Annotated in this window: 55 protein-coding genes and 4 tRNA genes (1 of these 59 cut by a window edge); 25 read left to right on the plus strand and 34 right to left on the minus strand. The window is 37.9% G+C overall.

Annotated features, from left to right (window positions below):
* The 9 genes from purB to AC2117_RS05180 all read right to left on the minus strand — a co-directional run.
* Positions 1-1,151, minus strand: the 5' portion of a protein-coding gene (gene purB / locus AC2117_RS05140) for an adenylosuccinate lyase (RefSeq protein WP_042898047.1). 238 nt of this gene lie to the left of the window's left edge; only the first 1,151 of its 1,389 coding nucleotides appear in the window; the start codon lies at positions 1,149-1,151; its stop codon lies beyond the left edge, outside the window.
* Between the two features lie 55 nt (positions 1,152-1,206).
* Complete coding sequence (gene hflD, locus AC2117_RS05145) at positions 1,207-1,938, minus strand: high frequency lysogenization protein HflD (RefSeq protein WP_004643577.1); 732 nt, start codon at positions 1,936-1,938, stop codon at positions 1,207-1,209.
* Between the two features lie 13 nt (positions 1,939-1,951).
* Positions 1,952-3,085 carry a tRNA 2-thiouridine(34) synthase MnmA gene (mnmA, locus tag AC2117_RS05150; protein WP_042898046.1) on the minus strand — a complete coding sequence of 378 codons (1,134 nt, stop codon included), beginning with the start codon at positions 3,083-3,085 and terminating at the stop codon, positions 1,952-1,954.
* Positions 3,086-3,089: 4 nt separating this feature from the next.
* The gene (locus AC2117_RS05155; protein WP_133972368.1) at positions 3,090-3,578 is read right to left on the minus strand and encodes an NUDIX hydrolase; all 489 of its coding nucleotides are present in this window, start codon (positions 3,576-3,578) and stop codon (positions 3,090-3,092) included.
* Positions 3,579-3,657: 79 nt separating this feature from the next.
* Positions 3,658-4,416, minus strand: a complete 759-nt coding sequence (locus tag AC2117_RS05160) for a DUF4262 domain-containing protein (protein ID WP_133972370.1) — start codon at positions 4,414-4,416, stop codon at positions 3,658-3,660.
* A gap of 71 nt (positions 4,417-4,487) precedes the next feature.
* Positions 4,488-5,030, minus strand: coding sequence for a gamma carbonic anhydrase family protein (locus AC2117_RS05165; protein ID WP_133972372.1), 543 nt, complete (start codon positions 5,028-5,030; stop codon positions 4,488-4,490).
* A gap of 90 nt (positions 5,031-5,120) precedes the next feature.
* Positions 5,121-6,269: a D-alanyl-D-alanine carboxypeptidase PBP5/6 gene (gene dacC, locus AC2117_RS05170; protein ID WP_042898045.1), complete on the minus strand. Its 1,149-nt coding sequence runs from the start codon at positions 6,267-6,269 to the stop codon at positions 5,121-5,123.
* Between the two features lie 126 nt (positions 6,270-6,395).
* Positions 6,396-6,818, minus strand: a complete 423-nt coding sequence (locus tag AC2117_RS05175) for an MCR_0457 family protein (RefSeq protein WP_133972374.1) — start codon at positions 6,816-6,818, stop codon at positions 6,396-6,398.
* 153 nt (positions 6,819-6,971) lie between these two features.
* A complete protein-coding gene (locus AC2117_RS05180; protein WP_133972376.1) occupies positions 6,972-7,343 on the minus strand; it encodes an MCR_0457 family protein in 372 nt (123 codons plus the stop codon).
* A gap of 101 nt (positions 7,344-7,444) precedes the next feature.
* Between AC2117_RS05180 and surE the strand changes: the two genes are divergently transcribed.
* The 3 genes from surE to AC2117_RS05195 all read left to right on the plus strand — a co-directional run bounded on the left by surE (position 7,445) and on the right by AC2117_RS05195 (position 10,185).
* On the plus strand, positions 7,445-8,215 hold the full coding sequence (surE, locus tag AC2117_RS05185) for a 5'/3'-nucleotidase SurE (protein ID WP_133972378.1): 771 nt from the start codon (positions 7,445-7,447) through the stop codon (positions 8,213-8,215).
* A 111-nt stretch (positions 8,216-8,326) separates the two neighbouring features.
* Positions 8,327-9,154, plus strand: a complete 828-nt coding sequence (locus tag AC2117_RS05190) for a peptidoglycan DD-metalloendopeptidase family protein (protein ID WP_133972380.1) — start codon at positions 8,327-8,329, stop codon at positions 9,152-9,154.
* A gap of 101 nt (positions 9,155-9,255) precedes the next feature.
* Positions 9,256-10,185 carry a LysR family transcriptional regulator gene (locus AC2117_RS05195; RefSeq protein ID WP_133972382.1) on the plus strand — a complete coding sequence of 310 codons (930 nt, stop codon included), beginning with the start codon at positions 9,256-9,258 and terminating at the stop codon, positions 10,183-10,185.
* Between the two features lie 51 nt (positions 10,186-10,236).
* Here AC2117_RS05195 and AC2117_RS05200 read toward each other — a convergent pair whose 3' ends face one another.
* Positions 10,237-12,855, minus strand: coding sequence for a Lon protease family protein (locus tag AC2117_RS05200; RefSeq protein WP_133972384.1), 2,619 nt, complete (start codon positions 12,853-12,855; stop codon positions 10,237-10,239).
* 165 nt (positions 12,856-13,020) lie between these two features.
* Between AC2117_RS05200 and AC2117_RS05205 the strand changes: the two genes are divergently transcribed.
* The 4 genes from AC2117_RS05205 (at position 13,021) to rpmE (ending at position 17,135) form a co-directional block, all read left to right on the plus strand.
* Positions 13,021-15,207, plus strand: coding sequence for an AmpG family muropeptide MFS transporter (locus tag AC2117_RS05205; protein WP_133972386.1), 2,187 nt, complete (start codon positions 13,021-13,023; stop codon positions 15,205-15,207).
* A gap of 2 nt (positions 15,208-15,209) precedes the next feature.
* Positions 15,210-15,611 (plus strand): lactoylglutathione lyase, encoded by a 402-nt coding sequence (gene gloA / locus AC2117_RS05210; protein WP_003650472.1) that lies wholly within the window; start codon positions 15,210-15,212, stop codon positions 15,609-15,611.
* Between the two features lie 134 nt (positions 15,612-15,745).
* A complete protein-coding gene (locus AC2117_RS05215; RefSeq protein ID WP_171459054.1) occupies positions 15,746-16,717 on the plus strand; it encodes a bile acid:sodium symporter family protein in 972 nt (323 codons plus the stop codon).
* Positions 16,718-16,910: 193 nt separating this feature from the next.
* Complete coding sequence (rpmE, locus tag AC2117_RS05220; protein ID WP_003650476.1) at positions 16,911-17,135, plus strand: 50S ribosomal protein L31; 225 nt, start codon at positions 16,911-16,913, stop codon at positions 17,133-17,135.
* Between the two features lie 63 nt (positions 17,136-17,198).
* Here the strand turns inward: rpmE and AC2117_RS05225 are convergent, their stop codons facing one another.
* The 3 genes from AC2117_RS05225 to epmB are packed head-to-tail and all read right to left on the minus strand — an operon-like array spanning position 17,199 to position 22,084.
* A complete protein-coding gene (locus AC2117_RS05225; RefSeq protein WP_133972390.1) occupies positions 17,199-19,310 on the minus strand; it encodes an EAL domain-containing protein in 2,112 nt (703 codons plus the stop codon).
* Positions 19,307-21,052, minus strand: a complete 1,746-nt coding sequence (locus AC2117_RS05230) for a GTPase (protein WP_133972392.1) — start codon at positions 21,050-21,052, stop codon at positions 19,307-19,309. The genes AC2117_RS05225 and AC2117_RS05230 overlap by 4 nt, the downstream gene beginning before the upstream one ends.
* A 15-nt stretch (positions 21,053-21,067) precedes the next feature.
* Entirely contained in the window at positions 21,068-22,084 is a 1,017-nt protein-coding gene (gene epmB, locus AC2117_RS05235; protein ID WP_133972394.1) for an EF-P beta-lysylation protein EpmB, read from the minus strand.
* A gap of 73 nt (positions 22,085-22,157) precedes the next feature.
* Here epmB and efp point away from each other — a divergent pair, with 73 nt between their 5' ends.
* From efp to AC2117_RS05270, 7 genes are all read left to right on the plus strand, one after another.
* On the plus strand, positions 22,158-22,727 hold the full coding sequence (gene efp / locus AC2117_RS05240; RefSeq protein ID WP_004643557.1) for an elongation factor P: 570 nt from the start codon (positions 22,158-22,160) through the stop codon (positions 22,725-22,727).
* Between the two features lie 166 nt (positions 22,728-22,893).
* Positions 22,894-24,990, plus strand: a complete 2,097-nt coding sequence (locus AC2117_RS05245; protein ID WP_197730992.1) for a carbon starvation CstA family protein — start codon at positions 22,894-22,896, stop codon at positions 24,988-24,990.
* Positions 24,990-25,295: a YbdD/YjiX family protein gene (locus tag AC2117_RS05250; protein ID WP_004643555.1), complete on the plus strand. Its 306-nt coding sequence runs from the start codon at positions 24,990-24,992 to the stop codon at positions 25,293-25,295. The genes AC2117_RS05245 and AC2117_RS05250 overlap by 1 nt, the downstream gene beginning before the upstream one ends.
* 168 nt (positions 25,296-25,463) lie before the next feature.
* Positions 25,464-25,540: transfer RNA gene (locus tag AC2117_RS05255), tRNA-Val, on the plus strand.
* Positions 25,541-26,120: 580 nt separating this feature from the next.
* Positions 26,121-26,336, plus strand: a complete 216-nt coding sequence (locus AC2117_RS05260) for a cold-shock protein (RefSeq protein WP_003650532.1) — start codon at positions 26,121-26,123, stop codon at positions 26,334-26,336.
* A 111-nt stretch (positions 26,337-26,447) separates the two neighbouring features.
* Positions 26,448-26,675, plus strand: a complete 228-nt coding sequence (locus AC2117_RS05265; protein ID WP_042898020.1) for a hypothetical protein — start codon at positions 26,448-26,450, stop codon at positions 26,673-26,675.
* Positions 26,676-26,747: 72 nt separating this feature from the next.
* Positions 26,748-26,954, plus strand: a complete 207-nt coding sequence (locus tag AC2117_RS05270; RefSeq protein WP_133972396.1) for a hypothetical protein — start codon at positions 26,748-26,750, stop codon at positions 26,952-26,954.
* A gap of 449 nt (positions 26,955-27,403) precedes the next feature.
* On the opposite strand, the gene AC2117_RS05280 is transcribed toward AC2117_RS05270, so the two are convergent.
* Both AC2117_RS05280 and AC2117_RS05285 read right to left on the minus strand, forming a co-directional pair.
* Positions 27,404-28,273: an IS3 family transposase gene (locus AC2117_RS05280; protein ID WP_227549250.1), complete on the minus strand. Its 870-nt coding sequence runs from the start codon at positions 28,271-28,273 to the stop codon at positions 27,404-27,406.
* A 5-nt stretch (positions 28,274-28,278) separates the two neighbouring features.
* Complete coding sequence (locus AC2117_RS05285; RefSeq protein ID WP_133972402.1) at positions 28,279-28,788, minus strand: helix-turn-helix domain-containing protein; 510 nt, start codon at positions 28,786-28,788, stop codon at positions 28,279-28,281.
* A 428-nt stretch (positions 28,789-29,216) separates the two neighbouring features.
* On the opposite strand from AC2117_RS05285, the gene AC2117_RS05290 reads away from it, so the two are divergent.
* Positions 29,217-29,771: a TetR/AcrR family transcriptional regulator gene (locus AC2117_RS05290; RefSeq protein ID WP_133972404.1), complete on the plus strand. Its 555-nt coding sequence runs from the start codon at positions 29,217-29,219 to the stop codon at positions 29,769-29,771.
* A 68-nt stretch (positions 29,772-29,839) separates the two neighbouring features.
* Here AC2117_RS05290 and AC2117_RS05295 read toward each other — a convergent pair whose 3' ends face one another.
* A complete protein-coding gene (locus AC2117_RS05295) occupies positions 29,840-30,751 on the minus strand; it encodes an ornithine cyclodeaminase family protein (RefSeq protein ID WP_133972406.1) in 912 nt (303 codons plus the stop codon).
* A gap of 116 nt (positions 30,752-30,867) precedes the next feature.
* Complete coding sequence (locus AC2117_RS05300) at positions 30,868-31,836, minus strand: threo-3-hydroxy-L-aspartate ammonia-lyase (RefSeq protein WP_133972408.1); 969 nt, start codon at positions 31,834-31,836, stop codon at positions 30,868-30,870.
* Positions 31,837-32,091: 255 nt separating this feature from the next.
* Here AC2117_RS05300 and AC2117_RS05305 point away from each other — a divergent pair, with 255 nt between their 5' ends.
* A complete protein-coding gene (locus AC2117_RS05305) occupies positions 32,092-32,715 on the plus strand; it encodes a transcriptional regulator (protein WP_092706340.1) in 624 nt (207 codons plus the stop codon).
* Positions 32,716-33,050: 335 nt separating this feature from the next.
* On the opposite strand, the gene AC2117_RS05315 is transcribed toward AC2117_RS05305, so the two are convergent.
* Both AC2117_RS05315 and AC2117_RS05320 read right to left on the minus strand, forming a co-directional pair.
* Positions 33,051-33,737, minus strand: coding sequence for a pirin family protein (locus AC2117_RS05315; RefSeq protein WP_133972410.1), 687 nt, complete (start codon positions 33,735-33,737; stop codon positions 33,051-33,053).
* Positions 33,738-33,928: 191 nt separating this feature from the next.
* On the minus strand, positions 33,929-35,167 hold the full coding sequence (locus AC2117_RS05320) for a L,D-transpeptidase family protein (RefSeq protein ID WP_133972412.1): 1,239 nt from the start codon (positions 35,165-35,167) through the stop codon (positions 33,929-33,931).
* A gap of 301 nt (positions 35,168-35,468) precedes the next feature.
* Between AC2117_RS05320 and hemE the strand changes: the two genes are divergently transcribed.
* The 4 genes from hemE (at position 35,469) to AC2117_RS05345 (ending at position 39,917) form a co-directional block, all read left to right on the plus strand.
* Entirely contained in the window at positions 35,469-36,542 is a 1,074-nt protein-coding gene (gene hemE, locus AC2117_RS05330) for a uroporphyrinogen decarboxylase (protein ID WP_133972416.1), read from the plus strand.
* 5 nt (positions 36,543-36,547) lie between these two features.
* Entirely contained in the window at positions 36,548-37,342 is a 795-nt protein-coding gene (locus AC2117_RS05335) for a DUF817 family protein (RefSeq protein WP_133972418.1), read from the plus strand.
* 150 nt (positions 37,343-37,492) lie between these two features.
* The gene (locus AC2117_RS05340; protein WP_133972420.1) at positions 37,493-37,963 is read left to right on the plus strand and encodes a DUF3015 family protein; all 471 of its coding nucleotides are present in this window, start codon (positions 37,493-37,495) and stop codon (positions 37,961-37,963) included.
* 61 nt (positions 37,964-38,024) lie between these two features.
* On the plus strand, positions 38,025-39,917 hold the full coding sequence (locus AC2117_RS05345; protein ID WP_133972422.1) for a DUF4105 domain-containing protein: 1,893 nt from the start codon (positions 38,025-38,027) through the stop codon (positions 39,915-39,917).
* A 71-nt stretch (positions 39,918-39,988) separates the two neighbouring features.
* Here AC2117_RS05345 and AC2117_RS05350 read toward each other — a convergent pair whose 3' ends face one another.
* The 9 genes from AC2117_RS05350 to AC2117_RS05390 all read right to left on the minus strand — a co-directional run bounded on the left by AC2117_RS05350 (position 39,989) and on the right by AC2117_RS05390 (position 49,524).
* Entirely contained in the window at positions 39,989-41,140 is a 1,152-nt protein-coding gene (locus AC2117_RS05350) for an extended-spectrum class C beta-lactamase ADC-194 (protein WP_133972424.1), read from the minus strand.
* 151 nt (positions 41,141-41,291) lie between these two features.
* Positions 41,292-41,840, minus strand: coding sequence for a GTP cyclohydrolase I FolE (gene folE / locus AC2117_RS05355; RefSeq protein WP_171253694.1), 549 nt, complete (start codon positions 41,838-41,840; stop codon positions 41,292-41,294).
* A gap of 90 nt (positions 41,841-41,930) precedes the next feature.
* On the minus strand, positions 41,931-42,620 hold the full coding sequence (locus tag AC2117_RS05360; RefSeq protein ID WP_133972426.1) for a Smr/MutS family protein: 690 nt from the start codon (positions 42,618-42,620) through the stop codon (positions 41,931-41,933).
* A gap of 9 nt (positions 42,621-42,629) precedes the next feature.
* Complete coding sequence (trpC, locus tag AC2117_RS05365; protein ID WP_133972428.1) at positions 42,630-43,436, minus strand: indole-3-glycerol phosphate synthase TrpC; 807 nt, start codon at positions 43,434-43,436, stop codon at positions 42,630-42,632.
* A gap of 9 nt (positions 43,437-43,445) precedes the next feature.
* Positions 43,446-44,495 carry an anthranilate phosphoribosyltransferase gene (trpD, locus tag AC2117_RS05370; protein ID WP_133972430.1) on the minus strand — a complete coding sequence of 350 codons (1,050 nt, stop codon included), beginning with the start codon at positions 44,493-44,495 and terminating at the stop codon, positions 43,446-43,448.
* A 9-nt stretch (positions 44,496-44,504) separates the two neighbouring features.
* Complete coding sequence (locus AC2117_RS05375; RefSeq protein WP_133972432.1) at positions 44,505-45,089, minus strand: anthranilate synthase component II; 585 nt, start codon at positions 45,087-45,089, stop codon at positions 44,505-44,507.
* A 244-nt stretch (positions 45,090-45,333) separates the two neighbouring features.
* Complete coding sequence (locus AC2117_RS05380; protein WP_133972434.1) at positions 45,334-45,795, minus strand: GNAT family N-acetyltransferase; 462 nt, start codon at positions 45,793-45,795, stop codon at positions 45,334-45,336.
* Between the two features lie 370 nt (positions 45,796-46,165).
* Positions 46,166-47,968, minus strand: a complete 1,803-nt coding sequence (locus AC2117_RS05385; RefSeq protein WP_133972436.1) for an aminopeptidase P family protein — start codon at positions 47,966-47,968, stop codon at positions 46,166-46,168.
* The gene (locus tag AC2117_RS05390; RefSeq protein ID WP_133972438.1) at positions 47,965-49,524 is read right to left on the minus strand and encodes a peptide MFS transporter; all 1,560 of its coding nucleotides are present in this window, start codon (positions 49,522-49,524) and stop codon (positions 47,965-47,967) included. Before AC2117_RS05390 ends, AC2117_RS05385 begins: the two co-directional genes overlap by 4 nt.
* Positions 49,525-50,253: 729 nt before the next feature.
* Between AC2117_RS05390 and glnA the strand changes: the two genes are divergently transcribed.
* From glnA to AC2117_RS05415, 5 genes are all read left to right on the plus strand, one after another.
* On the plus strand, positions 50,254-51,669 hold the full coding sequence (gene glnA / locus AC2117_RS05395) for a type I glutamate--ammonia ligase (RefSeq protein ID WP_003650573.1): 1,416 nt from the start codon (positions 50,254-50,256) through the stop codon (positions 51,667-51,669).
* A gap of 125 nt (positions 51,670-51,794) precedes the next feature.
* On the plus strand, positions 51,795-52,304 hold the full coding sequence (locus tag AC2117_RS05400) for a chorismate--pyruvate lyase family protein (RefSeq protein ID WP_133972440.1): 510 nt from the start codon (positions 51,795-51,797) through the stop codon (positions 52,302-52,304).
* A complete protein-coding gene (gene ubiA, locus AC2117_RS05405; RefSeq protein WP_133972442.1) occupies positions 52,301-53,179 on the plus strand; it encodes a 4-hydroxybenzoate octaprenyltransferase in 879 nt (292 codons plus the stop codon). The genes AC2117_RS05400 and ubiA overlap by 4 nt, the downstream gene beginning before the upstream one ends.
* 114 nt (positions 53,180-53,293) lie before the next feature.
* Entirely contained in the window at positions 53,294-54,601 is a 1,308-nt protein-coding gene (locus tag AC2117_RS05410) for an alpha/beta hydrolase family protein (RefSeq protein WP_133972444.1), read from the plus strand.
* Between the two features lie 106 nt (positions 54,602-54,707).
* Positions 54,708-54,908 carry a hypothetical protein gene (locus AC2117_RS05415; RefSeq protein ID WP_133972446.1) on the plus strand — a complete coding sequence of 67 codons (201 nt, stop codon included), beginning with the start codon at positions 54,708-54,710 and terminating at the stop codon, positions 54,906-54,908.
* 10 nt (positions 54,909-54,918) lie between these two features.
* On the opposite strand, the gene AC2117_RS05420 is transcribed toward AC2117_RS05415, so the two are convergent.
* The 6 genes from AC2117_RS05420 to AC2117_RS05445 all read right to left on the minus strand — a co-directional run bounded on the left by AC2117_RS05420 (position 54,919) and on the right by AC2117_RS05445 (position 57,512).
* Complete coding sequence (locus tag AC2117_RS05420; protein ID WP_042898000.1) at positions 54,919-55,362, minus strand: DUF2726 domain-containing protein; 444 nt, start codon at positions 55,360-55,362, stop codon at positions 54,919-54,921.
* A gap of 56 nt (positions 55,363-55,418) precedes the next feature.
* Positions 55,419-55,494, minus strand: a tRNA-Asn gene (locus AC2117_RS05425).
* Positions 55,495-55,675: 181 nt separating this feature from the next.
* Positions 55,676-55,751, minus strand: a tRNA-Asn gene (locus AC2117_RS05430).
* 8 nt (positions 55,752-55,759) lie between these two features.
* Positions 55,760-55,835, minus strand: a tRNA-Asn gene (locus tag AC2117_RS05435).
* A gap of 146 nt (positions 55,836-55,981) precedes the next feature.
* Positions 55,982-56,608, minus strand: coding sequence for a superoxide dismutase (locus AC2117_RS05440; RefSeq protein ID WP_133972448.1), 627 nt, complete (start codon positions 56,606-56,608; stop codon positions 55,982-55,984).
* A 145-nt stretch (positions 56,609-56,753) separates the two neighbouring features.
* The gene (locus AC2117_RS05445; protein WP_133972450.1) at positions 56,754-57,512 is read right to left on the minus strand and encodes a Nif3-like dinuclear metal center hexameric protein; all 759 of its coding nucleotides are present in this window, start codon (positions 57,510-57,512) and stop codon (positions 56,754-56,756) included.
* Positions 57,513-57,671: the final 159 nt, after the last annotated feature.

Below are 57,671 nucleotides of genomic sequence, written 5' to 3' on the forward strand. Positions count from 1 at the left end.
TCTGCTAACACTTCTTGAGCTTGGTCAAGATCTTCAAGTAAACGGTTTGCATTGAGCTCAAGTTTACCAACACCTTTTAGACAAGCATCAAAAGCAATTAAACTTTGTGCAAAACCAACACCCATATTACGAAGTACAGTCGAGTCAGTTAAGTCACGCTGCCAGCGAGAAATTGGTAATTTTTCGCCTAAGTGTGCTAATACGGCATTTGCAATACCTAAGTTACCTTCAGAGTTTTCAAAGTCAATTGGGTTAACTTTGTGTGGCATAGTTGAAGAACCAACTTCACCATCTTTTAATCTTTGTTTGAAGTAACCTAAAGAAATGTAACCCCATACGTCACGGTTAAAGTCGATTAAAATCGTATTGAAGCGGCGTAGGGCATCAAACAACTCTGCCATGTAGTCATGTGGCTCGATTTGTGTCGTGTACGGGTTGAATGCTAAACCTAAAGATTCAACAAAAGCTTGAGCATGTGCAGCCCAGTCAACATCTGGGTAAGCAGAAAGGTGAGCATTGTAGTTACCTACAGCGCCGTTGATTTTGCCTAATAGTTCAACATTTTCAAATTGTTTGATTTGGCGAGCTAAACGGTATGCAACGTTCGCCATTTCTTTACCCAAAGTTGTTGGGCTAGCCGTTTGACCGTGCGTACGTGACAACATTGGTTGTTCAGCATGAGTCGTTGCTAAAGCAGAGATCGCATTTAAAATTTGCTTCATGCTTGATACTAAAACCTCACGGCCGTTTTTAAGCATCAATGCATGAGACAAGTTGTTGATGTCTTCTGATGTACATGCAAAGTGAATAAATTCACCCGCGTTTTGTAATTCAGTAATACCTGCAATTTTCTCTTTTAAGAAATATTCAACAGCTTTTACATCATGGTTCGTTGTACGTTCAATTTCTTTAATACGGTTTGCATCTTCTTCAGAAAAATTGCTAACAATGGCATCTAAAGCTGCATTTGTTTCATTTGAAAAAGGAGCAACTTCAACAATTTCTGGACGGTTAGAAAGCGCTTGTAACCAACGCACTTCTACAGTGACACGAGCATGGATTAAACCAAACTCAGAAAGAAAAGGGCGTAGCGCATCACATTTGCTGGCATAACGTCCATCTAATGGTGATAGTGCGGTTAAAGCGTTCATAACGATTCCTTAATGTTGGAATAAACATAAAACCAAAAATAATCTCTTTACAGTCTTAGATGACTTGGTACTGTAAACGAGCAAGTGCTTGAATATCCTGTAGCAATTTACGCTTGCTAAAAATCATGTTCCACGAACTACCACCGAGTTGTCGCCATAAATGGGCCATCTGCAAGCCAGTAAACAGACAAGCACGGATGCGGTTAGTATGGTTGGTATCTTTAAATGCTTCTGCATTACCACGAACGAGAATGCGGGGGTTAATCTGCCCAGCAGTATCAACATAAGTTTGAGCCAAATTGGCTAAAATGCTTGGATGTAAATAGTTATTATCAAAAAAAGAAAGCTGTTTTAAAATCTTTTGCTGAGCTTTTTCAATGATTGCGACATATTCTGGGTTGCTATAGACCTTCTTTTCTAATTGTAAAAGTGACATCGCGTATGACATTGGAAGCTTAGCTGTGCCCATTTTGGGAAGGCGAGATTTAGGCATATTTGTAAAAGGTTGAGTAATACAATTTTCGAGTGTTTTAAGCCCTAAAGAAATATCTGCCAACTGATTAAAAAAATCTAATGTTTGAACACCATTGTTGACTGTAGGGCGAATATTTAAACTCGCTTTGATTAACAGCTCAAAATAGAAGTTACCACTTTCACCAATACTCTGCTGACCCGTTAGGGCTGTCATATGCGTGAGCTGGGTAGCCTGAAATACCCCAGCCAAGGCAAGGGCACGGTTTTGGCGAACATTCAAGGCTTGTGATTGTTGAAATGGTAACTCCACCATGCCATTCATTCCCTTAAATAAAATTTGGTGTAGGGGCATTTGTATGGTGAATGACACCCCCGCCTAAGCAAACTTCATCTGAATAAAATACAACGCTTTGACCCGGCGTAACAGCGCGCTGAGGTTCATCAAACTCAACTCGTACACCGTGTTCACTATTTTCATCATTAAAAACTGTACATGCCTGATCAGGTTGGCGATAGCGTGTTTTAGCTGTACAGCGTAAACCTTCAGCTGGAATATTCTGTTCACCAGCTACCCAGTCAATTGACTCACTCCAAAGCTGTGTACTTTGCATGAGTGGGTGTTCATGTCCCTGACCAATAACGAGGCGGTTATTGGCAATATCTTTATGTAGTACGAACCATGCACCTTCCGCTGCACCTTTCAAACCACCTAGACCAATTCCGCCACGTTGACCGAGCGTATAGTACATCAGACCGTGATGTTCACCAACTTCTTTACCTGTATCAAGTACAATTTTTCCAGGTTGAGCGGGTAAATATTGTTTAAGGAAGTCATTAAATCGACGTTCGCCAATAAAACAGATCCCTGTAGAGTCTTTTTTCTTGGCTGTAGCAAGATCCAGTTCTTCAGCAATTCTGCGGACTTCTGGCTTTTCGATCTCACCTACAGGGAATAAGGTTTTGTTAATTTCTTTACCATGAACAGCATGCAAGAAATAGGTTTGGTCTTTATTACTATCTAAACCACGTAATAACGGTGCGTATGCTTCGCCTTTTGAGTTATATGCAGTTTCGCCTCGACGTGCATAATGACCAGTCGCGATAAAGTCTGCACCTAAAGTTATGGCATGATCTAAAAATGCACGGAACTTAATTTCTTTATTACATAAAATATCTGGGTTTGGCGTGCGTCCAGCTGCATATTCAGCTAAGAAAAGTTCAAATACGCGATCCCAATATTCCATAGCAAAATTTGCTGTGTGGAGCTTAATGCCTATTTTATCAGCTACTGCTTGAGCATCGGCTAAATCTTCCATTGCCGTACAGTATTCCGTGCCGTCGTCTTCCTCCCAGTTCTTCATGAAAAGACCTTCAACTTGATAACCCTGTTGAAGTAAAAGTGCTGCAGAAACAGAAGAGTCTACACCACCAGACATACCGACGATGACACGTTGTTGCATAGGACTAGGCATCCAAATGAGAAGTTAATGAGGTAGAGAAAGGGTGCTCATAAATAAGCGATAGAGGATAATGGTGGCCTTTCATGGCATCTTCAACTGCTTTTAGCACGAGCGGACTGCGGGCACGAGCAGATTCTTTGAGCTCATCTGGTGTCATCCACACAGCAGCTACAATATCTGTATCGAGTTGAGGATTACTTTCAACCTGAGTCACATGCGCTAGAAAACAGAAGCGATAATATGTACGGTCCGGAAACATGGGCGGGGTATAAGTATAAATACCGAGCAAGGCATCAATTTCAACATGATGACCGGTTTCTTCAAGTGTTTCACGAATGGCTGCTTCTGTTAATGATTCACCACATTCCACATGACCGGCAGGTTGGTTAAATACGGTGTGTACAAAACCTTCGCTATGTTCTTCTACAAAAAGATAGCGTCCGTCTTTTTCGACGACTGTAGCAACGGTGACATGAGGAGTCCATGCGGCCATAAAAAAGCACCATGATTTAAAAGACGTATAATACGAAATTTAGGGGTTTTTGGCTACGATAAGATTTTTATAAATCTTTTTACTCATCAAGATTTGTTCTTTTCCATAAATTATTAATACAATCTCTTTCAGCAGTTTGGCCGTAATCAAGATCAAAAACTTCATTTAAGCTCGAATCTCTTAATATCATTTGTTCTAAGGTAACGAGACGAATATCCTCCGGTTCCTGATTACCGGTTAGAAATTGCCAATCCCCATCATTATCATGAATAACTCTTAAAATAGGTTGATTTAAATCTAGCCATTGTCGAGTGGTGAAAATACCTAAATTTCTGGCCTCTCTAAATTTAAAATCAGCATTTCGATCTAGTAAGGGTTGATCATAAATCAACTCTTCCGCATATCCCTCTTCCCAAGGAAATTTGTCATTGCGATCAGTCCAGACTAATTGTAAAGCTAAGAAATTATTGTGTTGGTAATAATTCAGTGCTCCACCAAAATAATCCTCAATATTCCTGAAATCTACAGGTAAAAATTGGGCACGACTCTCTTTAAAAATTTTGTCATCATAATCTTGATAGGAGGTAATTTTTTCTCCATTTCTAATTAGATTTGCTACATCATTAATAATGAGATGAGCTAGATCCGTAGGTAATCCAAAACAAATAATTTCAGGATGCTGATAACTCTCATATAAACCCACACTGTAACTAAAAGAAGGTAAATAGTTCGTTGCACTAATTCCCATAACTTGTAATCCATATTCTTCAATATTGATTTTGATTTGATTTATTAGCTCATGTTCAGTAGGGCAATTATGGGTGTTATCTAAGCTCATTATTTATTTCTCAAAGATTTCTTATTCTTGTAAGTGCAATATGCATGTCCATTAAACTAAAAATAGCAAAGTTAGACTTCACTATTTTTATGATTATTTTGTACTTTTACATAATGTCTTGCCGAATAAGGAAGAAACGCTAATTCTTTTTCGGTCAGTGGTCGCACTTGCTGTACAGGGCTTCCTACATACAGATAACCACTTTTTAAGACTTTACGCGGTGGAACCAAGCTTCCCGCGCCAATCATTACATCATCTTCAATAATCACGTCATCTAGAACAACGGTATTGATTCCGATTAAAACACGGTTGCCGATGGTGCAGCCATGCAAAGTCACATGGTGGCCAACCGTTACGTCTTCACCAATAATGAGAGGCGAACCGTTTGGTTTGGCATCATTTTTATGACTAACATGCAACATACAATGGTCTTGAACATTACTGTTTTTACCAATTTGAATGCTATTTACGTCACCGCGAATGACTGCAAAAGGCCAGACAGAAACATTTTCGGCTAAGCTGACTTCACCGACTACAACAGCCATGTCGTCGATATAACATGTTGTATCAACTTGAGGGCGGTGTTCAAGATAAGGACGTATGTTCTTTGCCATGAGAGGGATCAACATAAAATTTAGATGAATTATAAAATAAAAAAGCACTCAGACTAAATAGCATGAGTGCTTAATTCAACTATTCAAAAATTAGAATAAGTTGCTGAAGAATTGTTTAACATGGTCGATTAAGCGTGCAAAGAAACCTGCTTCTTCAACTGGCTTTAATGCAACTAATGGCTTTTCAGCAATGACTTTGCCGTCTAGGCTAGCAACAAGTTTGCCCACGACTTGGCCCTTTTGAAGTGGCGCATTTAAGTTCGGTTGAACCACTAACTGAGTTTTAATACCGTCAGCTTTACCCTTAGGCATAGTCACACTGAAGTTTTCAGCTAAACCCACTTGAACTTCATCTTCTTTACCAAACCAGACTTTCGCTTTTGCAAGAACCTGATTTGCTGGTTGAACATTTGCAGTTTCAAAGTTTGCAAAGCCCCAAGCCAATAAAGTACGTGTTTGATCTGCACGTTCAGCCATGCTTGGAGTACCAAAAATCACTGAAACTAAACGCATTGGACCGCGTTTACTTGAAGTCGTTAAGCAGTAACCAGCTTCATCTGTATGGCCTGTTTTTAAACCATCTACACTTGGGTCTGTGTAAAGCAAGGCATTACGGTTACCTTGTTTAATACCATTAAAGGTAAATTCTTTTTCAGAGTAGATTGGGTAATATTTTGAGCTGTCTTTAATAATATGTTGTGCTAAAACTGCCATATCTTTTGCAGTTGAATAGTGGCCTTCAGCTGGCATACCAGTCGAGTTAACAAACTGAGTATTTACCATGCCGATACGTTTTGCTTCCTGATTCATCATGTGAGCAAAAGTGCCTTCATTTCCGGCAATATGTTCAGCCATTGCTTTTGATGCATCATTACCTGACTGGATAATAATACCACGGAGCATTTCTAGAACAGTCGCTGTACCATTTAAAGGGACATACATACATGATTCAGAGCTGCTTCCTTTACACCATGCAGATTCGTTCATACGAACCTGCTCATTTTCAGTCAGATCACCTTTTAATAATTTTTGTTCAATGATGTAACTGGTCATCATTTTAGTCATCGAAGCAGGTGCAAGCTTTTCGTTTTCATTTTTAGAAGCAAGAATTTGTCCTGTCTCGTAATCCATTAATACATAAGACTTATTATTTAATTCTGGCGGAGCTGATAAGACAGTTGCTGCATAAGAAAAGCTTGGCAAGAGGAGTAGTGCAGCAATAGCGCTTTTTCGAGTCATTCTATGTAATTCCAATATCTTGTATGAAGCAGAAGAGCCTAGCATTTTAGGATAAAGCAAAGCCGACTTCTATGGGGGAAGTCGGCTTTTTCAAACAGTATTGTAACTCAAGAGTTTTTTACTAATTTAGTTTTGCGATTGATATGCTTTCACGTCTTGGCAGACTAAAGTGTTTTGCTCATCACCCGCTGCTTTAGCATCTTTACGTGCTTCTTTTAAGTATTTTTTGAAGCCTTTGTCTTTGCTGCGTTTTTCTAATGCAGAGACAGCGTCAGTTTCATTAGGTAGATAGTCTTTAACTAAACGTTCGTAACCTTGCGCAAAATCAGCATCTTTTTTGCCAATAAGACCTGGGCAAATTTCAGAGAGTACTTGAATTGCAGCTAATTCTTCAGGAGTTATGCTTTGTTGTGGAGTTACTTCAACAACATTTTCATTTTCGGTTTTATTTTCAGCCGTTTTTTTCTTGTCAGCAGCATAACCCACTGTTGCCATGCTCATAAGTAAAACCAAAGAGAGCGATTGAACTAAGCTTTTCTTCATAAACATCGATAACCCGAAATAAAAAATTTAAATATGTCGATAGCTTAACCAATTTGTAGGTTAAGAAAATGGAAAAAATGTATTGTTATGTTGGTTTTCTGCTTAATACTAAGCAGAAAACCTCAATAAATAAACCTCTACTCTAAAAGAGCAAAAGATCTATTCTTTATAATTGACGATCTCCTCACAAAGCTCATGTTGCTCATGATGGTCCATTTGTTTTGAAGCTTGACGTGCTTCATTTAACAAGGTTTTAAACTCTGCATCATGTTGTAGGGTAGTGAGAGTAATTGATTTATTTGAATAACCGTTTAGATACATCGCAATAATTTTTTGAGTATTTGACTCAAGTTTTTTATTTGTTCCCACGAAAGCTGGGCAGATTTCCTGCAAAACTTGCGTTGCGGCAATGTCATCTTTAATTAAGCTATCAGCCTCTTGTGTTGAGATATTCTCATCCGCAAAAACAGCTTGCGTACACAATGTGATACTGATCCCCAATACCTGAAAAAAAGGAGCGAAAGTTTTCATTTTTTCACAATTTTATAATGCTATGGAGGCATAAATATATATAATTCAACGAATAATTCAATTGTGAAAACCTTTAGGTTTATTTGTAGAGAAAGATTTTAGTGAATATTTTAATTGCGAATGATGACGGTATCTTTGCACCCGGTATACAAGCTTTAGCTGAAGCATTAAAACCACTTGGCCGTGTGGTTGTGGTTGCACCAGAAAGTGAAAGAAGCGGTTTTTCAAGTGCGTTAACATTAGATCGACCATTGCGCCCAATTCAAATTGCCGAAGATGTATGGGCAGTGAATGGTACACCAGCAGATTGTGTTTATTTATCCATGAATGGTTTGTTTGATTTCGAATTTGATTTGGTGGTAAGTGGGATCAATAGTGGCGCAAACTTAGGTGATGATGTTTTATATTCGGGAACAGTAGGTGCCGCATTTGAAGGGCGTTTAATGAAGCAACCAGCCATTGCTGTCTCTTTAGCTGGCCCAGATGTGCGCGCTTATAACAATAAAGAAGATTATGCTCAGGCTGCTCAGTGGGTTCATGATTTTATTGCAAGCGGACTGCCAGCTCTGCCTCCAAGACATATCTTTAATATTAATATTCCTGATGTGCCACAGTTAAAAGGGGCACAAATTACCTATCAGGGACGCCGTGCTCAATCTAAACCTATTACCAGTCATGTCGACCCACGAGGGCGTCAAGTTTACTGGATTGGGTTAGCGGGCGAGGCAGTTACAGATCCGCAGCCTGACTTAAGCCAGATTCAGTCTGACTTTTTTGCAGTGGCCAATGGATATGTAAGTGTTACCCCAATTCAGATGGACGCAACAAATTATGCTGTTTTAGAAGACCTACAGCTAAGTTTGAGTCAATAATTTGCCTCGAATGTTATAACTTTGTGAATAAAGAAAAAGAGGAACGTGTTTCCTCTTACTTTTTTGTTACTCTTAGCCGAAATGATTTGTAGCATTTAGTGAGGGAGATCAATGCATTTAATTGGGCAACAAAGCAGAGTGAATATCCAAAAAGACAAAATAATGAAAATTATGCTGTTGTCTGTAGCTGTAGGTTTTACTGTGGCTATGGCTGGATGTGCTTCTAAACCGCAAATTAATAATAGTTCTCGCTATGCAATGGCTCCTAACTATTACACGGTTCGTTCAGGTGATACTTTAAGTGGTATTGCAATGCGTTATGGTCTGGACTATATCAGTATTGCCGAAATGAATGATATTCCTGCGCCATATCGTATTTATGTCAATCAATCTTTACGTTTGAAGAAAGGTTCTTCACCAAGAACGGTATCTACGCAAGTCATGGCGCAACCTGAGCAAATTAAGCGTCAAACCATTGCTTTACCAACAACACAGCCTGTTACTCCAGTAACTCAGCCTTCAACTACCGTACCATCAACGAATACTACCGTAACTTCGGTTGCACCAAATTCGAGCTTACGTTGGATAAAACCGACTAATGGGCCAGTAATTCAAGGGTTTAATTTGGCAAATAATGTCAAGGGAATCCGTTATGGTGGAAATCAAGGTGACCCTATTTATGCCGCAGCCGATGGACAAGTTGTCTATGCAGCTGATGGCTTAAAAGAATACGGAAATCTGGTTTTAATTAAGCATATTGATGGTTATATCAGTGCGTATGCTCACAATAGCAAGATGTTGGTGAAAAGTGGTGATAATATAACTGCTGGACAAAAAATTGCCGAAATGGGGTCTACTGGAGCATCTCAGGTCATGCTTGAGTTCCAGATTCGTTTGGATGGAAAACCGATTAATCCTATAAATCTTTTACCAAAATAGCTAATGCAAAAAAACTAGGTTTCCTCGTATAATGTAATTGGTTGCTTTCATTACAACAATAAGCATTTTTTATAAATTTAAAATTAGATTTGAGGAAACCTATGTTAGATCAGCTTCGTGCGATGGGTGTTTTTGCTTGTGTGGTTGAAAAAAGTTCATTTAGTGGTGCGGCACGTGAATTAGGAATTACAACAAGTGCGGTGAGCCAGCAAATTCGCTCCCTTGAGCATGAAATGGATGTAACTCTATTACATCGCTCCACTCGTAAACTTAGTTTAACAGAAGCCGGACAGGCTTTTTTTTCAAGCTGTCAAGAAATGTTGGCGGCTGCTGAAAGGGGAAAAATCAGAATTAATGAATTGAGGGATGACTTAATCGGGGATTTGCGTATTGCAACAACTCCTGATTTAGCAGTTCAACACCTCATTCCTGCATTATCTCACTGGATGTCAGCTCATCGCGGTTTATCTGTGCATTTCGAGGTTGGGCATCGCTATATTGATTTAATTGAAGAGCGAATTGATATTGCAGTACGAATGAGTTCTACTCAGGTAGAAGAGAGTAGCTCTGTCATTCCGATGGCTTTTGTCGATCAGATTATGGTGGCCTCTCCCAGCTATCTCAATCAATCAAGCCCGATTTTGCATCCAAATGATTTAAACAATCATGAGTTGCTTTCTATCAATGCAATGAGCGAATCACGTAGTTTTAATTTTCAACATGCCAAAACTGGTGAAAAATTAAATATTGAAATGATAAGTCGTTTGCAAAGTAATCATTTGCAAGTTGCGAAAGCGTTATGTCAGCAAGGACATGGTATTGCCCGAATTTTATATTTAGATGCTCAAAAAGAGCTTAAGGCTGGTACTTTAATTGAGATTCTTCCTGATTGGAAACTTCCCGCTTTTACTTTATATGCAGAGACCGCAAAGCACGATCAACAACCGATGAAAATTCAACGTTGTGTTGAGGCACTTAAACAATATTTTAGCCAGTTGGCTGGCGGACGAGCGATGCAGATCGTTCGTTAATTTTGCAAGTCTACAAGTAAAAAGGGCCTGCATTTTACAGGCCCTTTTTTATTACTTCTGTTTTAATGTGGCAACTTCTTCTGCATTTTCTTGTGGCAGATCGTCAGCAGTAAGTTCTTCATGCTTCTTAATTTTTTTCTTATTTTTCTTTTTCTTTTTTGGCTCTTCTTCAATTTCAGCACCATCTTCAATGGCTTGCCAATATTCAAGTTGTTCCATCACTGCTGCATAAATTGAATGTTTGCTGTATTTACCCTTTTTATCGAGTGCACCAACTGGACGAGCCATTAAAATTTCAAGTGCCTGATCAATCGTATCAATCGCATGAATATGGAATTGACCGCTGCGAACAGCATCAATAACATCCTGACGTATCATTAAATGCTGCATGTTTTGACGAGGAATAATGACACCTTGCTTACCGGTGAAACCTTGTAATTTACATGCATCATAAAAGCCTTCAATTTTTGCATTTACGCCGCCAATTGGCTGAACCTGTCCTAATTGGTTCATAGAGCCGGTAATCGCCCATGATTGATCAATTGGTATCTGGCTAATCGCAGAAATCAACGCTGAAAGTTCAGCAACAGTGGCACTGTCACCATCGACTTGACCATAGCTCTGTTCAAATGCCAGCGCAGCGGAGAAATGTAAAATCTGTTCACGGCCAAAGTGAGCTTTCAAGAAGCTAGACATGAGCAACACGCCTTTAGCATGAAGTGAACCACCAAGTTCTACACTACGTTCAATATCAAGAATATCACCGCCACCTTGATAAACAGATGCTGTTAAACGTGAAGGCAAACCAAACTCAACATCTGCATAATGAATAACAGAGAGGGCATTGATCTGACCTAAACGGTATCCTGACGTTTCGATTAATTGTGTACCACGTGAAAGATCTTGCCAGTAAAGCTCTCTTAAATAGCCTAAGCGATATTGTCGATGTTGTAGAGCTAGGTTGATATGCTGTTCAGTGACGATTTTATCCTCGGCTTTAAACGCATGGTGGTGCGCTTCCCGAATAAGGTCACCTAGAGTAGATGCATGTAATGATAATGAGCTTTGATCTTCTGCTTGGCGGCTAGAATCAGTGAGTAAAGCTGCTAAAGCGCTACGATCAAATGGTAATAATTTATCGGCTTGCACATAGTCAGCAATCAACTGCATATAAGCTTGTTCATTCGATTCATTACGTTGAAGAGTATCGGTAAAATCTGCACGAATTTTAAAGACACTACCAAGTTCCGGTTCAACCTCTAAAATTTCATAATAAATTTCAGGCTCAGCCATTAAGATCACTTTAATGTCGAGCGGAATTGCAGCAGGTTCAATCGAAATGCTACCGGTTAAAGTCAGCATATGTTCGAGTGATGATAATCTAAGCTGCCCAGATTTAAGAGCGCGTTTTAAACCTTGCCAAGCATATGGTTGTTCTAGTAGCTGCTCAGCTTCAAGCATTAAATAGCCACCATTGGCTTGATGCAATGAACCAGGACGAATCAAGGTGAAATCTGTGATAATTGTGCCGTTATGGGTGAGCTGTTCAACGTGACCAAGTAAATTATAGTGTGTTGGAAAGTCTTCAAAAATAACAGGAGCGCCACTATTTGGTTTATTTGCAACAATCACATTGGCTTGATAACGTGCAGGAACACGATTGAACATAGATGGAGTAAAATCATCTTCCTCTTGTTCTAAAATCAGTTCAACATTATCAATAATATCTTGAGCATATTGTTTTAAGTAATCTTCGAGTCCTTTAACCTGACCATATTTATTTAAAATAAGATCCATTCTTGGTATAACGACTTGCGTTGCAATATCCCGATTTAACACAGACACTTTGTCACGTGCATCATCTTCTAAATCACCCAAATGTAGACCAAGGCGATCCAGCTTTTTATCCATATAACGGATATTGGCAGCAATTTCAGCGCGTTGTTTACTATTTAACGCATCAATATCTGTTTGGGTAAGTTCTTGAACTTGATCATCTTTAATTTGTACGGGTACAAAACCGTGTTTCTCATTACGAGAAATAAGTTTTAAATCGAGTTCTTCACCTTCTTTAGTCAGTTCAACAAGTGCTTCCTGTTGTACATCACCTGTTTCCTGACGGATGCGCTCAATACGGTTATGATAAGTCTCTGCACTAAAACGGCGTTCAAGTTGTTTTAAAATAATTTGCCAAGTTTGATCATGTGCCTGTTGAAACTTAGTTCCTTGACCTGCTGGAAAACGTAGGGCAATAGGTTGACGTGCTTGTTTAAAATTATAGACATACACCCAGTCATCAGGTGTTGGCATTGTTTTAGCGTGCTGCTGTAACAAACGTTTGATCATGGTACGTTTGCCTAAACCAGCAGTTCCTACAGCAAAAATGTTATAGCCTGAGTAGGGCAAAGAAATCCCTGCCTCTACAGATGCTTTTGCACGATCTTGACCTAAAAAATTATTAAGAGGTTTGATGCGTTTTGTCGAAGCTGGGATTTTTTCAAAATCTGGGATATGTGTCAGTTGTTCAGGTTTTAAAACGGTCTTATCTAAGGTCATTTTTATATCAGGTTTCTCAAAAGCTGAAGGAAATGCATTTACGGTGACGTTTGTGGTGTTTGTTTTAGCGAGTGATAAAGTTGAAATAGTCACTTGATCAAGTTTTTGTGTCACTGTTGATATCCAGCAAAAGAAAACGAAGGTTGAGGCCTAAAGGTATACAGGTTTAGCATAAAATATCAAGCAAACTTGCGGTTTTTATCGCCAAACCCAAAATGTTTGCATAAAGAATCTTGAAAGCAATTGTAAGAAGGGTTTGAATAGGCACATTTATAATTTATGGAAAATAAAAAACGAATGACCACACAAGCTTCGGGTTGGGTCTCGGCTTTTAAAGCATTTTTAGATCGCCGTGCATTGATTATGCTGTTTCTTGGTTTTTCTGCCGGAATTCCAATTTTATTAATTTTCTCAAGTCTCTCTTTATGGCTCGGAGAGGCAGGTATTGATAAAAGTGCAGTCACTTTTTTTAGTTGGGCGGCTCTAGGTTACTCTTTTAAGTTTGTTTGGGCTCCTCTCATTGATGAGTTACCTGTACCTGTTTTAACTAAGATACTAGGCCGCAGACGTGCTTGGTTGTTAATTGCGCAATGTTTGATTGTCCTTGCTATTTGTATCATGGCTTTTTCTGATCCAGCTTTAGGTCAGAGCTATCTGGTGCAAATGGCAGTAGGTGCGGTATTGCTTGGTTTTTCAGCAGCAACACAAGATATCGTAATTGATGCCTACCGTATTGAATTAGCAGAAACAGAAATGCAAACAGTGTTGGCATCTACCTATAATGCTGGTTATCGAATCGGAATGATCGTGGCAGGAGCGGGGGCATTATTTCTAGCTGCGCATTTGGGGACTGCTAAAGGTAATTACATTTACGAAGCTTGGAAAATGACTTATTTAACCATGGCAGGGGTTATGTTAGTCGGTATTGTAACGACGTTACTCGTTCGTGAACCTCAGGTAAATCGTGTTTATAAAAACTATAAGAGTAGTGATTATTACCGCTTGGTGTTTGTATTTTTTGTTGCGGTTATTTCATTTGTAGTCACCTATATTTATTCTGGACAGATAACAGATGCAATCTCGCAAGCTGGAAGTATAAAAGACAACGCGGCATTATTTGGTTTAGAAGCTTTAAGATTTTTAACGGCTACAGCTTGTGCCATTTTTGTGGGCTATTTACTGGTTAAATTTGGTGTGGTTAACCAGCAAATGGCTAAAGAGACATGGATTGCACCAATTCTAGATTTCTTTAAACGTTATGGTGTCAAACTTGCATTAGTCTTATTACTCCTCATTGGTTTCTTCCGTATTTCAGACATTATTGCAGGTGTTATTTCCAATGTTTTTTATCAGGATCTTAACTTTAGCAAAGAACAAATTGCCGAAGCAGTCAAAATCTATGGAGTGATATTTAGTTTAATAGGCGGCTTTTTAGGTGGCCTTTTAGCACAGCGTATAAACATTATGAAGCTTATGTTTGTCGGTGCAGTTTTGGCAAGTTCTACCAATTTAATTTTTATTGGACTGGTAAAATCTGGACAGCCATTAGATGTAGTTGATGTAAAAGTTGGTGAGCAAAGCTATAAAGTTCAGCCCGATGAAGTAGGCTTGTGGAAGCTTGCAGTACCAAGTTCTAGCTTTAATGGGGTGAAGCAAATTGAGGTGAAAGCTGCTTATGCCACACAAAATGGTGTAGCACCTGTGACTCGTACTCAACCATTACTCACGACTGAATTAGCCAAATCACCTCTACAAATTTTACCGATCATGGGTAATGATCAAATCTATTTGAAAGAAGGCGAAAGAAGTATTGTGATTCGAGGGCAATACTTCGGGCAAGCTTTAACCCCTACACAAAAAATCATAATTAGTCTTGATGGACAAAATTTTGATGCAAAAATGTCAGATGAAAAAGGTATTTTTAGTGCAGCAATTGATGCGAAAAAATTAGTTGCATCGACCAGTAAAAAGCTTGATGTAGCTGTAGTAGAAGGCGAGCATAAAATATTTTCTGCATCCCATCCTTATGTCGTGAATTCAAATCTAAAAGCGACAAGTGAATTAGGTGTGAATATTGAACCCCTAGCTTACGTTGACCCACTTTCAGGTCAATCAGTTGAAATTAGCGGAAAGGTAATTAAACCATACAGTTCTTTATGGCTTTATTTTGCCATTATTGTCGACAATTTGGCTTCTGGCTTGGCGGGTGCCGCATTTATTGCATTCCTTTCAAGTTTAACGAGCGTGTCGTTCACAGCAGTTCAATATGCGATCTTTAGTTCACTCATGACGCTCACACCAAAACTTTTGGGTGGATATTCAGGTACCATTGTCAGTAATATTGGATATCCAAAATTCTTTTTGATGACTACTCTTATTGGTATTCCAATCTTGATTTTAGTGGTTTGGGTTGGAAAACTTCTAAAAGATCATCAAACACGTGAATCAGAAAAGGCAGGTGAATAAACATGCGAATGCTTCATACAATGTTGCGAGTAGGCAATTTAGAACAATCTTTAAAGTTCTATACCGAAGTATTAGGAATGAAGTTACTTCGTAAGCGTGATTATGAAGAAGGGCGCTTTACACTGGCATTTGTTGGTTATGGTGATGAAGAAACCAATACTGTGCTTGAACTCACTCATAACTGGGATACTTCAAGTTATGATTTAGGCAATGCATATGGCCATATTGCTATTGGCGTTGATGATGCCTATAAAGCATGTGAAGAAATTAAAGCACGTGGTGGTAAAGTCGTTCGTGAAGCTGGTCCAATGAAAGGTGGCGTAACGGTTATTGCATTTGTTGAAGATCCAGATGGTTATAAAATCGAGTTGATTCAACAAGATGCTGATGCAAGAAATAACTAAGTAAATGACTTGGACGATTTAAGATTTAGGTCTTAAAAGTCTAGCTTTATTTTTAGAGCCCAGTATGATGAATATCCGACCGAATGGTCAATTTATCAACTGGGTTTTTTATTTATCTAAAATAATCATAGGATGTGGCTATGTTGAAGTTATTGGCACTTGATCGATTTACAATTTTGTTGGTTGGAATGGTATTGCTAGCAACATTTTTTCCAGTCAATGGTCAAGCAGCGCAATATTTCAATACACTCACCACAGTCGCGATTGCAATATTATTTTTTTTGCATGGTGCGAAGCTGTCTCGTGAGGCTGTAATTGAAGGCATTTTGCATTGGAAAATGCATTTACTTGTATTCGCATTTACTTTTTTTGTTTTTCCAGTGATTGGTTTGTTGGCTAAGCCGATTCTGTTACCTCTATTAGGTCAACAGCTGTACTGGGGTTTTTTGTTTATGTGCTTTTTACCCTCTACGGTTCAATCTTCTATTGCATTTACATCAGTTGCAAAAGGGAATGTGGCTGGAGCGGTCTGTAGTGCATCTTTTTCAAATTTAATTGGTATGTTTATTACACCAGTGTTGGTGAGCTTTTTTATTTTAGGCCAAAGCCAACATGGGTTCGATCCGACTGCTTCAATTATACAAATTACATTGTTGCTATTAGTACCATTTATTTTAGGGCAAATATTACGTCCTTATATTTTTCCCTATATGGCAAAAGTTCCAAGTATTGTTAAAGCTTTCGATCAAGGCTCAATTTTGATGGTGGTGTATGGTGCATTCAGTGGGGCGGTAGTCGCAGGGCTTTGGCATCAGGTAAGTTGGAAAACCTTACTTATTCTAACGGTTGCCTGTTCAGTTCTTTTAACCATCATTATGCTATTAGCACTTTATCTACCACGTGTTTTGGGATTCAACCGAGCAGATCAAGTCACGGTTTTCTTTTGTAGCTCAAAAAAGACGCTGGCAAGTGGTGTGCCGATGGCGCAAATCTTATTTATTGGCCAGCCTTTAGGCATGATTGTGTTACCTATTATGATCTTTCACCAAATCCAATTAATGGTTTGTGGGGTAATTGCAAATTACTGGGCTAAATCTAAAGATTAATTCGCAAATAAAAATTATTTGACGTATAATCTTGTCCACTTGTTGTGCTTAGCTCTAACCCTAGAGGTTTCGGTGGGCCAAAAGAATGGTCTGTTGTGGTGTTGATCTGCTCATTTGAGCCTGTCCTCAACTTAGTTGAGAGTGATCAATTGCGATGGCAGCTTAAGCCTTTCTAAATTAGGAGTAATCGACGATGCGCGCCGATATTCACCCAAAATATGCAACATTAGTAGCAACTTGTTCTTGCGGTAACGTAATCGAAACTCGTTCTGCTTTAGGTAAAGACACTATCTACCTTGACGTATGTTCAGCTTGTCATCCTTTCTACACTGGTAAGCAAAAGAATGTAGACACTGGTGGTCGTATCGACAAATTCAAACAACGTTTTTCTGGTATGTCTCGCTCTATCAAGCGTTAATACTGCAAAACGAAACAAAAAACGGGCTTTATGCCCGTTTTTTGTTTGTGAACGACAAGACCATTATTGGTCTTGTACGTCTGTTAATCGATCAAGTTTTTTCTGGAAATAGCGGCCTTGTAAGAAACGTGCTTCTACATTCCAGGCGTTTGCAAATAAATTCATATCATTAAGATCGGCAAGCAAAATCCCTACTGGTTTTACAGTCAAATAGTTCAAAACCTTTTCTTGTAATTGCGCTAAACCAGCGTCTGAGTTTAATAGCTCGGTCTTCTTCGATTGCAATTTTAAATATTGAACATCAAGTTGTTGCAATATCGATTCACTATAAATAGAAGATGTGAAATCCCGAATTGAAATCTCCGCGCCATGTTGACGTAGGCGAGCTATGTGTTGCTGCACAATTGCAAGATGTGGCTGAATCGCTTGTTCTGAAAATTGTAAAACCAATGGGCTTTCTTGCTTACTCCCAATAATGGTGAGTAATTTGGAAATCAGCTCAGGGAATGATTTATCTTTAAGTAAGATATCAATATTCAAGTTAATAATCAGTTTAGCTTTCGGGTACTGCGTAATAAAATTATGTAGCTGCTTACTAGCCTCAACCAAGATCCAACGGTCTAATTGAATAGAAAGTTCGCTATCATCTCTTAATGCAGCTAAATCGTTTAAATTGTGCCACTGTTCATCTGCAATAAAACCGCTAGTCACTTCGTAGTTATGGGTTTCTTGATCATGCTTATCATAAATCTGCTGATATTTTAAATGGATTTCACCCCGTGCTAACTGTTGCTTTAATTGTTGCAATAAAGAGGCTTGCACAGGAGCATCAACATTCTGAAGGCTTAGATCAAGCGATATAGAAGAGTTGGCAGGCTCAGGAGAGATAATATCGATGGTTGGCGCTAGCTCAATTTCTGATTTCGCCTTAGGTAACTCTTGCTGACTTGTTTGATCAAGTAGCTTTGCAAAACTAGCTTCATCTAAAGGTTCAGTAATTTGGGCATAACTCAGCTTAAACTGGATCGAATAGTTAAGCTCATTAATCGCTAATAAATGCTCTTTTTGCAAACTTTGCAGACTCGCCAATTGGGAATTAAGGACTGTACTGTTTTCGGCTTGCAAAACGCCAAGATATGCCCCAAGTTCAAGATTGAAAATCGGCATTTGTGCCTGTTCTTTCAGGAAACTTTGCAGCTGATTAAAATATTGTCCAGGAGTTTGCCAATCGAGTTGAAATACACGTTCTGGGCATTGACTTAATCTAAATAAAACCAATGCATTTGCTTGAGCAGGGTGGGATGATAGCTGTCGATTAATCTGTTGCCAAGGTGTAATTAACCCATAACTCTTTTCAGAAAAAACAGTGTTTGCAGGTGTTTGTAAATCCAGTTGATAGTCAATGGTTAACTGTACGGCGTCTTCTTCCTGACTGGGAATAAATTCAAGTTTTAAAGCATTATTACCTGAAATTGCTGCGTGTTGACTCTGGATTTCAAAACGCGCCTGATCAAATTGACCTAATGAAATCTTCTTAAATCTTTGTTTAAAAATATTTAAATCATTGGGTTGTAAAACATCTAATATCGGCAGGCCAATAATCTCTTCTTCTTGCTTAAAGCCAAAAAGGTTGAGGTATTCTGTATTTGCCTTAACGTGCATGCCTTCTTGAAAGAGGGCGACAGCTTTATGGCTGTTATTGACCAATGTTTGTGTATGAGTGTGAATAGTCTCTAGTTCATTGGTCAGGCGTTGCTCGGTTTGCAATAAGTGGCTATACGACAAGGTCCGAATAAGCGTGATATAAAAATAATCTAATGGTTCTAATGGAACGACATCATAAATACCTTTATGAATATAGGTCTGATATTGCTGAGGTTGATAGTCTTCAGGTTGCAATAACAAAACAGGTAAATGTGGCTGCTCAGATGCTTGAATAAGGGAGAGGGTTTGTTCAATTTTTAGGTCGTAAGCACGACCAAAAATAATAGCATCCCAAGGCGTATTTAGCTGTTTTTCAAAACTTTTTAAATCATCAAGTAATAATGCCTGAACTTGATAATCATTCCCCAATAATAAATTTAAAATCTGGTTATAACGTAGCTGGTTGTCATCAATAATGAGTAAACGTGTTTCAGTACGTTTTAACTTTTTAGATAATAAAGAGTTTCTCACTTTAGTGCTTCCCATAAATCTTGACTGCTAGAGTTATTACCCTTTTTCATCATGAACTGATCAAGCAGGCCTTGTTGCTGCTCATTCAAAAGTTCGAAATGAAATTGAATAAAACTTTGAGTAATGAGTTGTGCTTTGAGTAGATACACTTTGATTTCTTCTGTCCCCAATCGTAAATGAATTGTTTGTTGCTCTCTAAAAATTTGTGAGCCCGGTAAAATTAATGTGTTTTGTATTTCTTCTAAATTTTGTGTTTGTAGTAATAGTGCAGGATGATAATTGCGCGTATGACGCTCAGCTTGAATATGCACTGCGCAAGGGAACATGGCCTGTGACAAAATCTCTAAACCTAACTCTAGGCTTTTTTCTGTCGACTGTTTAATCCAGCGAATGACCCCGCCACGCCATTGTCCATGCAAGGTTTCTTTAACTAAAATATATTCACCGGTTCTTAGATTTTTCGGTGCTTCCCCAGACCATTTAATACGATATCCATTGACACTAATATCGAGAACAGTGGTTTGATAAATGGTTTTAGTTTCACGACTTAAGCGTTGATAGGATGTCGTTTGTTGTTCTTTTTTCTCTAAATTGGATAAAACTTTAGACTCACTTTGTAAGTTGTAGTTATTGTTCAGTTGTAGCGTTTCTTCGAAATTTTTTGCTTTCGATAGATAGAAATGAGCCGTACTTAAACCAAAACAAATTTGTAGCTCTGCATTATATTCATACCGCTCATGACGACGTTGAGCCGTAGTACCTAAAATAGTTTGAACATGAAACTTTAAAGCTGGGCTTAAATAAAACTTTTCATTCTTGGAAATATATTGCGCATTTTTATGCATGGTTGCAGTGACATGCTCAAGTAAAGCCTGTGTGCCTATAAAAATGCTTGGGCTAAAGTTAGAGCTGCGTTTGGTGTTATAAACTGGTGGATGATCTTTACTTGGGTCGACCACATATTTCGTTAATGCTGTATCTTTCGGCAAAATATGAATCATTCTTGCCCAGTCAAAGCTACATTGAAATAATGCCTGAATTTCTGACTGACGAATTTGGTTGGTATTTAAAATATCGAGCAAAATCAGCTGAGCATAAGCTTGAGTAATATTTGCTAGAGGATGATGTATACCCTGAATATGGTTAATATTTACCAGATGATATTTATGTTGAACAGCGGTTTCATAGAGTTGATGTGCAATTAACCATTGCCCTTTGACCGGCTCACTATAGAGCATATGTTGTTGATATAAGAGACTGGTTAATTGTTTCAGCGCATGGAAAGTCGATAAAGTACGTGCCGTTTGCAAATTCTTTTTTTGTTTATAGGCAAACAGTGAAAATTTTTGATGTTGTAATTGCTCATGGCTATTTTTAGCAATATTTAAATAAATACTGGCAAAATAGCAACGGAGCAACATCGCTAATTCAATAATGTGTTCATTACGGTCTGTGCTAATAACACCTTGGTTAAAAAAGTTTTTTTCAAGGCTCGCAAGAACGTTATTAATAGTGGGGTGAAGCGTTTGTATGAGATCGAAACGCAAGGTTTCGCTACATTTTAATTCATTGAGCTCTAAAATGGCTGTGAATAATGCTTTTGACGTATCGCCGAGTTGCATAATAGAAAGGGTAGTGACCCATTCATTAAGATCTTTAATATTGGCTTCACAAAAGCTTAACCGTTCACGAGTGAGTGCGGTTTGATTGTGAAAAATGTCCGATAGTGCATTATTCATCATCACTTATTATATAACTCAAAATGTTGTAGCCCCAAAAAGCGGTGTTTTATTCTTTTCGCCCGCAATTTCCCTGACGAGTTTAGGAACCAAATACCCCGGTAGGTTCGCTAACACATCACGATATATATCATCTATCTCAGATGGTATTAAATCAAAATGTTGTGCACCTTTTACTTTATCTAAAACATGTAAGTAATAAGGCATAACGCGAGCTTCAAATAAACGATAACTTAAATCAATTAATGTTTGCGCAGAATCATTAACACCTTTAAGCAATACTGCCTGATTAAGTACAGTAATGTGCTCATCAGATAACTGCAACAATTTTGAACAGGTAAAGTCATCGAGTTCAGAAGCGTGGTTTGAGTGTACCACCAGAATAATACGCAGCCTACTGTTTTTTAATAAAGAAATAAGCTCTTCGTCGATACGGTTTGGAATAACAATTGGAACCCGTGAATGAATTCTCAGAATCTTAATTTGTTTGAGAGATGATAAACGTTCTAGCCAAAGTGCTAATTTACGGTTAGAAAGTGTAAGAGGGTCTCCACCACTCAAAATGATTTCATTAATGTGCGGATTCGCTTCAATATAATTTTTTATATTTAGCCAATCGTCATTTTTCGGTAAATTTTCTTGATAGGGAAAATGACGACGGAAACAATAACGGCAATGTACGGCACAAGCACCCGTCAAAGTCAGTAAAAAACGTGATTTATATTTATGTAATACACCGGGTAATTGATTTGCTGCTTCTTCACCTAAAGGATCAGTTACAAATTCAGGATGTTCTTCAAGCTCTAAATGATGAGGTAAAACCTGTAGCAAAAGCGGGTCAAAAGGGTCTTTAACGTTCATTTTTCCGACGAACGCGCGAGGAACCCGTAATTTAAACTGTTCAGAAGCCAGAATCGCACCTGATAATAGCTGATCGGTGGATAACTCGAGTAGGTTTAGCAACTCCAAAGGATCTGTAATAAGGTCACTCAGTTGCGATTGCCAGTTTTGCTCTTGGTATAAATAGTTTATCATTTGACACGATTAAGATAATGCAACAACGCATTATATCGCATAGTTGACTTGTTAAGTTTGGAGTGTGCCAGTCATGGCCAATTATTCTACAAATGATTTCAAGCCGGGCCTTAAGGTCATGCTTGACAGTAACCCATGTTCAATCATGGAAAATGAATACGTAAAACCAGGTAAAGGTCAAGCGTTCAACCGCGTAAAATTACGTAACCTTAGAACTGGTAAAGTTTTAGAAAAAACTTTTAAGTCTGGCGATACTGTAGAAGCGGCTGACATCGTAGAAGTAGAAATGGACTACTTATACAATGATGGCGAACTTTGGAACTTCATGGATCCTGTAACTTTTGAGCAAATCGCAGCAGATAAAACTGCAATGGGCGATGCTGCTAAATGGTTAAAAGACGATTCAAATGAAAAATGTACGATTATGTTGTTCAACGGCGTACCTTTAACTGTAAGTGCACCGAACTTCGTAGTATTAAAAATTGTTGAAACTGATCCAGGTGTACGTGGTGATACATCTGGCGGTGGCGGTAAACCAGCTAAGCTTGAAACAGGTGCGGTTGTTCGTGTTCCGTTATTTGTTCAGCAAGAAGATAGCGTTCGTGTAGATACTCGTACTGGCGATTATTTAGAGCGTGCATAATAGTTAAAAAATAAACTATTATCGAAGGGATGATGTAAATCATCCCTTTTTTTATGCGAAAGTATAAGAGGAAAAAAATTAAAGGAGGAGTAGAGTCACAAGGAGTGAGCAAAGAACAGTACATAACAATATAAAAATGCTGTAGTTATTTATTGAGAGGTTAAGAATGGACACAATGCAAGCGAAATCTACGCTTCCCTCCAAGCTAGTCTGGAGCCTAGTGGCAATTATAGGTGCAATTTCTTTTGGGATGCTGGCACTCAGTCGTGGTGAACATGTCAATGCGGTTTGGCTTGTACTTGCTGCAGCATGTGTATATAGCATCGCATATCGATTTTATAGTCTATTTATTGCAACTAAAGTATTTGAATTAAACCCAAGACGTTTAACCCCAGCACATCGTTTAGCCGATGGTCTGGATTATGTTCCCACCAATAAATATGTGCTTTTCGGTCACCACTTTGCGGCAATTGCCGGAGCGGGGCCATTGGTCGGGCCAATTTTGGCTGCACAAATGGGTTTTTTACCAGGGACAATCTGGCTACTGGTCGGTGTGGTTGTCGCGGGTGCAGTACAAGACTTTTTAGTTTTATTTATTTCAACGCGTCGAGACGGTCGATCGCTTGGTGAAATGGCAAAACAAGAACTAGGTTCTTTTGCCGGTATTGTTGTAATGCTCGGTGCGCTTGGGGTAATGATTATTATCCTTGCAGTATTGGCTTTAGTTGTGGTTAAAGCACTTGCCCATAGTCCATGGGGTGTTTTTACTATTGCAGCGACTATTCCAATTGCATTATTTATGGGCGTTTACATGCGATTTATTCGCCCAGGACGTATTGCTGAAGTTTCTATTATTGGCTTCGTCTTAATGATGCTTGCTATTGTCTATGGTGGACATGTTGCAGCAGATCCTTACTGGGGTGAGTTTTTCACCTTAACTGGAACACAGCTCACTTGGTGCTTAATCATTTATGGATTTATTGCTTCAGTATTACCAGTCTGGTTATTGCTAGCGCCACGTGATTATTTATCAACATTCCTTAAAATTGGCGTCATTCTCGGTCTAGCAGTCGGTATTATCATTGCATTACCTGAATTAAAAATGCCAGCAGTGACTCATTTTATTGATGGTACTGGTCCTGTTTTCTCAGGTAGTTTATTTCCATTCCTATTTATTACTATTGCCTGTGGTGCTATTTCTGGTTTCCATGCGCTTGTATCAAGTGGTACTACGCCAAAGCTCATTAATAACGAAGCGGATATTCGCGTGATTGGTTATGGTGGCATGCTCATGGAGTCTTTCGTCGGTATTATGGCGATGATCTGTGCAACCGTATTAGATCCAGGTATCTACTTCGCAATTAATGCGCCTGCGGCTGTACTTGGTACAACTGTAGAAACTGCCGCAGAAGCTGTTCGTAATCTAGGGTTTGTCGTTACTCCTGAAATGTTAACGCTGTTGGCACAGGAAGTTGGAGAAACTTCGATTTTATCGCGTACAGGTGGTGCACCTACGTTTGCAATCGGTATGGCACATATCATTTCGGAAATTTTCAATAGCCGTTCAATGATGGCATTCTGGTATCATTTTGCTATTTTGTTTGAAGCACTTTTCATCTTAACTGCTGTAGATGCCGGAACTCGTGCTTGTCGTTTCATGGTGCAAGACACAGTGGGTATTGTTATTCCTAAGATTAAATCTTCTAGTTCATTCTTGGGTAATTTGGTTGGAACAGCCGTAGCAGTAGGTGGATGGGGATTCTTCGTCTATCAAGGTGTGATTGATCCATTAGGTGGTGTCAATTCACTATGGCCTTTATTTGGTGTTGGTAACCAGATGCTGGCTTCAATGGCACTCATTTTGGGTACAGTCATTTTGTTTAAAATGAAAAAAGAAAAATATGTATGGGTGACGATCATCCCAACAATTTTCTTGTTTGTTACCTGTATGACTGCGGGTTGGCAAAAGATTTTTCACGAAAATCCAAAGATTGGTTTCTTAGCGCAAGCAAATAGATTTTCAGATGCAATCGCTCGTGGTGAAATTCTTAAACCAGCCAAAACTATTGCTGAGATGCAAAACATTGTGATGTCTAATCAGATTAATGCTGCGCTTTGTGGCTTCTTTATGATTGTCTCTATTGTCATGATTATTGCTTCAATTGGTATTGTGCGTCGTGCTTTAGCAAGCCCAACACCGACTGTAAATGAATCCCCAGCTGTATATGCTGATCCTGAAGTGGTCACCACCCGAGGAGAGTAATGATGAATTTTAAATTTGCAAAAAATGGAACTGTCATTATTGCGAAAATCATCAAAATGACGGTGCTCTCACAAAAAGAGCTATTGCTCTCTCCAAAGAACTGGTCACGCATTGCAACATTGTGGCAGCGTTTACAGCAAAGTTTTCGGTTGATGGTTGGAGTGCCAGATTATCAAACTTATCTGGAACATATGAAGCTTCATCATTCTGATTTAACACCAATGGATGCTAAAACTTTCTATCGTTATTGTGTCGATGCGCGTTATCCATCGGCTGGTGGTACTTTAAAGAAATGCCCTTGTTAAGTTGAGATTGATATTCAGCTAAACAAAACGGTATGTGGTTAAACCATGTACCGTTTTTCTTTTTTGGAAAATGAAAAAGAGTTTGCTTAAAGTCTGCTCATTTGTATTTTTTTCAATTGAAAATCACTTGTTTTGCTTTTGAAAAATGAATATTATGCTTTCCATCTTAGGTGTATAGCTCAGTTGGTTAGAGCGCTACGTTGACATCGTAGAGGTCTCCAGTTCGAGTCTGGATATACCTACCAAGACATTAAAGTCATATAAACTCAAATAGCTTTACATGACTTAAAAAGCCCTAAACTATAATGGCTTAGGGCTTTTTTATTGGTTTGTATAAAATAGTTTGAAATATAGCGATAAATAGAATTCTATAAATTTACTAATACATTTCTACTTCGCAAAACCAATATAACCCTAAAACTCTCCACCTTTATAAATTCCTCTTTAACAATCCCTTATTCATTATTTATCCTTACTTTTTAATGATCTAATTTAAAACAAATGTCATTTGCTTGACTGAAAAAGGGTAGAGCACTGTCCTTTGCCTGCCTACATTGAGCACAACTTGCTTATCAACACTCAGAATCCAGAAGATCACCCTATTTTATAAATAAAATAAATATATATATTAGAAAACTTGATTAATTTTATTTTTCGTATATAATGAACATAACTAGAAAAAGTCATGTTTGGTAAATCTTCTCTAAGTACCGCAGTATTAGTCATAATCCTTCGTTTTTTTTAGATTTTAAGCTCCATTCTTTATTATTTCGATGTTACTCATAACCAATAAACTGGTTTAAATTTAAAAAAATAGGATTTATTATGTCTAATTCAAATATCATGAAAGGTACTGTTAAGTGGTTTAACGAAGCTAAAGGTTTCGGTTTTATTCAACCAGAATCAGGACCAGACGTTTTTGCTCATTTTAGCGAAATCGCTAACTCAGGTTTCAGAACGCTTGCTGAAGGTCAACGTGTTGAATTCAGTGTTGCACAAGGCCAAAAAGGCCCAAATGCTGTAAATATTGTTGCTCTATAAATAATTATAAGCACTAATAAATAAAAGCACTAATGAGTGCTTTTATTTTGGTTTTAAAATAATTTTAAAGTTTTTTTAAGATTATAAGTAAATTTTAATTTAGGATATAAATTGTTAAAAATAAATGATTTAATTGCAAAATCTAAAAATGGTACAGAAATTTTAGTGTCTTTAATTCCTCTAAATAGAATACAAAATACACGTGAAGGTTTTAAAACTGTTGAAGTTGGTAAAAGAGTTCTTCTTTCCTCTGGAATTGAAGTCGATTTAAATTTAGATGGGCGTACCTTTTATGCGTCTATAAATCAACTATTTAAATTAAATGAAAGAGTCTGTTAAATAAAAATCAATTAATTATTGGATACTTAGGTAGATCCATTATTTCTGCCATAATTTTATAAGGATATCGTAATGCTTAAACAAAATATCAGTGTTAAAGACCAGTTTGGGATTAAATACGCCATTCAGGCAACAGTAGATAATTATTTCGCTAATACTCAATGTTTTTCTAATTTAAAATACATTACAGTTGAAGGTGAAGATATACGACCGGGTTTTGAAATGTTTTTTCAAAGTACTTTAAGTGGTAAAATTTTTAAAATTGATAAATTAAATTAATCTATCAACGCAGTATATTTAACGCGACTGGATAGGGTTCTTTTAAAAAATAGAAAACCTTCATGGCTCTACGGCACGTTGCAAATACTCAATTAAATAATAACTTTAATAATAAAGCGCAGGTGGTGGAAGCCGCACTAGCGCATTTCCATTCCCCAAATCCACATATTCCTCGATTTTATAAACTTCAATTTAACAATAACTTATTAATTATTTAACCTTACTTTTTAATGATCTAATTTAAAGCAAATATCATTTTGTGTGCTTGACTGCAACAAATGTGAAGCTTATCCTTTGCCTGCTGGCCACATTGCCAGTCGGCTTTGACAGGCTGAATAATAACTCCCGCATCAGAGCTTTCCTTCTGAGGAATACTCTTGTGTGGTGTGCAAACTCGTCTCTTTCCCGTAGCGGTAGGGTGATCTGACCCCATAAAGTTGGACAGTTAATTAAGCAGTTTTTAAAAACTGATTTCTATATTGTACAGGGGATAAACCTTGTAGCTTCACCTTGATTCTCTCATGATTATAATAATGAATGTACTCTTTTACAGTTTTCTCTAATTCATCAATTGATTGAAATTTTTCACCATGAAAGCATTCCGATTTTAATATTCCAAAGAAGCTTTCTATTACAGCATTATCCAAACAATTTCCCTTACGAGACATACTCTGAATTAAACCATGTTGCTTTAATTGCTGCTGGTAATGGGCCATTTGATATTGCCATCCTTGATCGGAATGGAGAATTGGTTTTTCATGTCGCTTAAGTTTAGCCAAAGCATGAATGAGCATCTCTTTTACTAACTCATAATTGAGTTTGCGTTGGATTCGGAACGTAATAATTTCCCCATTAAATAAATCTATAATTGGGGATAGGTAAAGTTTTTCACCATTCACATTAAATTCCGTTACATCAGTTGCCCATTTCTGATTTGGCCGATTTGCTTTAAATTGCCGTTGTAAAATGTTATCAGCCACCATCCCGACACAACCACTTTTATATGAGCGATATTTTAGTGCTCTGATCCTTGATTTGAGTCCCATAGTTTTCATGAGGCGATATACGCATTTATGGTTAATCATTATTCCTGCACTTTTCAAAGCAAGAGTAATTCTACGATAGCCGTAACATCCTTTGTGCTTGTGATATATCGACTTAATATTTTGTTTTAGCTCAGTATATTTATCATTGGAGCGTAGAGCTTTCATGTGGTAGAAATAAGTACTACGGGCTATCTTCGCGATACCGAGTAATAGTTTCAATGGATAGATATGCCTTAATTCTGAAACAACCTGAACACTGTCTGCGGTAGAAATTGAACTTAAGTACGCTGCTTCAGTTTTAAGGCTTTTAGCTTTTTTAAGAAAGCGACCTCTGCGCGCAAAGCTGTAACCTCATCAATGAGTTCTTGTTGAGACTTGTCTTTATCATCTCTGATTGGCTTAACTACTTTGATTTTATCTTGCCTAGTCATATTGGTATAAGTCCGTTTAGTATTAAAACCAGCAATCCCTTCTTTATGATACTGAGCTAACCATCTTCTTAAAATTGACGTCCCGCTCAGATTTAATCGTCTTCTTACTTCTCTTACGGGTATCTTATCAAGAAGCATTTGTATCGCATTGATTTTAAATTCTGGAGAATAATAAGTCTTTTTAATTTTAACATTAAGCCCATCAGTACCATGTGCTTTATAGTTTTCAATCCATAACCGGATGGTTTGGAGATCTACATTAAACTCTTTGGAAAGAATTTTATAGCCTTTACTCCCATCTAAATAAGCCTGAATTACTTTTAGTTTTAACTCTTTTGAATGCTTTGGAACTGGCATAGGACACACCTTATAAGTTTAAAGAGTCTAACTTATGGGGTGCAGTTCAGGACGGGAGAGGGACACTTTCGGGTGTGCTAGTTTGAGTTATTACTAGTCTGTCAACCTTCTTCCGTTCTGCCACCATAATTTTAATGTCTTGGCAGAACTCCCAATAAAAAGGAGTTGGCTTTGCACATTCATTATTTCTTGGCAGCCATTGCTAAAAGCTATAACGATACAACTTAAATTATATTTAGCAGCTTGATTACCTTTAGGGTTCTCAGGCTTTAAGTCATTACGGCTAAAAACTTATTTGAACAATAAAACTCGAGATGTGCCAAGCACAGTCTTTATGGCTTTGCTATGCCTTTTTTTCTCCCAAAAAGGGCAGTGGTTTTTGTATCTCATTTATATACAACAAAAATTTAATTTATAACGGTAAAACTATGCCACATTCAGATCTTCCATTTCGTGCTTTAAGCGTGCTTCATACCTCTCGATATCTTTTTAATAAATATGGCTTTCATAAAGTCGGGGTGGACCGCATTATCGAATCGTCAAAAACTCCAAAAGCAACTTTTTATAATTACTTCCACTCAAAAGAACGTCTTATTGAAATGAGCTTAACCTTTCAAAAAGATGGGCTGAAACAAGAGGTGATTTCAATTATTTATGTTCAAAAAGACTTAACTCTGCTTGAAAAGCTTCGCAAAATTTACTTTTTACATGCAGATTTAGACGGACTCTATCATTTGCCTTTCAAAGCCATTTTTGAAATTGCGAAAACACATCCAAAGGCGTATCAGGTGGTGATTGACTATCGAAACTGGCTTATTAATGAAATTTATAATTTGCTCTTAACAACCAATGCAAATGCTTCAAAGCAAGATGCACACATGTTCTTGTTTGTAATTGATGGGGCAATGGTTCAGCTTTTAGACCCCAATAAGGCAGGGGAAAGGGAACGGTTGTTGGATTATTTTTTAATGCAATATATTTAATGCAGATGAAAAGAAATATCTTTTAATTTAACTGCATCCGCCTGAGTGATGCAGTTAAATGATAAATATTAAGAAATTTCTAAAATTTTTTGGGCGATATATAAATCTTGTATAGATAACCCTGAACTGTCATAAATTGTGATTTGTTCCTGAGATTGCCTTCCTTGAGTGTTTGCTAAAAGCACATCACCTATATTCATTAAAATTGCAGATTCAGGGGCATGTTGGAATTCACCGATGGTTTTAGACTGGGTATTAAGGTCGCAAAATAAACGACTATGTAGAAATAACTCTGGTGGAAGTTCTTGTTTGCCTTGCTTATCAGACCCCATAGATGAAATATGAGTACCAGCTTTTACCCATTCTGCTTTAAAAAGAGGAGTTTGAGACGAAGTTGCTGTCACAATAATATCTGCTTGTTCACAGGCTTCTTTTGCACCAGCAATTTTAAGCTTAATCCCTAATGGTTTTAGGTCTTCTACCATTGTTTCGGCTTTATTTTGGTCGCGTCCTACAACCAAAACCTGATCGAAGTTTCTAATTCTCGCTAATGCCTCACATTCATATTTGGCCTGATTTCCCGTACCAAATATGGCTAATACTTTTGAATCTTTTCTTGCTAGTAGATTGGTTGCAACAGCATTAGATGCTGCTGTACGGAATGCATTCACTTTGCCAGCTTCGATGGCTGCTGCCATTTTTCCATTGGCTTGATTAAATAATAAAATGAGCGCGTTATGGCGTGGTAAACCATTTTTAGGGTTATCTTCCCAAAAAGAACCAACTTTAAGACCAGCTAATTGCTGGGTAGCAGATGATTTAATACTAAACGTATTTTTTGTATCAGATGCTTGACCATGAACCACAGGAAAACTTTGAGTGTCCAATTGAGTTGCAGCAATTAAAGCTTGATAAATCGCATCATAAGCGAGTTCATGATTGATGAGAGCGGAAGATTCGGACTCGGAAATAAATCTCATAACCATCTCCAAAAGTTGATGTTTAAATTAAGACGTGAACAGTTCGAGAGGTCAGTGCACATTCATGCCTATCCATGACGCTTTAAAAGAAATCATAGATAGACTTAAGACTTTTATTAAGCTGATAAAAATTCTACATATTTAGAAATATCGACGTTCCCACCACTAATAATGATGCCTATACGTTTGCCTTTTAATTCATGTTTCAAATTGCGTGCAGCCGCAAATCCAAGGCATCCTGTCGGTTCAACCACCATCTTCATTCTTTCAGCAAAAAACTTCATAGAAGTCACGAGTTCTTCGTCTGTTACAGTCAAAATGTCATCTACATTCTTTTGAATAATAGGGAAAGTGAGTTTGCCTAAGTATTGAGTTTGAGCACCGTCGGCAATCGTTTGGGGCGTATCAATATGAACAATTTCTCCTTTTCTAAAGGACATTTGCCCATCATTTCCTAGGGCAGGTTCAACACCATATATTTTACAATTAGGAGAGAGTTGACGGGCAGATAAGGAAGACCCAGCTAATAAGCCTCCACCACCTAAACATACAAAGAGGTAATCCAACTCACCAACCTCTTCAAATAGCTCTTTTGCAGCCGTTCCTTGACCTGCAATTACATGCGGATGATCATAAGATGGAATTAATGTCAGACCATTTTTTTCGGCAATCTCTTTTCCAATTTGTTCCCGATCTTCCGTATACCGGTCAAATTCAACAATAGTGCCGCCGTATTCTCGCGTCGCTGCCATTTTTGCAGCAGGAGCATCTTTGGGCATGATGATTGTTGCAGGAATACCAAGAATTTTCGCTGACAGTGCAATCGCTTGTGCATGATTTCCCGAAGAAAAAGCAACAACACCAGCTTTTTTTTGAACTTCATCGAACTGTGCAAGCGCATTCATTGCACCACGAAATTTGAAAGCGCCAACACGCTGAAAATTCTCACATTTAAAGAATACTTCTGCTTCAAATTCATTGTTAACAGTACGTGAAGTTAAAACAGGGGTGTTATTTGCAAAACCTTTTATACGTTCAGCAGCGGCTGCGACATCTTCATAAGTTGGAAGGGTTAAATTTTTCATAATTAAACCTAATTCTATTCAATGTTTTCGGATGCAAGATTTCGTATTGCTCAAACAACGCACAATATATTGACCTTGTTTAGATAAAATATATATTTTTAGATAAAATGTCTAATATTATTTTCTGATGTGATAACAATGAGATATAAGATTTTGATTTACATTAAGTTTAAAATTAGATAAAAAGTCTAAATTACTATTGCATACTTCACGCTAGGGTTTGAAATAGTAAGCAAGTCATTTGGAGGAAATACATTGGGAAATCGTGATAAACATTTACTCACTCAACTAGATACGATCGCGAAAGGGTTAAGTGAAACTCTATTTCCATTTTGCGAAGTTGTTGTCCATGACTTAACAAATCCTGAACATGCCATACTCTCAATACACAACAATTTATCTGGTCGAAAGATAGGAGATCCAGCAACAGAGTTAGGGCTGGCAAGAATTATGTCTCCAGAATTTCCAAATCTTATTTCAAACTATGCAAACCAGTTTGCAGATGGCCGCCCCGCAAAAAGTACTTCTATTGGTATTAAAGATGAAGAGGGCGAATATGTGGCCGCTTTATGTATGAATATTGATTTAACCCTATTTAGGGGCATGCAAAGCGCTTTAGACCAGTTTACTAAAATTGAAACTGACAACATTATTGAAAATTTGGAACCGAATGGGACTGAAGCAATTCGAAGATATATCGATCAATTTGCCTCAAAACATGCCACTACGCCGCGTATGTTAAAACTTAATGAGAGAAAACAATTAATACACGAGTTAAAGAATAATGGTTTATTAGATATTAAAAAGGCTGTGGAGACGGTTGCACAACATTTAGGTATATCAAGAGCGAGTGCTTATTTGTATGTGAAGGAAACTTAAAACGATTTTTTATAATTTATAAGATTCGAATAGTTTATTTTAATGTGTGTTTAGCTTGATCTAGGGGGTCGTTATTTGAAGTTATTTATTATTGTATTTATTGCAATTTTTTTCCAGTATTGGTCTGATTTGTTTAATTGCACTGCTTAGAAATTTAAAAAATTCTTCGTCATCTGGAGAGCATGATTACTCATCTTCTTCAACACATCATAATAGTTATCATCATAGCTCTAGCCATTCAAATGATTGTTCATCATCTTCAGATTCGGGAGGATGTGATGGGGGCGGTGGAGGAGATTAAAAAAGCCCTTTTGTTCAAAGGGCTTTTGATTAATTTAAGGTAAGTCGAACCAAATAAATTGACTCTCTTCAGTTGCTTGGATCGTCGCTTTATCTTCAAATACAAAGGCATCACCCGCTTTGACTTCTTGATCACCGATATGAATTACACCTGAAATAACATGAACATAATTCACTTTTTTAACGGTATCTACACTTAACTCGTGTCCTTTTTCCAATACAGCCGACTTTATCTCTGCATTTTGACGAATATGCATTGGTGCATTTGCGTCGGGACCTGCAATTAAGTGCCATTTGTTCGGGGCTTTACGTGGGTCGAGACTAATTTGCTGGTAATTGGGCTCTGCATCTCTTACATCTGGATGAATCCAGATTTGTAATAAATGTACAGGTGTATCAGTGTTATTAATTTCACTGTGGGCAACCCCTGTGCCAGCACTCATGAGTTGCCATTCACCTGCTTTAATCTGGCCTTCATTTCCCATGGTGTCACGGTGTGAAATTGCACCATCTAACACACAGGTTAAGATTTCCATATTGTCATGTGAATGCGTACCGAAACCATTATGGGCATCAATCTTATCGTCATTAATAACTCGTAAAGTACTCACACCCATATATTTAGGGTTGTACCAGCTACCAAATGAAAAGCTATGATAAGACTCTAACCATCCCGCTTTAACGTGTCCACGATCTTCACTACGATGTACGTAAGCATTCATGATCTAATCTCCCAAATTTTTTATTTATCTCTTGAGAAATATCTTAACGTTCTATAAAGGTCAGAAAAATAGGCTACCTGCAACATGTCGTTGCATAATTGATATGATTGTAGTGTTTTTTATTTATCTATGCATTTTTGATGATTAAAAAAAACCTGCCGTGAAGGCAGGTTTTTTAAAGAATATTTTGATTACTCAAGGAACTTAACAGTTACGCCAGAGCGTACTTTACTTCCTAAATCATTTGCATCCCAGTTAGTCAAACGGATACAACCGTGTGATGCTGTTTTAGAAATTAAAGATGGATTTGGTGTTCCGTGAATACCAAAAGATTTTTTACTTAAACCAATCCAGATATTACCAACAGGGGCATTTGGGCCAGGTGGTAAAGAAAGAGGTTTTAAGTTTTTACCTTGTACAAAGTTTGAAGGTGAATAGCTATACCATGGGTTACGAGCCACACCAACTACCTTGTAAGTACCGGCCGGAGAAGGCGTATCAGTACTGCCAATTGTTGCAGGAAATGAGGCAATCATTTGGTTCCGGCTATTAAAGAGATACAATTGTTTTGCGCCTTTATGGGCAATAATCAAATGAATATCTTCTGGTAAATCATTGCGCACGTTTGGAACAATGATTTTTTCACCCGCTTTTTTGAATGTCGCAGTTGGGTTTAATTTCTTTAAGAAACCTTCATCAATATGAAACTTTTCACCCAACATTTCGCTAACACGGGTGTAGTACAAACCTTTCATTTTTGCTTGTAAAGCATAATCAGAAGGGATTGATTGGGCATAAGGACCTTTTAAGTCAGCATCAGAGATCGTGTATTCAATAAATGCTGGCTTAGTTTGTTTAGCAACTAACGTATCCCAAGTTTCTTTAGTCAGTTCACCAGTAGCTGATAAACCATTCATTTGCTGGAATGAAGAAATTGCTTTTAATGTGTTTTTACCACTCATGCCATCAATAGCGCCTGGCGATGCATGCGCATTATTTAGCATTACGTGTGCACGTGCATAGACTGGAAGTTGGCCTTTGCCAATATTCTCAGACCATTCTGCCGAGTTTAAGCTATCTAAAGTCCATGATGCAGCGGTAGTCGCTGGAGTCGTAGACGCAGCAGCACTTTTAGCAACAGCTGGTGTAGACGCAGCAATGCCTGACTCTGCATTTGGGTCTTCAGTTTTCTGTAAGTTTTGTAATGTTGTTGACGCTCGATTTAGGTCATTTTGTTCTTGAGCAGTAATTTGTGTTGGAGCTTGAGCTTGTACAGTTGAAGCTGCATCTACCGCAAGAGGATCAATCGGATCTTCTACAGGAGCTGATACCTTTTTAGGGGCCATTGGTTGCTCAGTTGTTGAAGCGGCAAAAGCAACATTAGCAATAATACAACTTAAACTCATAGCGAGTAATGAGCGAACAAACATGTAATTCAACCTTAAGAATTTTCATATAAGCAATAGGGGATTGATCTAATCTTAAAGTGCATAAAATTACCAATAACTCATCTCTATGAGTCCAAGATTAGTAATTTAATGATTAAAAGAATAGTAATAAACCCCATGTAACATGTTGCAAGTATTGCAGAAAACCTCGCAGCTTGCAGTAGACTTTTGTGTAAATATGCATTTTTTAGTAGATTGACAAGTTTTTTGTGTGAAATTGAAATTATAAAAATACCTTTGTTTTTGATATGATGCTGCCACATAAAGAAGATAGAGATTGGTAATGACGACTTTGAAAAATGATCGTTTCCTCCGTGCTTTGTTACGCGAACCTGTAGATACCACGCCGGTATGGATGATGCGTCAAGCAGGGCGTTATTTGCCTGAATATCGTGAAACACGTTCAAAAGCAGGTGACTTTCTATCCTTATGTAAAAATACAGAGTTTGCCTGTGAAGTCACTTTACAACCTTTGCGTCGCTATGATTTAGATGCAGCAATTTTATTTTCAGATATTTTAACAATTCCAGATGCATTAGGCTTAGGGCTTTACTTTGAAACAGGTGAAGGACCAAAGTTCCATAAAACAGTGCGTACCGAACAAGATGTGGCGAATTTACCAAAGCTAAATGCAAAATCAGACCTTGATTATGTCATGAACGCAGTGAGCACCATTCGCTCTGCATTAGGCGGTCAAGTTCCACTGATTGGTTTCTCTGGTAGCCCTTGGACTTTAGCAACTTATATGGTTGAGGGTGGTTCAAGTAAAGATTTCCGTTTTACCAAGCAAATGATGTATGCACAACCCGAAGTTTTGCATGCTTTGCTTGATCATTTAGCAGACTCAGTTATTGATTATTTAAATGCTCAGATTGATGCAGGCGCTCAGGCGATCCAAATCTTTGATAGCTGGGGCGGGGCATTGGCACATCGTGAATATGTCGAATTCTCTTTAAACTACATGAATAAAATCATTGCAGGTTTACAACGTGAGAAAGACGGTCGACGTATTCCGATCATTGTGTTCACTAAAGGCGGTGGGCAATGGTTAGAGCCAATGATTAGCACAGGCGCAGATGCATTAGGTTTAGATTGGACTACGCGGTTAGATACAGCCCGAACTACGGTGGCTGGACGCCTAGCTCTACAAGGAAATCTTGATCCGGCTGTTTTATATGGTTCGGCAGCTTCAATTGAAAAAGCAGTGAAAGCTATGTTGGATGATGCATACGCAAATGGTGAAAAGACGGGTTACATTGCTAACTTAGGTCATGGGATTACTCAGTGGGTAGACCCTGCACAACCAAAAATCTTTGTAGATACAGTGCATGAGTATAGCGCTAAATATCTAGGATAGTTTTTGTGCAATATCTAACTTTACCGTTTCAATTTATCGGCAAGGCTGTTTCGGCAGCCTTGTTTGGTATTTTGCTATTAATTGCTTTTGCTTTAACAGCACCGATGGGAAGCCATGAATATATGGGTTTTTATCGTTATGATTATTTACTCATATATGCAGTGTTAATCCAGATCTGCTTACTCTATTTAAAACTGGAGTCATGGGCCGAAGCTAAAGTCATTGCTTTATTTCACGTCATGGCGATGGTCATGGAAATATTTTTGACTCATCCTGCAATTGCTTCATGGCAATATCCGCAGCCCGCCGTATTTAAAATTTTAACTGTGCCTCTATTTGCAGGCTTCATGTATTCGGCCGTAGGTAGTTTCTTCGCCCGTTCAATACGACTGTTTCAAGTTTCTTTTGAAAAGCTTCCAAGTTTTGGAACTATGCTATTACTGGCATTTTTCTCATATATAAATTTTATGAGTAAGTTTTTTGTTCCCGATATTCGCTATATTTTATTTGCGATTAGTATTTTTATTTTCTGGAAAACAAAACTTTATTTTCAAATAAATAAACATAAATTTAAAATCCCGATGCTACCGATATTATTAACGCTCGCATTTATCATCTGGATTGCTGAAAATATAAGTACATTTTATAAAATTTGGCTTTATCCAAGTCAGGTTGATGCTTGGCATATGGTGGGGTGGGGCAAGCTAGGATCATGGTATTTATTATTACTTTTAAGCTTGGTATTGGTTCTTAAAATATTAGGTAATCGAGATAATCAAGGTAATTGGAATTTAAGGTAATTTTTTCTTTAGTACTTTTCATCATATTGTTTATTTTTTAATTGCTAAATCGTAGCCTTCTCGCTATCTTTAATATTGTGTAATAAAAATTACACATAACAATACAAGACATAAGAAACAATCAATAATGATTTTTGGAGATATACATCTATGTTAAAAAAAATAGCTTTAGCTGCATTGTTAGCAGCTGGTTCAAGTGTTGCAATGGCTGACAACGATGTGGGTTGTGGTGTGGGTACACAAGTATGGGCCGGCAAAAAAGGAGTAGCGCCTAAAATTCTTGCTGCAACAACAAACGGTATTTTTACTAACCAATTATTAGGGATCACTTTCGGTACTTTAGGCTGCCGTCAAGGCGGAACAGTAACAGCGCAAGTTGTAACATTTACAAATGAAAATGCAGAAGCTTTAGCACGTGATATGGCTGTAGGCCAAGGTGAAAGCCTGAACGTACTTGCTGAGTTAATGCAAATTAAACCTCAAGATAAAGACCGCTTCTTTAAAATCTCAAAAGCAAACTTTGGTGAAATCTATTCAGCAAATAATCAAAATACCCTTCAAGTATTAGCATCATTACAAACTGTAATGGCTAAAGACGACGTTTTAAAAGCTTACGTATAAGTTTGAAATTGAAAACCCTGTCGTATGGCAGGGTTTTTCTTATATTTAATGATAAAAATTGATGAACTTAATGAAGTCAGTTGTCTTAATTTTTGCCTCTTTGGCAGTGAATATTGCGTATTCAGCAGATATAAATCCATCTATTCAAAAATATTGGTCCATTGCAGAACAACAAAATCTAGATCAAGACATTACATGGCAAAGGCTCATGTATGCAAATAAAGACCATAAAAGTGACGTCACTTATTCTGGTTATTTCATGTCAGAAAATGGGAAAAATAATTTAAAAGAAGAACTGAAAGCTGATATCTCGGCATTATTTATGCCTGCTCAAGATAATCAGTCGATTCGCTGTAAGTTTCCGGCACGCAGTCAGTGGCTCATACAAAAAGTAGGTATTCAAGAAAATGAATTGCCTCAAGTAAAATGTTCAGAATTTGAAAACTGGATTGGACAGATTAAGCCTCATAAAGCGACATTAATTTACGCTACAGATTTTATGGGCAATCCTAGCTCTATGTTTGGCCATACGTTATTGCGTTTAGACCCAAAAGATCAGCAACAATTAAATCTAGTTTCTTATGCTGTAAATTATGCAGCAACTGTGGCAGGGAACGATAACTGGTCATATGCATGGAAAGGCTTAACGGGGCAATATCCGGGTGAATATTCACTTATGCCTTATTATCGTAAGGTAAAAGAATATGGTGATTTTGAAAGTCGTGACCTATGGGAATATGAGCTAAATTTAACCCCTGAAGAAACACGGTTTTTAGTCGCTCATATTTGGGAAATGCAGCATGTAAGTTTTCCTTATTATTTTGTGAGTGATAACTGCGCCTATCGATTATTAGGATTAGTCGACTTAGTGAAACCTGAGTCTAGTCTACAAGAGAAATTCACTCATGCTTCCATCCCGATGGAAACCATTAAATCGATGCAGCAGCAAGGGCTAACCAAAGCGCCTATATATCGACCTGCTTTAGAAACTCAACTATTGGCCCAAGCTCATCAACATGGTGCATCTTTAGCGAAGGTTGCACATCAAATTACGATGATGCCAATTAAGCAGTCTACAGAGGTTTTACAAACTTTTAGTGAGCAAGATCGGGCCAAAATTCTAGAGATGGCTTACGATGATTTATATCTTCAATTTACCAGCCGTCAAATAGAAGAAAGCATTGCTCAGCTGCAGTTGCGTCAACTTTTAGCGCTAAGAAGCCAGATTGATTTGGATAAACAGCGCCAAGAACCTAAACGACCAGAAAAAGAGCCAACTCAAGGCCATAATGCACGTAATATTTCAGTGAAAGCAGGTGAGGTTCAAGGTGATAAGTTTATCGAAATTGTTCATCGGCAAGCCTATCACGACTTAATAGATCCTCAAGGGGGATACCGTGCGGGGACTCAATTACTGTTTTTAAATGGTAATGCGCAGTGGCGAGATGATCATTTAAAGCTAGAACGTCTTGATCTGTTAGAAGTAAATTCCTATAACCCGATTCAACCTTTTAAAACACCTTTGAGTTGGGGATTTAATTTAGGTTGGCGTCAGGAAGCAATTCATGATGGAAATTTTAGTGAAGAAAAACATCATGGCGTAGCGAATTTTAATGCTCAGGTGGGCTACAGTTTTGCTGATTATGAGCGAAAGCATATTTGCTATGGGCAACTACAAAGCTACGTACAAACAAGTTCTAATCTAGATAAAGGGTGGCGTGTAGGAATGGGCCCGACCTTAGGTTGTATGAATCAGTGGTTTGACCGGTTTAACTCTGTCGTACAGATTGAATTGCCCTATTGGGAAGACCAAAATCAATGGAATTTGAGAGTAAATACCCAGTGGCAATATGTGATTAATAGCAATAATGCCGTTCGATTAAACTGGGATTATGAACAACAAAATCATCAAGACTGGATGAAATCTAGTTTAGGCTACGTTTGGTTTTTTTAAATAGTATTAAGTATAAGAAAAAAGAGAAATGATGTTATTCATTTCTCTTTTTTTGTTTTTAGAAAAGACGATTATTTCTTTATCGCATTCAATACAGCGTAAGCCGCTTTAATACGTTCTTCATTTGGAATGCGTTTATTGGTTAACATGACTAAGCCAATATTTTCTTTGGGAATAAACACGACATAAGTTCCAAATCCGTTAGTTGAACCCGTTTTATGGAATATTTTGATTGAAGGTTCTTTGGAAATGGCAGTCACTTTATTAGATTTCATCACAATTTGTTCAGAGTTACTGTCTAATAAAGTTTGTAAAGGGGCTGGATAAGAAAATTCTTCCCAACCTAATGCTTGATACATGGTGCCGATTTGATAAAAACCTTTATGAGTCTCATCAATTGCGCGTCGAATATCTGCTGGATATTTTTGTGGATTTAGATTGGCATCAATAAAGCTAAGCATGTCTGGTAATGTAGATTTAACCCCGTAGGCAGGGGCATCGAGTGGGCCTGGGGTAACTCGAATCGGCTGATTTTCTTGGTTATAGCCAAATGCATAGTTTTGCATCTGAATTTTAGGCACATTTACATAGCTATTTTTTAAGTGAAGAGACGGAAAAATTGTCTTTTCTAAAACCTGACTAAAAGGCTGATTCATCGATAAGCCTACAATTTTTCCAAATAAGCCAATACTTGGGTTTGAATATTGCCGATATTCACCGATTTGATTTTTAGGTTTCCATTCTTTGAAAAAAGTTAAAACTTGCTGGTCTGTTTGTACTTCATCTGGGAATTGTAAGCCAAGGTTGCCACTCGTATATGTAGCAAGTTGAAGTAGATTGACCTGATCAATAGGCGTGTTTTTTAGTTCTTTCCAGTATTTTCCTGGGGTGTCTTCAAAAGAGATTTTTCCTTTTGTTTTTGCATAGCCGCCTGCCGTCGCAGTAAATAATTTACTGACTGAACCTAGCTCAAAAATAGTACTACCATTTACAACTTTTTTATCTTGAATCGATTGTAGGCCATAATACATTTCATACTTTTTATTATTTTGGATGACACCAACCGCCATACCGGGCACGTCATATTTTTCTAATAATGGTTTAAAGTTTTGATCAACCAGTTTTTTAATTTCTTGCTCTTTTGGTGTATTGCCCGCATAAATTGAGGTATTAAAAATGAAAAGAGGCGGTAAAAGTAAGCAGGAAATTTTTTTAAATCGCATGATTAACTCATAAATTATTTAAAAATAAAGATGCGTACTTTTATAACAAAAATCACATAATTTAATTGTTATGTTTTATAGAATAAAAGCTGTATTTAGATATAAAAAAACCCAACTCAGTTGGGCTTTTAAATTTATTACTAAAAAGAATTTAGTAACTTTCAGGTACAGCACCTAAGAACTCACGGCGTGATTCTTTATCGGTTTTAAAGTCTCCGATAAATGAAACTGTACGAGTGGTTGACTCTTGTTTGCCTACACCACGCATCATCATGCACATATGTGCTGAATCGATGACTACAGCGACACCGCGAGCGCCCGTGACTTCAGCCACAGCTTCTGCAATTTGCTGAGTCAGGTTTTCCTGAATTTGCAAACGACGTGCAAACATTTCGGTAATACGTGCAAATTTCGATAAGCCAAGCACTTTACCTTCTGGTAGATAGGCAATATGAACTCGGCCATAGAATGGGAGGAGATGATGTTCGCAAAGCGAATAGAATTCAATATTCTTCACCAATACCATTTCATGGTTATCTGATGGGAAAACAGCATTATTGGTGACTTCTTCTAAAGTTTTACTATAGCCAGAAGTTAAATATGAAAAAGCTTTAGCCGCACGCACAGGCGTATCTTTAAGGCCGGGACGATCAAGATCTTCACCGACGGCAGTCAGAATATTTGCGTACGATTGCTGCATAGACATAAGAATGTTCACTTACACTGGTTGAACAAAACGGCATTCTATCAGAAAACTATAAAAAGTCTGAATTCTGTAGAAAATGCCGCTTTATTGTTGGTACTTGGGATTTTTTTCTGCGCGTTTAAGCAGTACGAGAACGGCACCTGTGCCGCCTTGATTTTCAGGTGCGCTCACAAAAGCTAAAACATCGCGGTGCTGGCGCAACCACCCGTTAACATAGGTTTTTAAAACTGCTTCAGGACCTTTGCCGTGTACGATCTTGATGACATTTTGATTTTCATCTTTTGCCATCTGGATAACTTGTAAAACCGCGTCACGTGCTTGTTCAATCGTACAGCCGTGTAAATCTACTGCTTCAAACCAGCGCATTTTTCCAGCTTTTAAGTCTTCGAAAACTTTATGCTGAAGTGTGGCAATGCGATAGCTTAGCGTTGCTTGACTCGCGACAGGGTTTAGAGCGGCTTGAGTGTCTGATAACTCGGCATGCTCAGTGTCACGGGCACCTTCGGCAGCTGCACGTTTAGCTAATGTTTGAGCATCAACTTTTTTGACACGAGGTGGTCTGACATCAGCAACATTACTATTGTTGATGGGCTTAACACCTGCAACAGCTTGTTGAAACAGATTTGTATCTTCCAATTCTTCAGAAACAGCCTGAGATTTTTTAGTCTCAGGCTGATTTGCGATTTTGCTTGAATGAGGATTGGAGATTTGCTTTTTAAATTGCTTCAATAACTTTTGTTGCTCTTTAGAAAGCGTTGAATCTTTATTACTCATATATCTTCATTAAACCGTTTGAGGTTGTCCAAAAAGGGCGGTAAAGGCTTGATCTGGTCTTGGCTGTTTCATAAAACTTTCGCCAACCAAGAATGTGTGAATATCGTGCTCTTGCATCATACGAACATCATCTGGAGTGGCAATACCACTTTCAGTCACAAGTAAACGTGAAGATGAAAGCAAGTTTTTCAAACGAATAGATGTCTTTAAATCTACATCAAAGGTTTTTAAATTACGGTTATTCACGCCTAATAAACATTGCTCAGATAACTTTAAAGCACGTTCCAGTTCTTCTTCATCATGAACTTCAACCAATACATCAAGTTGATGTTCAAAAGCAGTTTTAGACATTTCTTCAAGTTGTTGATCTGACAAAGATGCAACAATCAATAAAATACAGTCAGCATGTAAAGCACGCGCTTCAACTACATTATATGGATCGATCAGAAAGTCTTTACGCAAAGCTGGTAACGCACAGTGGCTTCGAGCAATGGCAATATTTTCATCCGCACCCTGAAAAAAATCAACATCAGTCAAAACAGATAAACATGCTGCTCCAGCTTGTTCGTACTGCTCGGCAATTTCAGCAGGATTAAAATCTGCACGAATAATGCCTTTTGATGGAGATGCTTTTTTAATTTCAGCAATCACGGCAGGGCGTTTGTGCTGTAAAGCTTTTGCAAATCCTCGTACAGGAGTCGCAGCTTTAGCAAGTTCTTCAACGTCTTGCAAATTACGTTGTTTTAAACGCGCAGCAAGTTCCTCATGTTTACGGTCAACAATTTTACCTAAAATGGTATTTTGAATATTAATCATGAGAAGTCCTTAATCTGCCTGACATTGTTTTAATGTTTTAGTAAATTCTGCCAAAACACTCATTTTCTCTAATGCTTGTCCGCCATAGATAATATCTTGAGCGAATGTAACAGCTTGAGCATAGGTTTTGGTAATGCCTGAGACATAAATACCTGCACCTGCATTGAGAGCAATCATATTTGCTGCTTTTTCGCCAATGTCAGATTTATTTTTACCTAGTGCATCTTTAATCAGCTTTAAGCTTGCTGCGGCATCTGCTACCACTAAACCATTTAAGGTTTGTGATTCAATGCCGACATCTTCTGGATTAAGCGTCCATTCGGTAATTTCGCCATCTTTAAGCTCTGCAACAGCAGTAGGGGCAGCAAGGCTGATTTCATCAAGTCCATCTCTTGAATGAACTACCATGACATGCTCAGCACCAAGTTGCTTCATAACCTCGGCAATAGGACGGCAAAGTTCATCTGAAAATACCCCAATAACAAAACGTTTTACACCAGCCGGATTCGTAAGCGGGCCGAGTAAATTGAAAATGCTGCGAACACCAAGCTCACGACGTGGGCCTACAGCATATTTCATTGCTTTGTGGTGGTTTGGAGCAAATAAAAAGCCTACACCCATCTCACGAATGCAGCGCTCAGTTTGTTGCATATCTAAATCAAGGTTAATACCTGCTTGTTCAAGTAGGTCAGATGAACCAGATTTACTTGAAACACCTCGGTTACCATGCTTTGCAATGGTTGCACCCGCTGCTGCAATCACAAAGCTTGAAGCCGTAGAGACGTTAAATAAATTTTGCCCATCACCGCCAGTACCGACAATATCAACTAAATATTTGATATCACTGACATCAATTTTAATAGCGAATTCACGCATAACACGTGCGGCAGCAGTAATTTCGTCAATACTTTCACCTTTCATGCGAAGGCCCATCATCAAAGCACCAATTTGTGCTTCGGTTGCCTCACCTTGCATGATGCTGCGCATAATGTCTTCCATTTGCGGCTGAGTCAGGTGAATATTTTTTGTAATATGGTTAAGTGCTTGTTGAATGTTCATAAATATCACTTATGCATAAATATCTAAAAAGTTTTTAAAGATTTGATGACCATGTTGGCTCAAGATTGATTCTGGATGGAACTGCACACCTTCAACAGGCAATGTCTTATGTTTAACACCCATAATTTCTTCCATTGAGCCATCTGCTTCATTGGTCCAGCACGTTACTTCAAGGCAATCAGGCAGCGTTTGCTGATCAATAACCAAAGAGTGATAACGAGTTGCCGAGAATGGGCTAGGGAGATTACTGAAAATACCTTTATCACTATGGTACATATCAGATAAACGTCCGTGCATAACCGTTTTGGCTCTTACAATGTTTCCGCCAAAAGCTTGCCCAATACTTTGATGCCCTAAACACACGCCAAGCAAAGGAATTTTTCCGGCAAAGTGATTAATTGCAGGAATTGAAATACCTGCTTCACTTGGAGAGCAAGGGCCTGGACCAATAACCAGATATTTAGGTTGCCATCGTTCAATATCCTCTAATGTGACTTGATCATTGCGAACAACTTTTACTTCCTGATCCAACTCGCCAAAGTACTGGACGATGTTGTAGGTAAAAGAGTCGTAATTGTCGATCATTAGAAGCATGATGAACTTAACCTCATAATAATTAATATATATTTAATAAATGACTAGAGTAGTTACTCACATTAATACTCACTTTTAGAAAGAACTTCTTGGTTAAAAAATAAAAAGCCGCTATCTAAGCGGCTAATGTACCAGAATTTGCTTTACTTGTAATAACTTCATGCTTTATTACTAGCAAAACCATATCAATAATTATAAGTCGATGTATTTCTTAAACTAAAAAAGAGGGGAGTAAAGCGGTAATTTAATTTGAAATTGTCTTTGTATCAAGGGGCAAAAGTTGCCACACAAAGTTTTCTTGATTAAGTGGAGTAAAGCCTATTTTTTTATAGAGACCAGAGGCTGTACTGGTAAGTAACATAATTCTGCGAAGTTTTAGAGACTCCAAGTGTTCTAAACAACATTTCATTAACCATCGCCCTAACCCCATTTTTTGAAACTCATCAATTACAAAAACATCTTTTACATAAGCAAAGGTTGCATAATCTGTAATGATACGAGCAAGGCCAATTTGTCGGTTGTTCGGATCATATAAACCAAAGCATAAGCTATGTTGTATAGCAGTTTGCGTTGTTTCTAAATCAATCCCTTTTGCCCATTTTGAATGGTGTAGAAATGAATGAATAACTTCTATGTTGAGTTTAGAGGGATCTGTAGAAACAGTATAATGATCATCACGTGAGGCTACGAAATTGGATACCTGCATAGGGAAACCCTTTAATTCAAAAAATATTGAATACGGTTAAAAATAGCATAGTGCGTACAAGGTTTTCTTCAAAGCTACCTTTTTATAGTTACCATTATGTTTCTTAATCACTCATAAAAATTAAAAAATTTTTGATGGCTAATAGTTGATGAAATATCGATGAAAAAGTCCGATTAGCTTTATGAGTTTGATAAATTCAATTTTTACGTAATTAGAAAAAAATAAGAAGCTATTTATTCGTTAGAAATTTGCTGAAACCAATCAGCTTTGATACACCTTAATCTGTTTAAAAATAGTGATAACTACAATTAAGGCAGAATAAGATTTTCATTAGAAATAAAAATTATTCTGCCTGAGTCAAAAGAGAAGATTAAATCGCACGAGTGTTGTAAATCAGCCAGTCTAAAACCTCGCCAGACAAATGTTCAGCTAGTCTTTCTTGAACCATTTGGTGATAGGTATTTAGCCAGTCTTTCTCTTCATTATTGAGCATATCAACAACGATACAATCTAAATGAATTGGACAAAGCGTGAGTGTTTCAAACTCTAAAAATTCACCGTAAGTTTTTTCAAACCCAGAGTGAAGACGGTTTGCCACCAGATTCTCAATGCGAATACCATATTGTCCTTCATGATAAAGACCAGGTTCATTGGAAAGAATCATTCCCTCACGTAATTTGCTGTGGGCATGTATAGGTGCGTAATAAGAGAGAACTTGAGGTCCTTCATGAACATTAAGAGCAAAACCTACGCCGTGTCCTGTTCCATGGCGATAATCTAGACCATATTGCCATAAGGTATGTCGACAAATTGAATCGAGTAGCGGTGCAGCTAAACCTTCTGGATAAATAGTTTTTGCCAAAGTAATATGACATTTTAAAACCAAGGTATAGTCACGTTTTTGTTGAGATGTTGGCACCCCCACTGGAACTACACGAGTAATATCCGTTGTACCATCAACATATTGCCCACCTGAGTCAATCAGCAATAACCCATCGCCTTCAATAAATGAATAGTGCTCCTCAGTTGCGCGGTAGTGAGGTAGAGCGCCATTGGCATTAAAGCCGGAAATAGTTGAAAAACTTGGTCCTATAAATCCGTCTTGCTGAGCGCGGTAGGCAGTAATCTTCTCATCTATTGTCAGTTCTGAAATGCGTTCACCATGATGAAGTGCTTTTTCCAACCAATGGAAAAAGTGGCAAAGCGCGACCCCATCTTTAATCATTGCATGACGGATATGAGCAATTTCGCTTTCATGCTTACGCGATTTAAAAAGTGTACTTGGGTTGATGTCGTATACAACTTGAATATCTTTTGCGATGGCTTGTTCATGAAAAATCGATACTTTGGCCGGATCTAAAAGCACAGATGGATCAGAAATATTTGCTAAAAACTTAGCCGTATCTTTGTAATCAACAATTTCAATACCATCGGCTGCCAAAGCTTGCTGAATGCTTATATCAACTTTGTCCGCATCAATGAAAAGAACAGCTTGATTTTTACTAATATATAAATGAGACAGGAATACAGGGTTATATTCCACATCTTGTCCACGTGCATTTAGGACCCATGCAATATCATCTAAAGATGAAATGAAATGCCCCGAAATATTCTTGCTATGTAAAGTCTCACGAATAGCCTGAATTTTTTCTTTACGAGATAGCGTATTTAGCCCTTCAGGCATTAAATGGATTTTTTCAGATGGTAGTTCTGGACGGTCTAACCAAATCTCTCCGATTAAATCTTGCTGGGTCTTGAGTTTATAATTATTAAGTCTTGCAGTATGTTCGAGCGCCTTAAATTGCTGAATCGATAAGGTATGTCCATTTACCGCAATGACTGATTCTGGTTGTAGATTTTTTTCAATCCAAGCGAGATGCATTGAAGACTCATCACTGGTCAGCTTTTGAAGATTAAAGCCAGTTCTAACAAGTTGTTGCTCAGCTTGTACCCAATAGCGACCATCTGCCCATAGACCTGCAAAGTTTTGAGTGACTACGAGCGTACCAACAGAACCACTAAAACCACTGAGCCATTGTCTTGCTTTCCAGTAATCCGGTAAATATTCTGACATATGTGGATCAGCGCTCATCACAACCAAAGCATGAACCTGCTGATTGCGCATGAGTTCACGAAGTTTCTCAAGTTTTTCTGGAACAGTTAAATCGGTCATATAGTTTCCAAGTCAGGTTGAACTTTACTGGTACTTTTGTTCATTAATCTATAAATAGGTTTCTTTAATAAAAATAACACGATTGCGCCAACTACTAGTGCCAAAACACATCTCATAAAGAGGGTAGGTAAATGATTAATACCATCTGCCGATACGTGCCCGCCAATTAAACCAGCTATGAGATTACCTAAAGCTGAGCCAGTAAACCACAGACCCATAATTTGACCGCGTATGACATCGGGGGCAAGTTTAGTCATGGTAGATAAACCAATGGGGCTTAAGCAAAGTTCGCCTATGGTAAGTAAAAATAATGTACCGACTAACCAAAATGGTGAAACTAAGCCACCAGCAATGGCGAAACGACTGGCAAAAGACATAAGTAGAAAGCCGCCCGCTGCTAGTAAAAGCGCGATAATAAATTTACTGATATAACTTGGGTCTTTATTCGATTTACCTAGCTTCGCCCATAACCATGCTGCAATTGGGGCAAAAATAATAATAAAAAGTGCATTGATGGATTGGAACCATACTGCCGGAATTTCAAATCCGAAAACAATACGGTCCGTATAATCTTGAGCAAATAGGTTAAAAGATGTTGGTTTTTGCTCAAAGGCAGACCAAAATAGCGCAGAGGTCGCTAATAAAACAAAGCAAATAATAATTTTAAATTTTTCATGTTGTTCTAAGCCAAGGAAAAATAATAAATAGATAAAATAAGCGATAATTCCAATGCATATTCCAACTGTTAAATAAGTGGCTACTGCGACTGGATTGATATGAATAACGCCAAAGAAAGTAAGAGCAATAACGACTGCAACACTGAATAAAAATGAGAAAGCAATTTTTGGGGCATTTTTATTTTCTACAACGGGCTTATTCCAGTTGTCATTTTGTTGGCGCAATTGATTGAAAGACTGTAGTTGTGGAATTGCTAATGCACGGAAAATGAGTAAGGCAACCAACATTCCAAGACCGCCAATCCCAAAACCCAGATGCCAGCCATGATCGCGAGCCAATATACCTGTAATAAGCGGGGCAATAAACGACCCCATATTAATCCCCATATAAAAAATGGAGAAACCGGCATCACGTCTATTATCTTGGGCTTTATATAACGTTCCGACAATTACTGAAATACAGGTTTTAAATAACCCCGAACCAATAACAATAAGAACTAAACCGAAATAAAAAAAGAATTGATCAAAGATAGGAGTAAGTGCAATCGATAAATGACCTAATGCAATAATGAGGGAGCCATACCAGACAGATCGTGCCTGACCTAACCAGTTGTCGGCAATCCAACCGCCTAAAACGGTCATTAAATACATAGAGCCAGCAAATAACCCAACAATTGCTGCTGCGGTAGGGCGGTCAAGACCTAAACCACCGTCATTGACCATCGCAACCATGTAAAGAACCAACAAAGGACGAATTCCATAGTAAGAAAACCGTTCCCACAGTTCAGTAAAAAATAAAGTTTTTAAGGGTTTTGGATGGCCGAAAAAAGCTGTGTCGCATTGTTTGAGTTCATGCTTCATTTCAAATCCTTTGAACATATTTGTAGTTAAATAAACCAAACTTTTAGTTTGTTTAATTATAAAAAAAAGTTATGTTTTATTTTTTAGATTTTTTTAAATTGAAAAGCAAGTTTGTCATGTATAAAAAAGGTATATAACAAATGGTAAAAAATTCCCTTCAGTCTCTGGGTGCACCAAAGCTGATCAAAATTTGCCTTGCGGTAGAGAGCTTCGTAAGAGAAAGAAAAATAATTTTATAAAACTTCCATATTTTAATAGGGGGATATGACGCAATAGATGGCTTTTTAAGCTTTCGAGAACTATTATTTAAGGCGATATTTATATTTAAACCTTTTTTGCAAAGGCAGAGGAGATTGGTGTTCTCAGCTAAAGGTTAAAATTTCATAAGTCATCATTTATTATTTTCATTCTTTGTAATAAGAATGCCAGCTTTCTATATAAGAAAGTATTATGATCATGAATTATTGCTAGATATTGATGCGATGGGTCATATTAGCGCAACAATTTTGCACTAAATTAGGGCGATTGCGCGCTGTTCTTGTATGCCATAATTTGAAAATGTCTGAATATGGTGCATTTAACTATGCAAACAGTATAATGGGTTCAGGACAAGGGACCTAAATCATGGATAGTTATAAGCAATTCAATGTTTTAGGTAAGTCTTATAAAGTTGGTATGAGATTTGCTTTATAAATACCAGCAATTAACACGCACTTAACAAGTGCAACAAAATTTCATTGGAGCAAAATGAGCATGGCGAACAAGGTCCTTCAACTCATACAAGAAAGTGGCGCAAAATGGGTCGATTTTCGCTTTACTGATACTAAGGGTAAAGAACAGCACGTGACTTACCCAGCTGATTCTATTGATGAAGATACTTTTGAAGACGGTAAAATGTTTGATGGTTCTTCAATCGCTGGTTGGAAAGGTATTGAAGCATCTGACATGATTTTACGTCCAGATGCAGAAACTGGTTTTGTTGACCCGTTCTTTGCTGAACCAACTGTTGTTGTGACTTGTGACGTTATTGAACCTTCAACTGGTCAAGGTTACGAGCGTGACCCACGTTCGATTGCTCGCCGTGCAGAAGAATACTTAAAATCTACAGGTATCGGTGATACTGCATTCTTTGGTCCAGAACCAGAATTTTTTGTATTTGACGAAGTGAAGTGGGACATCGATATGTCTGGCGCTCGTCATACATTAATCGCTGAAGAAGCTGCTTGGTCTACTGGTAAAGATTACGAGTCAGGTAACTCTGGTCACCGTCCACGTGTTAAAGGCGGTTACTTCCCAGTTCCTCCGGTTGATTCTTCACAAGATATGCGTGCAGAAATGTGTGCGAAAATCGAAGACATCATGGGCCCAGGTCGTGTAGAAGTGCATCACCACGAAGTTGCTTCTTGCCAATTAGAAATTGGTGTGAGCTTCAATACACTTGTACGCAAAGCTGACGAAGTTCAACAGTTCAAATATGCTGTTTGGAACGTTGCGCACCAATATGCAAAAACTGCAACCTTTATGCCTAAACCAATGGTAGGTGATAACGGTTCTGGTATGCACGTTCATATGTCTATCTCTAAAGATGGCAAGAACTTGTTTGCTGGTGATGAATATGCAGGCCTTTCTGAAATGGCATTGTACTTTATCGGTGGTGTTATCAAGCATGCTCGTGCATTGAATGCAATCACAAACCCATCTACAAACTCATACAAGCGTTTGGTTCCTCACTTCGAAGCACCAATCATGCTTGCTTACTCAGCGCGTAACCGCTCTGCGTCTATCCGTATTCCATACGTTTCTAGCCCTAAAGGTAAGCGTATCGAAGCTCGTTTCCCAGACCCAATGATGAACCCGTACTTAGGTTTCGCTGCATTGTTAATGGCTGGTATCGACGGTATTCAAAACAAGATCCATCCGGGCGAAGCTGCTGATAAGAACTTGTATGATCTTCCTCCTGAAGAAGAAGCAAAAATCCCAACAGTTGCTCATAGCTTAGATATGGCTCTTGAAGCACTTCAAGCAGATCACGAATTCTTGTTAAAAGGCGGCGTGTTCACTAAAGAAATGCTTGATGCATACATCGAACTTAAAACTGAAGATGTCCGTCGTCTTAACACGACTACTCACCCAGTTGAATTTGATATGTACTACAGCTTGTAATACGTATTTTGTAAAAAAGCCTGCTTATGCAGGCTTTTTTATTGCTCAGAATGTTGATTGAATTCTCTACGTTTTTTATCAAAAAATTGGGGTAAACTAAGTGCGAGTTTTCATGTGAGCAGATTATGCGTAAACGGCAACCAGTACTTAAACAGGAAAAGACTTTAAATCCTGAGTTGAAAACATGGTTGTATGCGTCCGGTTCTCTGACTCAACAATTGACTGATCTTGGTGATGGCCAGTTCAGTGTAAAACCTTTTAAAGAACACTTTCAGCGTTTAACTTTTGCAGATAGCCAATGGATGAATATACCTCATACTCACACCTCATGGGTGCGCGAGACTTATTTATATGGCAGTGAGGTAGAGCCATGGGTGAAAGCAAAAAGTATTTTTCCTATTCTAAGCCTACAAAAAAAAGCCCGCATATTTCAGCACATTGGTTCTAAGCCGATTGGACGTTTCCTATTTCAAAGAACGACACCACTTTGTGACCGCCGTGTCATTCGTTTGCCAGAAGGGTGGACGCGACAAAGTTGCTATACTTGGCATGGGTGTAAATTTATTGTTCAAGAAACATTCTTACCGGCTTTTGAAGCTTTTTTAAATCAGCAGAACGACAAGGAACTACTATGACGACTGCAACAGATACCACATGGCGTCAGCGTTTAGAAGCATACTATTATCTATGTCGATTTGATAAGCCGATTGGAACAGAACTGGTCTTTTGGCCAACCATGTGGGCACTTTGGGTTGCGGCAGAAGGAATGCCGCCATTGCATATTCTTTTGGCAATGGTCTTAGGTACAATTTTTATGCGTGCTGCTGGTTGTGCCATTAATGACTTTGCGGACCGTAAAGTAGACGCACATGTTGAACGCACTAAAACACGTCCATTAGCAACTGGGGTAATTCGTCCGAGAGAAGCAATATATGTATTTTTAGCTCTAGTATTTGCTAGTGCTTGTACTTTGTTTTTTTTACCTATAGCGACATTCTATTGTGCACTAGGTGGTTTGGTTTTGGCATTTATATATCCCTTTATGAAAAGGTATACGCACTTACCTCAAGTTGTTTTAGGTATGGCGTTTTCTTGGGGAATTCCGATGTCATTTACTGCGATGGGTAAGCCTTTAGATATAACGTGCTGGCTTCTTTATTTTGGTAATCTAGCTTGGACAGTCGCTTATGACACTCAATATGCCATTACTGACCGTGAATATGATTTAAAGATTGGTGTGAAATCTACAGCTATTCTTTTTGGTCGATATGACATCCAGATTATTGCGCTTTTACAAGCAACCAGTCTTGTTTTGATTGGTTCGGCACTGTATTTAGAAAATATTTTATTTCCATGGGCGATCATTGCTTTGATTGTTGTTGCATTCGATTTTATATATCAAACAATTAAAACTAAAGACCGCAACCCTCAAGTCTGTTTTTGGGCATTCCGTCACAATCGCTGGGTTGGATTAATCATTTTTCTGGGAATAGTTTTAAATTTCATATAGTAAAAATGACCGTAAGGTTGAAAAGTATTCTATGCAGAGCACTTTTTTTATGTCTTAATATTTGTGCATAAAAATGTGCGGAATAAATAACACATAACATAAAAAGGATATTTTATGAAACGGTCAAAAATTGCTTTAGCTATAACATTATCGGTTTCAGCATTATTTCTTGCAGCATGTAATGACGATGATGATGACTATACTGGTGTGAACCCTGATAAAACTTATGTTTCTGAAAAAGCCTATTCTAAGGATAGTTTAGAGGGTGCTTCATCTATAAAAGTCATGACCTATAACATGGTCAATGTACAAGGGAAAACAGCAGAAGCAACCGCAATAGTAATGTTCCCTAAAATTGCTCAACCTAAAGATGGTTATCGTGTAGTTGTATGGGAACACGGCACTGTAGGTGTAGGGGATAGTTGTGCCCCAAGCAACAATACGATTAATCCACGTTTCAAAATTTTAGCCGATACATTATTGGCAGCTGGTTATGTCGTGATTGCTCCAGATTATGAAGGTTTAGGTACTCGAGGGATGCATCCATACCTTAATTTGGGAAGTGAGGCTAAATCTGCAATTGCAGCAGTTAAAGCTGCGAAGGATCATTACGGTAGTCAGTTGAATAGTTCATGGATGTCAATTGGGCAGTCTCAAGGTGGTCATGCTTCATTAGGAACAGCTGAATTTGCTAATAATGACAGTAACTATAAAGGAGCGGTTGCAACTGCTCCAGCTTCCAGCCTTGGCGATATTATTTCTATAGTTGCTCCGCAAGCAATTAAAGATATTCTTCAGAAAGAACAGGCTGGTACTGTACCAGTTGGTACGGCTGTAGAAGTGTATGCTGAGCTACTCGCATATGCTGCATACACTACCGTAGGTATTACTGCTTATGAGCCTAAATTTAATTATCGTGAAATTTTCCAACAACGCTCTCAAAGTATAGCTGAGTTCGCAGAAGGCACAACTGGTGAGAATGGCGTATGTTTACCTGATTTACATAATAAATTTGCAGACGATATTCGTGATTTTCTTGCGACTAATGCTGGTAAAACAGTTCTAGATTATCCTGGTTTAGCCGGTAATTTCCAAGAAAATCCAACGGTGAAAAAATTCTTGGTAGACAATCAGCCAGCCACTAAAAAAATTAATTCCCCAGTCATGATTGTTCAGGGTACTGCTGATATGGCTGTACCATATCCTATCACTGAAGGATTGCAAAATAGGCTTAAAGACAAGGGAACTGATGTGACATTTGTGCCTGTTGTAGGCGCTGCTCATACTCAAGCGATTGTATGTAGAAATGCTGAGATTTATCAATTTGTTCAATCTAAGATGCCTGCTAAAACAAATATTGTGCTTGATCCATCAGTAATAGATGCAAGTAAGAATTTCGAATGTACTGGAGTAGCACAATAATTTTTTGTATTTAAAATATTCAAGTTAAAAGGGTCCTAAAGAGGGCCCTTTTTTTGTTATATTGTTACGCACTCTGAAATCGATACCGTTTGAGGTTGAAGTACTTATGAACCAGCAACCTGTTGAAAAAAAATCTGTTCCTTGGTTATTAATGGGATTAGGTTTACTTATTCCTTTTCTGATTATTGGAATTCTTTTCTTGGCTGCAAAAAGTGATGCTAAAACTAAAAAACAATATGAGCAGCAACGTCTAGAAATGGCAAAAAGAATAGCTGAGAAAGAAGCAACAAATTCTGAAAAGAAATAACACTAGCTTTCTAATGAATATCCTTCTGTAGCTGACGTACAGTCGGAATACTTGTGTAGCGTTTTACAAGGTAACCTGCTTCTGTGAGCATTTGATCACGAATACGATCTTCTTCCGCTTTTTCAAGGTGAGAAGGGTCATCTAGTTCAATTATGGCGATCACTTCCATCTTGTCGTTGAGCACAACAAAGTCAGTAACTTTTCGGTTGAACTGACTACGAATTTTATAGTCCTTACTGGTAATTAAAGCGCTAAAAGCCACTTGTGCTAAAACATGATAACTTGGAAAACTTTGTTTTAAACGGATAAACATTTGAGTTTCAAAGTTGGTAATAACAGGACGAGCAAAGAATTTTTGTTTTGGAAATAAATACGGACGTAAACAAATAACAAGAAAAATGCAGGTGCTTACGCAACCTAAAACAATAAAAAATAAGTGACTCGATTCGAACATGTGAAGGCATCATATAAATAAAAACCCACTCATTATGAGTGGGTTTTTAAGAATCTTGGCTCTCCAACCTGGGCTCGAACCAGGGACCTGCGGATTAACAGTCCGTCGCTCTACCGACTGAGCTATTGGAGAATCTGGAAAAGGATTTTAGGCAGGAAAGAGGGCTGGGTCAAGTCTTAATAATGGAATTAGTGAGAATATCTATTCGTTTGGTTTAAAAATATTCGAAACATTGATTTAATTAAAAATAATAGAAAAACTTTAAATGATTAGAAAAGAAAAAGCCCGCAATAGATGCGGGCTTTTAGAATCTTGGCTCTCCCACCTGGGCTCGAACCAGGGACCTGCGGATTAACAGTCCGTCGCTCTACCGACTGAGCTATGGGAGATTAGTAGATGGCTCTCCAACCTGGGCTCGAACCAGGGACCTGCGGATTAACAGTCCGTCGCTCTACCGACTGAGCTATTGGAGAATCTGATGCGCATTTTATGGATGAAATCTAAAAGCGTCAATAAGAATATTAAAGAAAATGAATCGTTTGCTTGATTAATACGCTTTTTTAGTATTAAAAATAAAAAAACCACCCAAAATAGGGTGGTTTTTTATAAAGAAATAAAATTATTTCTCTACACCAGCTGGTTGACCTGCAAGTTTCGCATTTGCATAGTCCCAGTTCACAAGGCTTTCTAAGAAAGTTGCGATGTATTTAGGACGTAAGTTACGGAAATCGATGTAGTAAGCATGTTCCCATACGTCAATTGTTAATACAGCAATTTGACCATGTGCAAGTGGGGTGTCTGCATTAGAAGTTTTAGTAATAGATAATTTACCGTTTACTTCATCAGCAACTAACCAAGCCCAACCTGAACCGAATTGAGTTGTTGCAGCAGCAGTAAATTCTTCTGCAAATTTTTCGTAGCTACCAAAAGCTTCGTCAATTTTAGCAGCGATTGCGCCAGTAGGCTTACCACCACCATTTGGCTTCATAGAATTCCAATAGAATGTATGGTTCCAAACTTGAGCAGCGTTATTGAAAATACCAGCTTTAGATGTATCACCAGCAGTTGCTTGGATGATTTCTTCTAAAGTTTTACCTTCAAGGTCAGTTCCTTTGATTAAGTTGTTTAAGTTAACAACATAGGTATTGTGGTGTTTATCGTGATGGTATTCTAAAGTTTCTTTACTAATATGTGGCGCTAAATCATCATAGCCATATGGAAGTGCAGGTAAAGTAATGGTTGTCATGTTCCTATTCCTTGCATTTGCTGGGTTATACAATTAAGTGGCTCTATTGTAAATGATTCTGTTCACAATAGGGCATCGTTTTAAAGAACTATACACAATAAAGATCTAATTAATACGCATAACACAGATTGAAAAAAAGACTTAATTAAATCGGATTATTCAATTCAAAATATTCAGATTCAATTGAAAACTGTTTTGAAATTGCTTGGGCTAAACGTTGAACTCCGTAGCGTTCAGTTGCATGGTGACCACATGCAAAATAGTGAATGCCTAATTCTTTTGCTTCATAGAAAGTCCGTTCACTGACTTCACCTGAAATATAAGCATCGCAATTTTGCAAAGCCGCTTTAGCAATAAAATCTTGCGCGCCACCCGTACAAAAGCCTACTTTTTGAATACTTTGCTTCTCGGCTGGTAAATGAATTACTTTAAAATCAAAGCTATCTTGTAATTTTGATTTAAACTCTTCAATAGAAACAGCTTGCTCTAAATATCCAATATTTCCAATTGGATGCTTTTCGGCTAAATCGAGTGGCTCTAAATGGTGTAAGCCCAATTTTTCTGCAATGGCGACATTGTTACCCAAACTTGGATGTGCATCTAAAGGCAGGTGGTAAGTCACGAGTGAAATATTATTTTGAATGAGTTTTTTAATGCGGTTGCCTCGCATTCCTGTAATTGGGTACGGTTCGCCTTTCCAAAAATAACCATGATGTACGAGTAATAGATCGGCATTTTGAGCAATCGCTGCATCAATTGCATCTTCTGACGCAGTAACGGCACAAACGATACGTTTTACTTCAGTTGAACCTTCAATTTGCAGGCCATTTGGTGCGTAATCTTTAAATTCTGCTGCTTTTAAGGTTTGGTCGCACCACTGAATAATTTCATGCAAATTCGCCATGATATTTCCTGAATTGAGTAGTAAATAATTGCTAAAGCTATAGAAACATATTTTGTTGTGTAACTAAAGCTAGACAAATCTTTTTTGAGTTTTTTATGTATATCGACATATTTAATTTAAAATGCTTAACTGAAAACTCTTTTTGTTCAATATATTAAT

It is taken from the genome of Acinetobacter calcoaceticus (assembly GCF_900520355.1).
GTDB classification, from domain to species: domain Bacteria; phylum Pseudomonadota; class Gammaproteobacteria; order Pseudomonadales; family Moraxellaceae; genus Acinetobacter; species Acinetobacter calcoaceticus_C.

Bases quoted from the DNA above. Each gene is read 5' to 3' on its own strand.
- hflD (WP_004643577.1), bottom strand. From the start codon at position 1,938: ATGGTGGAGTTACCATTTCAACAATCACAAGCCTTGAATGTTCGCCAA.
- mnmA (WP_042898046.1), bottom strand. From the start codon at position 3,085: ATGCAACAACGTGTCATCGTCGGTATGTCTGGTGGTGTAGACTCTTCT.
- AC2117_RS05155 (WP_133972368.1), bottom strand. From the start codon at position 3,578: ATGGCCGCATGGACTCCTCATGTCACCGTTGCTACAGTCGTCGAAAAA.
- AC2117_RS05160 (WP_133972370.1), bottom strand. From the start codon at position 4,416: ATGAGCTTAGATAACACCCATAATTGCCCTACTGAACATGAGCTAATA.
- AC2117_RS05165 (WP_133972372.1), bottom strand. From the start codon at position 5,030: ATGGCAAAGAACATACGTCCTTATCTTGAACACCGCCCTCAAGTTGAT.
- dacC (WP_042898045.1), bottom strand. From the start codon at position 6,269: ATGACTCGAAAAAGCGCTATTGCTGCACTACTCCTCTTGCCAAGCTTT.
- AC2117_RS05175 (WP_133972374.1), bottom strand. From the start codon at position 6,818: ATGTTTATGAAGAAAAGCTTAGTTCAATCGCTCTCTTTGGTTTTACTT.
- AC2117_RS05180 (WP_133972376.1), bottom strand. From the start codon at position 7,343: ATGAAAACTTTCGCTCCTTTTTTTCAGGTATTGGGGATCAGTATCACA.
- AC2117_RS05190 (WP_133972380.1), top strand. From the start codon at position 8,327: ATGCATTTAATTGGGCAACAAAGCAGAGTGAATATCCAAAAAGACAAA.
- AC2117_RS05195 (WP_133972382.1), top strand. From the start codon at position 9,256: ATGTTAGATCAGCTTCGTGCGATGGGTGTTTTTGCTTGTGTGGTTGAA.
- AC2117_RS05205 (WP_133972386.1), top strand. From the start codon at position 13,021: ATGGAAAATAAAAAACGAATGACCACACAAGCTTCGGGTTGGGTCTCG.
- gloA (WP_003650472.1), top strand. From the start codon at position 15,210: ATGCGAATGCTTCATACAATGTTGCGAGTAGGCAATTTAGAACAATCT.
- rpmE (WP_003650476.1), top strand. From the start codon at position 16,911: ATGCGCGCCGATATTCACCCAAAATATGCAACATTAGTAGCAACTTGT.
- AC2117_RS05230 (WP_133972392.1), bottom strand. From the start codon at position 21,052: ATGATGAATAATGCACTATCGGACATTTTTCACAATCAAACCGCACTC.
- epmB (WP_133972394.1), bottom strand. From the start codon at position 22,084: ATGATAAACTATTTATACCAAGAGCAAAACTGGCAATCGCAACTGAGT.
- efp (WP_004643557.1), top strand. From the start codon at position 22,158: ATGGCCAATTATTCTACAAATGATTTCAAGCCGGGCCTTAAGGTCATG.
- AC2117_RS05245 (WP_197730992.1), top strand. From the start codon at position 22,894: ATGGACACAATGCAAGCGAAATCTACGCTTCCCTCCAAGCTAGTCTGG.
- AC2117_RS05250 (WP_004643555.1), top strand. From the start codon at position 24,990: ATGATGAATTTTAAATTTGCAAAAAATGGAACTGTCATTATTGCGAAA.
- AC2117_RS05260 (WP_003650532.1), top strand. From the start codon at position 26,121: ATGTCTAATTCAAATATCATGAAAGGTACTGTTAAGTGGTTTAACGAA.
- AC2117_RS05270 (WP_133972396.1), top strand. From the start codon at position 26,748: ATGCTTAAACAAAATATCAGTGTTAAAGACCAGTTTGGGATTAAATAC.
- AC2117_RS05285 (WP_133972402.1), bottom strand. From the start codon at position 28,788: ATGCCAGTTCCAAAGCATTCAAAAGAGTTAAAACTAAAAGTAATTCAG.
- AC2117_RS05290 (WP_133972404.1), top strand. From the start codon at position 29,217: ATGCCACATTCAGATCTTCCATTTCGTGCTTTAAGCGTGCTTCATACC.
- AC2117_RS05295 (WP_133972406.1), bottom strand. From the start codon at position 30,751: ATGAGATTTATTTCCGAGTCCGAATCTTCCGCTCTCATCAATCATGAA.
- AC2117_RS05300 (WP_133972408.1), bottom strand. From the start codon at position 31,836: ATGAAAAATTTAACCCTTCCAACTTATGAAGATGTCGCAGCCGCTGCT.
- AC2117_RS05315 (WP_133972410.1), bottom strand. From the start codon at position 33,737: ATGAATGCTTACGTACATCGTAGTGAAGATCGTGGACACGTTAAAGCG.
- AC2117_RS05320 (WP_133972412.1), bottom strand. From the start codon at position 35,167: ATGTTTGTTCGCTCATTACTCGCTATGAGTTTAAGTTGTATTATTGCT.
- hemE (WP_133972416.1), top strand. From the start codon at position 35,469: ATGACGACTTTGAAAAATGATCGTTTCCTCCGTGCTTTGTTACGCGAA.
- AC2117_RS05340 (WP_133972420.1), top strand. From the start codon at position 37,493: ATGTTAAAAAAAATAGCTTTAGCTGCATTGTTAGCAGCTGGTTCAAGT.
- AC2117_RS05345 (WP_133972422.1), top strand. From the start codon at position 38,025: ATGAACTTAATGAAGTCAGTTGTCTTAATTTTTGCCTCTTTGGCAGTG.
- AC2117_RS05350 (WP_133972424.1), bottom strand. From the start codon at position 41,140: ATGCGATTTAAAAAAATTTCCTGCTTACTTTTACCGCCTCTTTTCATT.
- folE (WP_171253694.1), bottom strand. From the start codon at position 41,840: ATGCAGCAATCGTACGCAAATATTCTGACTGCCGTCGGTGAAGATCTT.
- AC2117_RS05360 (WP_133972426.1), bottom strand. From the start codon at position 42,620: ATGAGTAATAAAGATTCAACGCTTTCTAAAGAGCAACAAAAGTTATTG.
- trpC (WP_133972428.1), bottom strand. From the start codon at position 43,436: ATGATTAATATTCAAAATACCATTTTAGGTAAAATTGTTGACCGTAAA.
- trpD (WP_133972430.1), bottom strand. From the start codon at position 44,495: ATGAACATTCAACAAGCACTTAACCATATTACAAAAAATATTCACCTG.
- AC2117_RS05375 (WP_133972432.1), bottom strand. From the start codon at position 45,089: ATGCTTCTAATGATCGACAATTACGACTCTTTTACCTACAACATCGTC.
- AC2117_RS05380 (WP_133972434.1), bottom strand. From the start codon at position 45,795: ATGCAGGTATCCAATTTCGTAGCCTCACGTGATGATCATTATACTGTT.
- AC2117_RS05385 (WP_133972436.1), bottom strand. From the start codon at position 47,968: ATGACCGATTTAACTGTTCCAGAAAAACTTGAGAAACTTCGTGAACTC.
- AC2117_RS05390 (WP_133972438.1), bottom strand. From the start codon at position 49,524: ATGTTCAAAGGATTTGAAATGAAGCATGAACTCAAACAATGCGACACA.
- glnA (WP_003650573.1), top strand. From the start codon at position 50,254: ATGAGCATGGCGAACAAGGTCCTTCAACTCATACAAGAAAGTGGCGCA.
- AC2117_RS05400 (WP_133972440.1), top strand. From the start codon at position 51,795: ATGCGTAAACGGCAACCAGTACTTAAACAGGAAAAGACTTTAAATCCT.
- ubiA (WP_133972442.1), top strand. From the start codon at position 52,301: ATGACGACTGCAACAGATACCACATGGCGTCAGCGTTTAGAAGCATAC.
- AC2117_RS05410 (WP_133972444.1), top strand. From the start codon at position 53,294: ATGAAACGGTCAAAAATTGCTTTAGCTATAACATTATCGGTTTCAGCA.
- AC2117_RS05415 (WP_133972446.1), top strand. From the start codon at position 54,708: ATGAACCAGCAACCTGTTGAAAAAAAATCTGTTCCTTGGTTATTAATG.
- AC2117_RS05420 (WP_042898000.1), bottom strand. From the start codon at position 55,362: ATGTTCGAATCGAGTCACTTATTTTTTATTGTTTTAGGTTGCGTAAGC.
- AC2117_RS05440 (WP_133972448.1), bottom strand. From the start codon at position 56,608: ATGACAACCATTACTTTACCTGCACTTCCATATGGCTATGATGATTTA.
- AC2117_RS05445 (WP_133972450.1), bottom strand. From the start codon at position 57,512: ATGGCGAATTTGCATGAAATTATTCAGTGGTGCGACCAAACCTTAAAA.